The 46,498-nt window shown below is 70.5% G+C and carries 42 protein-coding genes (1 of these 42 cut by a window edge); 23 read left to right on the top strand and 19 right to left on the bottom strand.

The genetic code is table 11. The features are described 5' to 3' along the window. Nucleotides 1–217: 217 nt before the first annotated feature. The 10 genes from AC07CM_RS04130 (at nucleotide 218) to AC07CM_RS04085 (ending at nucleotide 14,445) form a co-directional block, all read left to right on the top strand. Nucleotides 218–913 (top strand): TerB family tellurite resistance protein, encoded by a 696-nt coding sequence (locus AC07CM_RS04130; protein WP_478874768.1) that lies wholly within the window; start codon nucleotides 218–220, stop codon nucleotides 911–913. Between the two features lie 142 nt (nucleotides 914–1,055). Continuing rightward, on the top strand, nucleotides 1,056–3,134 hold the full coding sequence (locus AC07CM_RS04125; RefSeq protein ID WP_478874767.1) for an MMPL family transporter: 2,079 nt from the start codon (nucleotides 1,056–1,058) through the stop codon (nucleotides 3,132–3,134). 48 nt (nucleotides 3,135–3,182) lie between these two features. Then, nucleotides 3,183–4,406, top strand: coding sequence for a sensor histidine kinase (locus tag AC07CM_RS04120; RefSeq protein ID WP_478874766.1), 1,224 nt, complete (start codon nucleotides 3,183–3,185; stop codon nucleotides 4,404–4,406). Next, nucleotides 4,403–5,074 (top strand): response regulator, encoded by a 672-nt coding sequence (locus AC07CM_RS04115; RefSeq protein ID WP_478874765.1) that lies wholly within the window; start codon nucleotides 4,403–4,405, stop codon nucleotides 5,072–5,074. The genes AC07CM_RS04120 and AC07CM_RS04115 overlap by 4 nt, the downstream gene beginning before the upstream one ends. After that, the gene (locus tag AC07CM_RS04110; protein ID WP_478874764.1) at nucleotides 5,071–6,279 is read left to right on the top strand and encodes a sialidase family protein; all 1,209 of its coding nucleotides are present in this window, start codon (nucleotides 5,071–5,073) and stop codon (nucleotides 6,277–6,279) included. The genes AC07CM_RS04115 and AC07CM_RS04110 overlap by 4 nt, the downstream gene beginning before the upstream one ends. Before the next feature lie 334 nt (nucleotides 6,280–6,613). Further along, nucleotides 6,614–7,033, top strand: coding sequence for an SseB family protein (locus AC07CM_RS04105; RefSeq protein WP_478874763.1), 420 nt, complete (start codon nucleotides 6,614–6,616; stop codon nucleotides 7,031–7,033). Beyond that, nucleotides 7,030–7,617 (top strand): hypothetical protein, encoded by a 588-nt coding sequence (locus AC07CM_RS04100; RefSeq protein ID WP_478874762.1) that lies wholly within the window; start codon nucleotides 7,030–7,032, stop codon nucleotides 7,615–7,617. Before AC07CM_RS04105 ends, AC07CM_RS04100 begins: the two co-directional genes overlap by 4 nt. Beyond that, entirely contained in the window at nucleotides 7,617–12,293 is a 4,677-nt protein-coding gene (locus tag AC07CM_RS04095; protein WP_478874761.1) for a putative T7SS-secreted protein, read from the top strand. Before AC07CM_RS04100 ends, AC07CM_RS04095 begins: the two co-directional genes overlap by 1 nt. After that, on the top strand, nucleotides 12,268–12,852 hold the full coding sequence (locus tag AC07CM_RS04090) for a hypothetical protein (RefSeq protein ID WP_478874760.1): 585 nt from the start codon (nucleotides 12,268–12,270) through the stop codon (nucleotides 12,850–12,852). The genes AC07CM_RS04095 and AC07CM_RS04090 overlap by 26 nt, the downstream gene beginning before the upstream one ends. A 339-nt stretch (nucleotides 12,853–13,191) precedes the next feature. Beyond that, nucleotides 13,192–14,445: a DUF1266 domain-containing protein gene (locus AC07CM_RS04085; protein ID WP_478874759.1), complete on the top strand. Its 1,254-nt coding sequence runs from the start codon at nucleotides 13,192–13,194 to the stop codon at nucleotides 14,443–14,445. A gap of 48 nt (nucleotides 14,446–14,493) precedes the next feature. On the opposite strand, the gene AC07CM_RS04080 is transcribed toward AC07CM_RS04085, so the two are convergent. Beyond that, the gene (locus AC07CM_RS04080; protein ID WP_478874758.1) at nucleotides 14,494–15,402 is read right to left on the bottom strand and encodes an RpnC/YadD family protein; all 909 of its coding nucleotides are present in this window, start codon (nucleotides 15,400–15,402) and stop codon (nucleotides 14,494–14,496) included. Continuing rightward, nucleotides 15,402–15,809: an ATP-binding protein gene (locus tag AC07CM_RS04075; protein WP_478874757.1), complete on the bottom strand. Its 408-nt coding sequence runs from the start codon at nucleotides 15,807–15,809 to the stop codon at nucleotides 15,402–15,404. Before AC07CM_RS04075 ends, AC07CM_RS04080 begins: the two co-directional genes overlap by 1 nt. A 176-nt stretch (nucleotides 15,810–15,985) precedes the next feature. On the opposite strand from AC07CM_RS04075, the gene AC07CM_RS04070 reads away from it, so the two are divergent. Then, on the top strand, nucleotides 15,986–16,837 hold the full coding sequence (locus AC07CM_RS04070) for a helix-turn-helix domain-containing protein (RefSeq protein WP_478874756.1): 852 nt from the start codon (nucleotides 15,986–15,988) through the stop codon (nucleotides 16,835–16,837). A 2-nt stretch (nucleotides 16,838–16,839) separates the two neighbouring features. Further along, nucleotides 16,840–17,040 (top strand): DUF397 domain-containing protein, encoded by a 201-nt coding sequence (locus tag AC07CM_RS04065; RefSeq protein ID WP_478874755.1) that lies wholly within the window; start codon nucleotides 16,840–16,842, stop codon nucleotides 17,038–17,040. Between the two features lie 58 nt (nucleotides 17,041–17,098). On the opposite strand, the gene AC07CM_RS04060 is transcribed toward AC07CM_RS04065, so the two are convergent. From AC07CM_RS04060 to AC07CM_RS04030, 7 genes are all read right to left on the bottom strand, one after another. After that, nucleotides 17,099–18,175 (bottom strand): PP2C family protein-serine/threonine phosphatase, encoded by a 1,077-nt coding sequence (locus AC07CM_RS04060; protein WP_478874754.1) that lies wholly within the window; start codon nucleotides 18,173–18,175, stop codon nucleotides 17,099–17,101. 222 nt (nucleotides 18,176–18,397) lie between these two features. Next, nucleotides 18,398–19,324 carry a dihydrodipicolinate synthase family protein gene (locus AC07CM_RS04055; protein ID WP_478874753.1) on the bottom strand — a complete coding sequence of 309 codons (927 nt, stop codon included), beginning with the start codon at nucleotides 19,322–19,324 and terminating at the stop codon, nucleotides 18,398–18,400. Further along, nucleotides 19,324–20,328 carry an oligopeptide/dipeptide ABC transporter ATP-binding protein gene (locus tag AC07CM_RS04050; RefSeq protein WP_478874752.1) on the bottom strand — a complete coding sequence of 335 codons (1,005 nt, stop codon included), beginning with the start codon at nucleotides 20,326–20,328 and terminating at the stop codon, nucleotides 19,324–19,326. Before AC07CM_RS04050 ends, AC07CM_RS04055 begins: the two co-directional genes overlap by 1 nt. Then, nucleotides 20,325–22,298 carry a dipeptide/oligopeptide/nickel ABC transporter permease/ATP-binding protein gene (locus AC07CM_RS04045; RefSeq protein WP_478874751.1) on the bottom strand — a complete coding sequence of 658 codons (1,974 nt, stop codon included), beginning with the start codon at nucleotides 22,296–22,298 and terminating at the stop codon, nucleotides 20,325–20,327. Before AC07CM_RS04045 ends, AC07CM_RS04050 begins: the two co-directional genes overlap by 4 nt. Beyond that, nucleotides 22,298–23,254 (bottom strand): ABC transporter permease, encoded by a 957-nt coding sequence (locus AC07CM_RS04040; RefSeq protein WP_478874750.1) that lies wholly within the window; start codon nucleotides 23,252–23,254, stop codon nucleotides 22,298–22,300. Before AC07CM_RS04040 ends, AC07CM_RS04045 begins: the two co-directional genes overlap by 1 nt. A gap of 4 nt (nucleotides 23,255–23,258) precedes the next feature. Beyond that, nucleotides 23,259–24,893 (bottom strand): ABC transporter substrate-binding protein, encoded by a 1,635-nt coding sequence (locus AC07CM_RS04035; RefSeq protein WP_478874749.1) that lies wholly within the window; start codon nucleotides 24,891–24,893, stop codon nucleotides 23,259–23,261. 168 nt (nucleotides 24,894–25,061) lie between these two features. After that, nucleotides 25,062–26,066, bottom strand: a complete 1,005-nt coding sequence (locus AC07CM_RS04030) for an ArsR/SmtB family transcription factor (RefSeq protein WP_478874748.1) — start codon at nucleotides 26,064–26,066, stop codon at nucleotides 25,062–25,064. Nucleotides 26,067–26,286: 220 nt separating this feature from the next. Here AC07CM_RS04030 and AC07CM_RS04025 point away from each other — a divergent pair, with 220 nt between their 5' ends. The 6 genes from AC07CM_RS04025 to AC07CM_RS04000 all read left to right on the top strand — a co-directional run bounded on the left by AC07CM_RS04025 (nucleotide 26,287) and on the right by AC07CM_RS04000 (nucleotide 30,834). Continuing rightward, entirely contained in the window at nucleotides 26,287–26,712 is a 426-nt protein-coding gene (locus tag AC07CM_RS04025) for a peptidoglycan-binding domain-containing protein (protein ID WP_478874747.1), read from the top strand. A gap of 45 nt (nucleotides 26,713–26,757) precedes the next feature. Continuing rightward, a complete protein-coding gene (locus tag AC07CM_RS04020) occupies nucleotides 26,758–27,186 on the top strand; it encodes a hypothetical protein (protein ID WP_478874746.1) in 429 nt (142 codons plus the stop codon). Between the two features lie 255 nt (nucleotides 27,187–27,441). After that, nucleotides 27,442–27,657, top strand: a complete 216-nt coding sequence (locus AC07CM_RS04015) for a hypothetical protein (protein WP_478874745.1) — start codon at nucleotides 27,442–27,444, stop codon at nucleotides 27,655–27,657. Between the two features lie 177 nt (nucleotides 27,658–27,834). Further along, nucleotides 27,835–28,581, top strand: a complete 747-nt coding sequence (recO, locus tag AC07CM_RS04010; RefSeq protein WP_365247287.1) for a DNA repair protein RecO — start codon at nucleotides 27,835–27,837, stop codon at nucleotides 28,579–28,581. A gap of 38 nt (nucleotides 28,582–28,619) precedes the next feature. Then, on the top strand, nucleotides 28,620–29,468 hold the full coding sequence (locus tag AC07CM_RS04005) for an isoprenyl transferase (RefSeq protein WP_478874744.1): 849 nt from the start codon (nucleotides 28,620–28,622) through the stop codon (nucleotides 29,466–29,468). Nucleotides 29,469–29,508: 40 nt separating this feature from the next. Next, nucleotides 29,509–30,834, top strand: coding sequence for a histidine-type phosphatase (locus AC07CM_RS04000; RefSeq protein WP_478874743.1), 1,326 nt, complete (start codon nucleotides 29,509–29,511; stop codon nucleotides 30,832–30,834). Nucleotides 30,835–30,913: 79 nt separating this feature from the next. On the opposite strand, the gene AC07CM_RS03995 is transcribed toward AC07CM_RS04000, so the two are convergent. From AC07CM_RS03995 to AC07CM_RS03980, 4 genes are all read right to left on the bottom strand, one after another. After that, nucleotides 30,914–31,333, bottom strand: coding sequence for a Fur family transcriptional regulator (locus AC07CM_RS03995; protein ID WP_478874742.1), 420 nt, complete (start codon nucleotides 31,331–31,333; stop codon nucleotides 30,914–30,916). 62 nt (nucleotides 31,334–31,395) lie between these two features. Continuing rightward, nucleotides 31,396–32,298: a metal ABC transporter permease gene (locus AC07CM_RS03990; RefSeq protein ID WP_478874741.1), complete on the bottom strand. Its 903-nt coding sequence runs from the start codon at nucleotides 32,296–32,298 to the stop codon at nucleotides 31,396–31,398. Continuing rightward, complete coding sequence (locus AC07CM_RS03985) at nucleotides 32,298–33,065, bottom strand: metal ABC transporter ATP-binding protein (RefSeq protein ID WP_478874740.1); 768 nt, start codon at nucleotides 33,063–33,065, stop codon at nucleotides 32,298–32,300. The genes AC07CM_RS03990 and AC07CM_RS03985 overlap by 1 nt, the downstream gene beginning before the upstream one ends. Before the next feature lie 20 nt (nucleotides 33,066–33,085). After that, the gene (locus AC07CM_RS03980) at nucleotides 33,086–34,057 is read right to left on the bottom strand and encodes a metal ABC transporter substrate-binding protein (RefSeq protein ID WP_478874739.1); all 972 of its coding nucleotides are present in this window, start codon (nucleotides 34,055–34,057) and stop codon (nucleotides 33,086–33,088) included. Between the two features lie 161 nt (nucleotides 34,058–34,218). Here AC07CM_RS03980 and AC07CM_RS03975 point away from each other — a divergent pair, with 161 nt between their 5' ends. Then, nucleotides 34,219–35,601: a glycine--tRNA ligase gene (locus AC07CM_RS03975; protein ID WP_478874738.1), complete on the top strand. Its 1,383-nt coding sequence runs from the start codon at nucleotides 34,219–34,221 to the stop codon at nucleotides 35,599–35,601. A gap of 58 nt (nucleotides 35,602–35,659) precedes the next feature. Here the strand turns inward: AC07CM_RS03975 and AC07CM_RS03970 are convergent, their stop codons facing one another. Both AC07CM_RS03970 and AC07CM_RS03965 read right to left on the bottom strand, forming a co-directional pair. Then, a complete protein-coding gene (locus AC07CM_RS03970) occupies nucleotides 35,660–36,772 on the bottom strand; it encodes an endonuclease/exonuclease/phosphatase family protein (RefSeq protein WP_478874737.1) in 1,113 nt (370 codons plus the stop codon). Between the two features lie 163 nt (nucleotides 36,773–36,935). Beyond that, nucleotides 36,936–37,988, bottom strand: coding sequence for a chitinase (locus AC07CM_RS03965; RefSeq protein WP_478874736.1), 1,053 nt, complete (start codon nucleotides 37,986–37,988; stop codon nucleotides 36,936–36,938). A gap of 165 nt (nucleotides 37,989–38,153) precedes the next feature. Here AC07CM_RS03965 and AC07CM_RS03960 point away from each other — a divergent pair, with 165 nt between their 5' ends. Further along, nucleotides 38,154–39,164, top strand: a complete 1,011-nt coding sequence (locus tag AC07CM_RS03960) for an aldo/keto reductase (protein ID WP_478874735.1) — start codon at nucleotides 38,154–38,156, stop codon at nucleotides 39,162–39,164. A gap of 26 nt (nucleotides 39,165–39,190) precedes the next feature. Further along, nucleotides 39,191–39,790 carry a TetR/AcrR family transcriptional regulator gene (locus AC07CM_RS03955; RefSeq protein WP_478874734.1) on the top strand — a complete coding sequence of 200 codons (600 nt, stop codon included), beginning with the start codon at nucleotides 39,191–39,193 and terminating at the stop codon, nucleotides 39,788–39,790. Here AC07CM_RS03955 and AC07CM_RS03950 read toward each other — a convergent pair. The 3 genes from AC07CM_RS03950 to AC07CM_RS03940 all read right to left on the bottom strand — a co-directional run bounded on the left by AC07CM_RS03950 (nucleotide 39,780) and on the right by AC07CM_RS03940 (nucleotide 42,773). Continuing rightward, nucleotides 39,780–40,922: a serine hydrolase domain-containing protein gene (locus AC07CM_RS03950; RefSeq protein ID WP_478874733.1), complete on the bottom strand. Its 1,143-nt coding sequence runs from the start codon at nucleotides 40,920–40,922 to the stop codon at nucleotides 39,780–39,782. The genes AC07CM_RS03955 and AC07CM_RS03950 overlap by 11 nt on opposite strands. A 95-nt stretch (nucleotides 40,923–41,017) precedes the next feature. Further along, the gene (locus tag AC07CM_RS03945; RefSeq protein ID WP_067314249.1) at nucleotides 41,018–41,242 is read right to left on the bottom strand and encodes a hypothetical protein; all 225 of its coding nucleotides are present in this window, start codon (nucleotides 41,240–41,242) and stop codon (nucleotides 41,018–41,020) included. A 103-nt stretch (nucleotides 41,243–41,345) separates the two neighbouring features. After that, entirely contained in the window at nucleotides 41,346–42,773 is a 1,428-nt protein-coding gene (locus AC07CM_RS03940) for an MFS transporter (RefSeq protein ID WP_478874732.1), read from the bottom strand. Nucleotides 42,774–42,874: 101 nt separating this feature from the next. Between AC07CM_RS03940 and AC07CM_RS03935 the strand changes: the two genes are divergently transcribed. Beyond that, nucleotides 42,875–43,753, top strand: a complete 879-nt coding sequence (locus AC07CM_RS03935; protein ID WP_478874731.1) for a helix-turn-helix transcriptional regulator — start codon at nucleotides 42,875–42,877, stop codon at nucleotides 43,751–43,753. 24 nt (nucleotides 43,754–43,777) lie between these two features. Here the strand turns inward: AC07CM_RS03935 and AC07CM_RS03930 are convergent, their stop codons facing one another. Next, the gene (locus AC07CM_RS03930; protein ID WP_478874730.1) at nucleotides 43,778–45,229 is read right to left on the bottom strand and encodes an MFS transporter; all 1,452 of its coding nucleotides are present in this window, start codon (nucleotides 45,227–45,229) and stop codon (nucleotides 43,778–43,780) included. Between the two features lie 189 nt (nucleotides 45,230–45,418). Between AC07CM_RS03930 and dusB the strand changes: the two genes are divergently transcribed. Continuing rightward, nucleotides 45,419–46,498 carry the 5' portion of a tRNA dihydrouridine synthase DusB gene (gene dusB, locus AC07CM_RS03925; protein WP_478874729.1) on the top strand. The gene runs 195 nt beyond the window's last position, so the window shows 1,080 of its 1,275 coding nt (coding positions 1–1,080); it begins with the start codon at nucleotides 45,419–45,421; its stop codon lies off the right edge, out of view.

The raw sequence follows: 46,498 nt of genomic DNA, 5'->3' as shown, positions 1-46,498 counted from the left end.
ATCGCACCTCCCCCCCCCCCCCCCCCCCCCCCCTCCCCCCCCCCCCTCTCCCCCCCCCCCCCCCCCCCCCCCCCCCCCCCCCTCCCCCCGTCACTTATCGGCCATCGCGACCGCGAGGTCACGGAAAGGTCTCGTACGAGGTACTGACTCAGCCTCCCTGGTGTGGCTAACATCACGCCAGCGCGGCGATGCTGCCGCGTCGTTAGGGAGGTGCGACGTGCTGCCAGTACGGGGACGAGACGGCCGTGCCACCAGGGCTGTTCGCATTCTGGGCACCCGAACCGCATGGACACCCGTGGGAGACGGCGAGTTCTTCTGCCCCGGCTGCGGAGGCGACCGGAACTACCAGCGGCTCACCGGCCGCCGCCGCTTCACCCTCCTCGGGGTGCCGCTGCTGCCGCGCGGGGCGACCGGACCGGTCGTGGAGTGCGCGTCCTGCGGCCACCACTTCGGCACCGACGTCCTCGACCATCCCACCACCCGCCGCTTCTCCGCGATGCTGCGCGACGCCGTGCACACCGTCGCCCTCGCCGTCCTGGCCGCGGGCGGCACCGGCTCCCGCACGGTCCTGGAGACGGCCGCCACCGCCGTGCGCGCCGCCGGCTTCGAGGACTGCACCGAGGACCAGCTGGCCGACCTGGTCGAGGCCCTGGCCGCCGACACCGGCCGGGTCCTCGGCGAGCCGTGCGGCGCGAGCCTCACCATAGAACTGCACGAGGCCCTCGACCCGCTCGCACCGCACCTCGCCCCGGCCGGCCGCGAGGCCCTCTTCCTGCAGGCGGCCCGCATCGCCCTCGCCGACGGCCCCTACAGCCCGGCGGAAAGCGACGCCCTGACCACGATCGGCGCGGCCCTCACCATCTGCGCCGACGACGTGAGCAGGCTGCTGGCCGCCGCGAGAACCCCGTCCTGATACTCCCCGGGGAGTAGCAGCGCCCTCCGGACACCCGTGGCAGTAGCCGCGAACTCGCCCCCTCGCCCGACGAACGCGTCCGTTTCCGGCGGAAGTCTGGAAGCCGTAACCAGACATCCGCTCCGGAGGGAGGACCCTTTCCATGGGGGCCGCGACAACACGTGCGACAGGTGGGCGACGGGGCCTGCCCTGGCTGGTGCTGGGCCTGTGGGTGGCCCTGCTGGCCGTGGCGGGACCGTTCGCCGCGAAGCTCGCCGACGTCCAGCACGACCGTGCCACCGACTACCTGCCCGCGTCCGCCGACTCCACCCGGGTGGCAAGGCTCCAGGACCGGCTGCCGGGCGGCGAGACCACCGAGCTGGTCCTCGTCTACCACCGGGCGGCCGGCCTCACCGCCGCCGACCGGGCCACGGCCGCCGGACAGGTCGCCGAGATCGCCCACCGCCACACCCTGACCGCCGACCCGCGGGGCATCCCGTCCGCCGACGGCACCACCCTGATGTACCCGGTCACCAGCAACGAGCCCGGCACCGACGAGAAGAAGCGGGACGCCCTCGTCGACGACATCCGCGAAGTGGCCCGTGGCAAGGGCGGATTGACGGTGCGGGCCGGCGGCCCGGCCGCGCTCGCCACCGACGCCTCCGGCGTCTACGCCTCCCTCGGCGGGCCCCTGCTCTACACCACCGTCGCCGTCGTCGCGATCCTGCTGATCCTCATCTACCGCAGCCCGCTGCTGTGGCTGGTCCCGCTCGTCGTCGCCGGAATCGGCGACTTCCTCGCCCGGTCGGCGGCCTACGGCCTCAACCAGGCCTTCGGCACCACCGTCTCCGGCCAGAGCGCGGGCATCATGACGATCCTCGTCTTCGGCGCCGGCACCGACTACGCCCTGCTCCTGGTCTCCCGCTACCGCGAGGAGCTACGGCGCCACGAGCGGCCGTACGACGCCATGCGGGCCGCGCTGCGCGGCTGCGGCCCCGCCGTGCTGGCCTCCTCCGGCACGGTCGCCGCCGGACTGCTCTGCCTGCTCGCCGCCGACCTCAACTCCAGCCGGGGCATGGGCCCGCTCGGCACGGTCGGTGTGCTGTGCGCGCTGGCCGCGATGCTGACCCTGCTGCCCGCCGTACTGGTCCTGCTCGGCCGCCGGGTCTTCTGGCCGCTCGTGCCCGCCTACGGCAGCACGCCCAAGGCCCGCCGCTCGCTGTTCGCCGCGATGGGCTCCTCGGCCGGGCGCCGCCCGCTGACCGTCCTCGCCTCCGGCGCCGCCCTGCTCGGCGCGCTCGCCCTGGGCACCCTGAACCTGCCCGGGCCGGTGAAGCAGCTCGACACCTTCGTGGACCGGCCCGACTCCGTGACCGCCATGGAGACGCTGGCCAAGGTCTACCCGGAGCGGTCCGCCCAGCCCGTCGAGATCCTCACCCCGGCGGGCCGCGCCGACGCCACCCTGGCCACGGCCAAAGGGACCCGAGGAGTGGCGGACGCACGGGAGGGCCGCACCGGCGGAGGCTGGACCGAGATCACGGTGACCGCGTCCGCACCGCCCCAGTCCGCCGCCGAGACCGCCACCATCAAGGCCCTGCGGCACCGGCTGCCCGGCTCCTACGTCGGCGGGCCCAGCGCGCAGCAGCTGGACCTGGAGGACACCAACGCGCGCGACCGGCTGGTCGTCGTACCGATCGTGCTCCTCTCCGTGCTGCTGATCCTGGTCCTCCTGCTGCGCTCCCTCGTCGCCCCGCTGATCCTGGTGGCCGCCGTGGTCGCCGTATGGGGAGCGGCGCTCGGACTCGGCGGGCTGGTGTTCGAGCCGCTGTTCGGCTTCCACGGCAGCGACCCCGGGCTCGGCCTGCTGTCCTTCGTGTTCCTGGTCGCCCTCGGGGTCGACTACGGCATCTTCCTGATGCACCGCATGCGCGAGGAGTCGCTCGGCGGAGCCGAACCGGCCGCGGCCGCGCTGACCGCACTGCGCACCACCGGCGGTGTCATCGCCTCCGCCGGGCTGGTCCTCGCCGCCACCTTCGCGGTGCTGACCAACATGGGCCTGGTCCCGCTCGTCGAGCTGGGCTTCGTCATCGCCGTCGGCGTGCTGCTGGACACCTTCCTCGTCCGCACCTACCTGGTCACCAGCGCGAGCGTGGCGCTGGGGCGGCGGGTGTGGTGGCCGGGGCCGCTGTCCCGGACACCGGACACGGCGGGCACCGAGCGCGCGCCGGAGCCCGTGGGCTGAGCCCCCCGGGCGCCCCCGCCCTCGGCGGGGGCGCCCGCCTACCGGAAGATGAGGACCGTGCAGGCAACCATCACCGCTCCCCGGCTCCGGCCGGCAGCGTTCTCGCCCGACCTGTCCCGGCAGGACGCGTACCTCGCCGTCGGCCTCGCCGCGCTCGCCTCCACGATCGCGGTGACCGTGGGCAGCGGACGGCACCCGGACGCGCTCGGCTGGGCCCTGCTGCTCGCCCTGCACGTGCCGCTGGCCTGGCGCCGGCGGGCGCCGCTGACGGCACTGGCGATCATGATCCCGCTGATCGCCTTCTACCACCAGCAGGACTACAACCACTCCGCGCCGACCGCCGCCTCCATGGTCGTCCTCTACACGGTGGCGGTGAGCAGCGGCCCCCGGCGCACGGCGGCCATCGGCTGCGCCGTCATCGCGCTCATGGTCGCCCTGAAGATCGACCACGGCATGGCCGGGCTGACGGTCACCTTCCAGATCACCGGCTGGATCGTCTCCATGCTGGTCCTGGGCGGCTACATCCGCGTCCACCGCGAGAACGCCGCCGCGGCCCTCGAACGCGCCGAACGGGCCGAACGCACCCGCGAGGAGGAGGCCCGCCGCCGCGTCGCCGAGGAACGCCTGCGCATCGCCCGCGACCTGCACGACCTGCTCGCCCACAGCATCACCCTGATCGGCGTGCGGACCTCGGTCGCCGCCCATGTCCTGACCGCCGACCCCGACCGGCTCGACCGGGCCGCCGTCGCGCAGGCCCTCGACGACATCGCCGAGACCTGCCGCACGGCCCGGGGCGAACTCCGCACCACGCTGGACGTCCTGCGCGACCCCGGCTCCCCCGACAGTCGCGGTCCCCTGCCCGGACTGCACGGCCTGGCCGACCTCGCCCGGACGACCGCGGGCGCCGAGGTGCGGCTCACGGTCACCGCCGGCGAGGTCCCGCCGGCCGTCGGGGCCGCCGCCTACCGGATCGTGCAGGAGGCGCTCACGAACGCGGTACGGCACGGCGGGCGGGAGGACCTGACGGTCCTGGTCGAGGTGCACGAGGCCGACGGCGCGCTACGCGTCCGCGTCACCGACGACGGCACGGGCGCCGGGGGTGGCTCGGGCGCCGAAGACGGCTCGGGCGCCGGGGACGGCACCCCCGGCTACGGCCTGCTCGGGATGCGGGAGCGGGCCCGCAGCGTCGGCGGCACGGTGGCCGCCGGGCCGCGCCAGGACGCGCGGGGCTTCGAGGTGACGGCCGTACTGCCGCTGGGAGGGACCGGATGACACCCGTACGGGTGCTGCTCGCCGACGACCAGGCCCTCGTCCGGGCCGCGTTCGCGATGCTCGTGGAGTCCGCGCCGGACATGGTGGTCGTCGGACAGGCCGCCACCGGCCGCGAGGCCGTCGACCTCGCCCGCGCCGAACGCGCCGACCTGGTGCTGATGGACATCCGCATGCCCGGCCTCGACGGCATCGAGGCCACCCGGCTGATCGCCGCCGACGAGGACCTGGCCGGGGTGAAGGTGCTGGTCCTCACCACCTACGACACCGACGAGCACATCGTGGACGCACTGCGCGCGGGCGCCTCGGGGTTCCTGGTGAAGGACACCCGTCCCGCCGACCTGCTCGACGCGATCCGCACGGTCGCCGCGGGCGAGGCGCTGCTCTCCCCGGGGCCGACGGCACGGCTGATCGAGCGGTTCCTGCGCAGTCCCTCCGCGCCCCCGACGGGCGGGCCCGAGTGCCTGTCGGAACGCGAGCGGCAGGTGCTGACACTGGTCGCCCGCGGCCTCAACAACACGGAGATCGCGGACGCGTTGGGGCTGAGCCCGCTCACCGCGAAGACCCATGTGAGCCGGATCATGGGCAAACTGGGGGCGCGTGACCGGGCCCAGCTGGTCGTCGTGGGGTACGAGTCGGGGCTGGTGATTCCGGGGACCATGGGTGCGTGATCCCGCTGAGCCGCGCCCTTCTCGCCGCCGCCGCGTTCCTGGCCCCGCTCGTCACCGCCCATGCCGCCCACACCGCGCACGGCTGCGTCTCCTCCGTGCCGTACGTGGCGGGCGAGGGCGGCTACGACACCTACCGCATCCCCGCGACCGTCGTCACCCGGCGCGGCACCGTCCTGGCCTTCGCCGAGGGCCGGCACGACGGCGCCGGCGACACCGGCGACATCGACGTCGTCCTGCGCCGCTCCACCGACGGAGGCTGCACCTGGGGCCCGCTGTCGGTCGTGGCCGCCGGGCAGGGCGACACCCGGGGCAACCCGGCACCCGTTCTCGACCCGCGCACCGGCACGGTCGTGCTGGTCACCTCGTACAACAGCGGGTCGGTGACGGAGCGGCAGATCATGCTCGGGGAGGCCACACCGGAGCAGAGCCGGCGGGTGTTCGTGCAGCGCAGCCCGGACGACGGCCGCCGCTTCACCCTTCCGAGGGACATCACGGCCGAGGTGAAGCCGCCGCACTGGCGCTGGTACGCGACCGGCCCCGGGCACGCGCTGGCCCTGACCCGCGGCCCGCACACCGGCCGCCTCCTGGTCCCCGCCGACCACTCCGCCGCCCCGCCCGCGGGCTCCCCCGACACCGGCGAGGAGGCCAGGTACTACGGCGCCCACGCCCTCTACAGCGACGACGGCGGCCTCACCTGGCACCTCGGCTTCGTGGACGACACCTACGACGGCCTGGCCAACACCAACGAGACCAGCGCCGCCCAACTCCCGGACGGACGCCTATACTTCAGCTCCCGCGACCAGAACGGCAGTACGCCCGGCAACCGGCTCGACGCCTACTCGAGCGACGCCGGCGAGACCCTCGACCACCCCTTCGCCGCCCAGCCCACGCTGAACGGCGTCCCGGTGGTCCAGGGAAGCGTCCTGCAACTCCGCGGCTACGACGCCCCGTTGCTCTTCTCCGGCCCGTCCGAGCCGACAGCCCGCCGGGCGATGGCCCTGTGGTCCAGCGCGGACGCGGGCCTCACCTTCACCAAGCGGCTCACCCTCTCGGACCAGCGGGCCGCGTACTCCGACCTCGTCCAACTGGACCACGACACCGTCGGGATCCTGTACGAGACGGGGGTGGCGGGGGCGTACGAGACGATCGAGTTCCGGCGGTTGAACAGCTCGGTCTCAAACAGTTCGGTATCGAACGGTAGTTGACCGTCCCTTGACCCACTGTTGATCCGGCGATCGTTGCTCGCGTCAGCCCACGCATGTGAGTATTGAAGATCGTTCGCGTAATGAAAATCAGCCGAACGTATCAAGTCATTTCCGGTGGGGGGAAAGCGCTGTGACCGGCGCTGAGTCGACGGGATCGACGGGTTCGACGGGGGCGACAAGCAAGGCCGAGGTGCATCCGCCCAGGTCGGCGCTGTCGGACATCGCGGAGCAGACAGTCCTGCGCACGGGCGGTGCATCGCCGCCTCCTGCTGATGTGCTCTCTGCGGCGCGACCACACCCGGAGCCGCGCACATTAGCCACCGCGAAGCAAGACGTGCCGCTCTCCGCGGAACAGGCCCTGCGGCTCAGGGTCCATCGGCGCGAGTTCCAGTCGAAGCTCGGCGAGTTCCGCCGTCGCCGCGTCCTCGTTCCGTATGGGGATGACGGTGGGGCACTGACGGTGGAGATGCACGGTGCGCGCTGGCTGCTCGCGTTCACCGACGAGGTGGCGCTCGCGCGGTATGCGAGGACGCGTGGGGAGGGCGACCTGGCTTGGCGGTACCGGGCGGTGTGGGGTGCCGCGGTGCTGGACGCGGGCGTACCGGCGGTGGCCGAGGCCGGGCTGCCGTGCGGGGTGCTGGTGGACGCCGGCGACGGCGAGCGGGGACTGGTGCTGCCGCCGGTGGTGGGGATCGTGCCGGAAGCGGTCGCCGTGGTCGGACCGGAGACGGAGACGGGGGAGGTACGGGCATGACGACGCCGAGCGGGGGAGGGCAGCCCGATCTGCGGGTGCAGGGGCTGAAGTTGATCGCCGAGGGCATCAACAAGGCGCTGAGCGAGATGGATTCACTGGGTGGGATGAAGGGCTGGGCGGGCGCGGGGCGTGGTTTCACCAGCCTGGAGATGGACGGCATGGACGTCGGTGACGACCATCTGGGCGCGATGCTGCACACCTTCTGCGAGCGCTGGCAGTGGGGGGTGCGCGATCTGATGCAGGAGGGCAACGCGCTGGCGGAGGGGATGGGGCTGGCGGCCGGCACCTTCCACCAGACGGACGAGTACGTGAAGGGCTCGCTGAAGGTCGCATACAACTCCGTGGCCGGAGATCCCTTCGCCTCCAACGAGCAGGTGGAGAAGGAGAGCCTGGACCAGATCAACCATGCCGCGGCGACGACGGGTTACGGCGAGAAGGACCGCGAGAACCTGGTGAACTCCGTGAAGAAGACCGGGAAGGGCATGCTCACGGACGTGGAGACGAGCGAGGGCGTGCCGGGCAGCCCGATCCCGATCTCACCGTCCGTGCTGGGGGATGTTGCCGGGGCGGGTGACGGTAACTGATGTCGTTCACCAGTAAGTTCAACCATGCTGTCGGGTCGCTGAAGTCCGGCTACGACCACGTCAAGCGGGCGACGGGCCATGTCGTCGACGAGGGTGCCCATGGCCTGGGCGACGCACTCGACTGGGCGGGTGCGCACGGTGCGGCCGACAAGGTCGACGACTGGGGCGACTCCACCGCGTCCAAGCTGGGCGCGCACGTGGCCGAGCAGCAGCTGGACGAGACCGAGGACCCGAAGGAACTCGTCCACGGCAATCCGGCGAAGCTGCGGGAGACGGCGGGGCATCTGCGGAACTTCGCGCAGTCCTTCGGCGCCGTTGCGGGCGGCATGCAGAAGCTGGACTCGTCGGACTTCAAGGGTGAGGCTGCGGACACCTTCCGCAAGAAGTTCGCGACGCACCAGGTCAAGTGGCGGCAGGCCGCCGAGGCGTGCGGCGATGCGGCCACGGCCCTGGACGACTTCGCGCACACGGTGGAATGGGCGCAGGGGCAGGCGCGGGAGGCGGTGGCGAAGTACCGCGAGGGCAAGGCCGCCTCGAAAGCCCATGAGCAGAAGGTGAAGACGTACAACGACGCGGTCGAGGCGGGCGACAAGGACCCCGGTCCCAGGCCCTCGGAGCAGGACCCGGGCGACGGGGCCAAGCAGGCGGCCGAGCAGATCCTGGCCGCCGCCAGGCGCCAGCGCACCCAGCTGGCCGCGGAGGCCGCCGACCGCGTCAAAGTCGCCCTGCAGCACGCCCCCAGCGAGCCGTCGGCCCTGAACCAGCTCAAACTCGACGGTGCTGACGTGTGGGATGCCGCCAAGACGGAGGACATGCGTTTCTTCGGCGGTTTCATGCGTGGGCTGGGCGATCTGAACAACCTGGCCCGCAACGCGAACCCGCTCGACCCGTACGCGATCACACACCCGTATGAGGCGCTCCAGGCGAAGGTGGAACTCCTGGGTGGCGCGGTCCACATGGTCACCCACCCCACCCAGACCGCGAACGGCCTGTGGAACTCCTTCCTCCAGGACCCGGGCGGTGTCGGCGGCGAACTGCTTCCTCAGTTCCTCATACCGGAGGCAGGGGCGGAGGGAGCGGCTGTCGACGGGGCCCGGGTGGCGGAGGACGGGGTGAAGGGGGCCGAGGAGGCGACGGCCGGGGAACGGGGGGCTGCGGATTCCGCCCGAGACAAGGTCGACGACGACCCGAAGGCGCCCTCCCACGAAGAGAGCAGTACGGAGAGCAAGGGCACCGACCCGATCAACCTTGCCACCGGCAAGATGTACCTGCCGCAGACGGACGTCACCCTGCCCGGCGTGCTGCCGCTGGTCCTGAAGCGGCGAGTGGAGTCCGGCTACCACCTGGGCCGCTGGTTCGGCCCCTCCTGGTCCTCCACCCTGGACCAGCGCCTGGAGATCGACGCCGAGGGAGTCGTCTTCGTCACGGAGGGCGGCCTGCTCCTGGCGTACCCGCACCCGGCACCGGGCCTGCCGACGCTCCCGAGTCACGGCCCCCGCTGGCCCCTCGACCGAGTGGACGACGGGTACACGGTCACGGACCCGCAGACTCTGCGCACCTGGCACTTCGCCGACCGCGGCGAGAACCTGTCGGTCCTGGAACAGATTGACGACCGCAACGGCAACTGGATCACGTTCGAGTACGACGCGAAAGGCACGCCCCTGGCCGTGACCTCCAGTGGCGGCCAAGGTGTCGGCATCACGACGGATGCCGGCCGAATAACCGCACTCCACCTCGCGGCGACCGGCGAGGAACTGAAGCGCTACGGCTACACGGACGGCAATCTGACGGAGGTCGTCAACTCCTCCGGTCTGCCGCTCCGCTTCACGTACGACGGCGCGGGCCGGGTCACGTCCTGGACGGACACCAACGACCGCGGCTACGCGTACGAGTACGACGACCGGGACCGCTGCACGGCCGAGGGCGGCACGGCGGGCCACATGACGCTGAGCCTGTCGTACGACGACCCGGACCCGGAGAGCGGACTGCGGACCACGACCGCGACGACGGGCGAGGGCCACACTCGCCGCTATCTGGTGAACGACGCCTGGCAGGTGGTCGCGGAGATAGACGCCCTGGGCGCCACCACTCGCTACCAGCGAGACCGGTACCACCGCCTGCTGTCACAGACGGACCCGCTGGGCCACACGACGACGTTCCGCTACGACGAAGAAGGCAACCTCACCTCGGTCGTCCGCCCGGACGGTCGCGAGGCACGAGCCGAGTACAACGAACTCGGCCTGCCCGTGAAGGTGGTGAACACGGACGGCACGGTGATCCGCCAGGTCTACGACGAACGGGGCAACCGCACGTCGGTGACGGACTCGGCGGGCCGGACCACCCACTTCACCTACACGGAGGCCGGCCGCCTGACTGCCGTGACCGATCCACTCGGTCACACGACGACCGTGGTCTGCGACCGTGCCGGTCTTCCTGTGGAGATCAGGAACCCGCTGGGCGCCATGACTCGCTACGACCGTGACGCGCACGGCCGCCCGACAGCGATCACGGACCCCGCCGGCGCGACCAGCCGCTTGGAGTGGACGGTCGAAGGCCGGCTCTCGCGCCGCACGGCCCCCGACGGCACCACGGAGACGTGGACGTACGACGGCGAGGGCAACTGCACGAGCCACACCGATCCCGTCGGCGGAGTCTCCCGCTTCGAGTACACCCACTTCGACCTGCTGACGGCACGCACGGGCCCGGACGGGGTCCGCTACGAGTTCGACCACGACAGCGAACTGCGCCTGACGAAGGTCACGAACCCGCAGGGCCTGACGTGGACGTACGAGTACGACGCGGCGGGCCGTCTGGTGATGGAGACGGACTTCGACGACCGCGGGCTGAGGTATGAGTACGACGCCGCCGGTCGACTCGCTTCCCGCAGCAACGTTCTCGGCGAGGTGGCGTCCTTCCAGCGCAACGAACTGGGCCAGGTGATTCGCAAGGACACGGCGGGCCAGGTGACGACGTACGCCTACGACTTCACCGACCAACTCGCTCAGGCGACAGGCCCCGACGGCGCCACGCTCACCCTCCTGCGGGACCGCCACGGCCGCCTGCAGTCGGAGACGGTGAACGGCCGCACCCTGACCTACGCGCACGACGCGCTGGGGCGCCGCACCGGCCGCACTACGCCCACCGGCGCCACCACCACCTGGTCCTACGACGCGGCCGGCCGCCGCACCGGCATGGTGGCCTCGGGCCGCACGATCGACTTCACCTACGACGAGACGGGCCGCGAACTGTCCCGTCACATCGGGGAGACGGTCACGCTGGAGCACGCCTTCGACGCGCTGGGCCGCCTGACCACGCAGTCGGTGACGGGGCTGGAAGGCCGCACGGTGCAACACCGGGCGTACACCTACCGCGCCGACGGCAACCTGACCGGCATCGACGACCACCTGTCCGGCTCCCGCCGCTTCGACCTCGACGCGGCGGGCCGGGTGACGGCGGTACACGCGTCCGGCTGGACGGAGCGGTACGCCTACGACGAGGCGGGCAACCAGACCCTGGCATCCTGGCCATCCGACCACCCGGGCCAGGACGCGGCGGGCGTCCGCGAGTACACGGGTACGCGCATCACCCGCGCAGGCAACGTCCGCTACGAACACGACGCCCTCGGCCGCATCACTCTGCGCCAGAAGACCCGCTTGTCCCGCAAGCCGGACACCTGGCGCTACGACTGGGACGCCGAGGACCGCCTCTCCTCGGTGACGACGCCGGACGGCACCCGCTGGCGCTACACCTACGACCCGCTGGGCCGCCGCACGGCGAAACTCCGCCTGGCGCGGGACGGCGAGACGATTGTGGAACGGGTCGACTTCACCTGGGACGGCACCACTCTCTGTGAACAGACGACGACGTCCCCGGACCTCCCCAACCCGGTCACCCTCACCTGGGACCACCAGGGCCTACGCCCCCTGACCCAAACGGAACGCATCACCGCGGCCGACACGCCCCAAGAGGAGATCGACTCCCGCTTCTTCGCCATCGTCACCGACTTGGTCGGCACTCCGAGCGAACTCATCGACGAACAGGGCGACATCGCCTGGCGCACCCGAAGCACTCTGTGGGGAACAACGGCATGGTCTGCCGACAGCACCGCCTACACGCCTCTACGCTTCCCAGGCCAGTACTACGACCCGGAAACAGGGCTCCACTACAATTTCTTCCGTCACTATGACTCCCAAACCGGCCGTTATTTCACGTGTGACCCTCTTGGGCTCTCAGCAGCTCCGAACGCAGTAACATACGTAGAAAATCCATATCGTGTCATCGATCCTCTCGGACTTGCTCCACTGTATGAGAATCAGCTACCGGAAGAGCTTGAGAGGGAGTTGGCCGATGCAGAGCGCCTCGGCGTCAAACCGATGAAGGTTGGAGACAGTGGGTTTGATGAAGTGATTAACTCGGGAACCATCAAGTGGGCTGTGGATCAGAATGGCGAACTCCTCATCATGCCAAAGCATGTCAATGGTGTCGAGCTCAAGCATCCGGTATTGACCCGTGGAGGGCCGGTGCAGGCCGCCGGTGAAGCAGAAATCGCAGGCGGGGAGGGAAGCTACTTCGGCATGGAAATCAACAACAATAGTGGGCATTACAAGCCGTCACTGGAGAGCCTCCAGGTAGGAAGGGAAGCATTCGAACGTGCAGGGATCGTATTCATCGGATGAGTCGTCGGATGTGGGTCTTACCGTCTCGGCTGGAGGAAGTCTCTCCGGAAAATCCGCTGAAGAACTGGAGCAACTGGTTGCAAGGGTTGAAATGCCTGCGACCAATTGGCAAGAATGGGAATGTTTGCGCGAACTATCTGAAGCACGGATGCGTGATGAGCGCCACAATGTCGAGACGCGACTCCGGTGGGTGCGCCTTGCTTTGGCGGCGTGTCAACGAAAGCGAGCGCGTGGCGAGTTTCCGTCAATAAAGGTTCTCGCCGATGAGGTGAACATTCGAGTTTACGCCATTCGCGAGTTTGGTACCGCGCAAGATGATCGGATTCGTGATCCATTTGACTTGTGCAGAGTCGTTTTCCGTGAGATCGGTGCCTCTCGAGAAGAAATTTCTATCGAGGCGGCTGACTGGCAGTCACTTCCTCCGAAGGCGATGCTTCGGTTGCGATATGTGAAAAATGTGTTGACGCCGTTGCGGGCGATGATAGACGTGTTGCCGGAGAACGATTCGCTACGCCAGCAACTCTCAGCCTGGCTATCCTTGATTCCCGAACTGCCATGAGCTTTCGGATGCTGCAGGTGATGAGTCATAGCTTTAAATATCGCGTTCAAGTCCACTTGGAGGCCTAGCCGCCGACCCGAAGGCCAGTGGAGCGCTCCGGATGTTGTTGGTGAATTCTTCTTGGCGGATTGACCAGAAAGCTTACCTGGCGCCGCCAAAAGAGTGTGCCTTGGTGGACTGCTTTCTGGCTTTCCTTCGGGTGTTCATTTTGCGAAAAAGGCGATTATGGGTTCCGATTGGATACTCACGGTGAACCCTTCGAGGGCCGCCTCTTGAGGTAAAAGGAAACTTGACCACTCGCACACCTTACAAACATGTCATCGATAGAGGCCTTCGTCCATGTCATCCGGTACACCGCTTGCCGCATACGGAAACTCCATGCAGCCGGCTTGGGTCGCGCCCACCGAGATCGAGCAGGCGCTGTTCGATGCCAAGTTGCGTGGAGACTGGCCCGCGTTTTTCGACAGGCTTGCACTGGAACCGCTGTATCACGAGATACAGCGCGACAAGGCAGACACCGACCCGGACACGACGTACTCGGTCTTTGGGTACGATCCACGTGCCGGCGGTCCCGTCTGGGCGGTGTACACCGTGGGAATGCTGCCGGCGCCTGAGCCGCATCGGGTGTTCCACCGCAGCAGCCTCGGGTGGTTCGCCGACGCGTGGAAGCCGGGGCGTCCGCCGTGGATCGTGGTCAATCCGGGCAGTCCCTGTGAGGCGTTCCTCCCGGCGGCGCCACCGCACTCCAACGCGTGGGCTCAGCATTACCGGACCAACGGCCCCTTGAGAGTTCCCGGCAGGCTGCTCACTCTCCGGGTCGGCGGCCCGCTTCACGGATCCGTCGCCCACGGCCTCGCCTGCGGAGCGCTCCTGTGTGTCAGCAACGGCTCCGTCTGGAACGCCATGGCCTGGCATGGCACCGGGTATCTGAACGAGCTCAAGCGGCTTCGCGAGTGGTGGGGCATCACCACCCGTGCGGAGTGGCAGTACTACCTTCGCGACCTGCTTGCCTGCGAGCAGCACAGCTCTGTCTGGGACTTCGTCCTCGGACTGCGCCGCACCATCGCCCGGGACTTCGGCGGGCACGTCGACGTGGGGTACTGGCGTCAGGCCGCCGCCAACGTCATCCGGGCCAAGTCCGAGGGGTCGATCGTGGTGTCCGAGGACGGCGTCACCACAACTCAGCCCCGACCCGAGTCCGAGGTCGAGGCCCGGGTCGAGGGAGTGCAGCGGCTCATCGGGCGTATCACCCGCTATGAGGCTCGCATGCGTGCCGACGGTGTCCTCGATGACGGCCGGTACGTCTCGTCCCTCGACGCCTGGGACCTCGGGCGCGCCTCGAAGATGGCCCGCTGGGGGCTGGGGGCCCGGTTCGCGACGCTGGCGGAGGCCGAGTCCGCCGTCATCCAGGCGGGGCGGACGGCCTCTCACTCCTACAGGTCATGGCAGGAGTTCTCCGCCGGCTACATCCTGGGACGGTGCCTCCACTTCGATGAGGAGGAGTTCGGGGACTGGTACCGGGACATGCTCGAGGCCCACCAGATGCTGATGTCCGACCCCGGCAGCCCCTGGCTCAACATTCCCTTCCGGTGACCGCCCCGGTGAGTGTTGAGCCCGGCCCGCCCACTCCTCTCGTTCCCCTCAATCCTCGGCGAGCAGCTTCGCCGCGTCCGTGGCGTGCACCGCCCGCTGGGCCCAGGACTCAAGTTGGTCCAGATCGGTGCAGGCGTTTACCCGTGCACGGACGGCGTCCGGTACGGGGATGCCGCGCCACTCCAGGATGTGGAGCACCATCTCGGCCTTTGCCTCGGCCCGACCCTGCTCCAAGCCCTGTTCCAAGCCCTGCTCTCGTCCTTCCTCGCGCACTTGCTCTGCGAGCGGGTGTCGCCAGAAGTACTGGATCGCCGTCATCAGGTCCCTCCACATTTGCTTCGCCTGGGGGTCGGTCAGGCATGAGTCGACGAACTGCACGAAGACCGCGGCGCTGTCGGAGTCGATGGTCTTCAGGGCGGATGCCAGGGATTCCAGTATGGCGGCGGCGCCCGGGCCACGCCCGTGTGTCATCGCCGAGAGCACCGCAAGAGGTACCTCGCGTTCGGCCTGCCGCTCGTCCGCGATCACCGGCACGTTGTCCGGGCCCAGCACGAGGGGTCGTACCGTCAGCGAGTGCCAGCCGGGGAAGCCGAGCCGGATGGGCTGGGAGGCCCAGCGGGCGGTGGCGCTGCTCTGGGTGATCACGATCAGTACCGGCTCGCAGCGGTACTTCTCGTAGAGGTAGGAGAGGTAGTAGGGCCAGCTGCCGCGCTTGCGGTCGTCCACCTTCCCCTGTGACTCGACCACCAGCAGATACGTGCCCTCGTCCGTCTCCGCCCGCAGCAGCGTGTCCACCCGCCGTTCGACCGGTTCGATCTCGGTGAGGTCCACGTTCAGTGCGGCGATCTCCCTCGGTTCGGGAAACGGGACGTGCAGCACCCGCTGTAAGGCCCGTGTCAGCGGCGCCGGGTCCTTCTGGAAGATCCGGTGCAGTGCCTCGTGGGGCGAGCCGACCATCACACCGCCTCCAGTTCGCACCACACATACTTGCCCCGGTCCCCGAACCGTGCCGACGGCTGCCAGCCCCAGTAGTCCGCGCAGGCTCGGATCAGGGCCAGGCCCCGCCCCTCCTCAGCCAGTTCGGCGATCCGGTCCAACGGCTGTGGCGGCTCCGGCGGTCCAGGGTCCGTGTCCCAGGCTCCGATCCACACCACCCCCTGTACCGTCCGGCGCACCCTGAGCGCGGCCGGCCCCTTCGTGTGCCGTACCGCGTTGGAGACCAGCTCCGTCGCCAGGAGTTCCGCAGTGTCGACGAGCCGGATCAGTCCGTGCAGCGTCAGGACCATGCGCAAGGTGCGGCGGCACACCGTCACGGCTCTCAAGTCGTTGGGGATGTAGAGGGTGTAGTCCCAGGTCTCGGGCATGGGTCAACTCCGTTCAGCAGACAAGGGTTGCCTGCGGTGGCATTGCCGCGGCCGTCATGGCAGGACGAAGCGGTGCGCTTCCGCTGGGTGAGCGTCGCGTCACCGAAGGTAGACCTTAGAATTAAGGGTGGGCAAGGTGATCCCGTAATCTGACACCCGAACGAGGGGAGCGGTCGATGGGGACCAAGCGCGAGCCCACAGCGCGTCAGATGCGGCTGGCCGTCGAGCTGCGCAGGCTCCGTGAGGCAGCAGGCCTCACCTCTCGTGAGGCGGCGGCGCTGCTCGGCGTGAACTCCGTCCAGATCAGTCAGATCGAGTCCGGCACCTCGGGCGTGAGCGAGCAGCGGCTGCGTCGTATGGCTGCCAACTACGCCTGCACCGACGCGGAGTTCGTCGACGGCCTGGCAGTGGTCGCCGGCGATCGCACGCAGGGCTGGTGGGAGGAGTACCGCGGTCAGTTGCCGACGGCGTTCATGGATCTGCCCGAGCTGGAGCATCACGCCCACTACCGCTGGGACGTGGAGTTCCTGCACGTCCCGGGCCTTCTCCAGACCGCGGACTACGCCCGGTCCCTCTTCTCGTACGTGAACCCGGAGTTTCCGCAGGGCGATGTCGAGCGATGGGTCGACCACCGGATGAAGCGCAGGGTCATCATCGAGCGCCCGGACCCGGTCCCGTACGAGGCGGTGATCCATGAGGGAGCACTGCGCATCAGGGTCGGCGACCGGTCCACGGCACGGGCTCAGCTCACCCGCGTCCTGGAACTCTCCGAGGCCGACCATGTCACGGTGCGTGCCATCCCCTTCGACCTGGACGGCTTCGGCGGGGCTGGCAGCGCCATGGTGTACGCAGGCGGACCCGTCCCCAGGTTGGACACGGTTGTCCGCGACGGCCCCGGCGGTCCGGTGTTCATTGACGCCGAAGCCCAGCTCAGCCGATATCGAACGCTCTTCCGTAGGGTGGAAGCGGTGTCACTCGACCCCGACCGTTCGCGTGACTTCATCCACCGGCTGGCGAAGGAGCTGTGAGCATGCTGACCCCCGACACCTGGAAGAAGTCCTCCTTCTCGGGCGGCGGCCAGGGGGACGCCTGCGTGGAGGTCGCCCACCGTCACACCCACATAGCCATAAGAGACTCCAAAACCCCGGCCAGAGCAACCCTCACCTTCCCACCCGGAGCCTTCACCCCCTTCATCGAAGCCCTGAAGGAGACTCGTCCCGCGGCGTCGTAGCCGTGCGGGACGCGCTGCGGTCGGCGGAGTCGACGCAGTACTCGGTGGCATCCCAGGATCAGAGGCTCGGGCGCCGCCGGGCGACGAGGGCGGCGATGTCGTCGTCGAGTGCGCCGCCGCTGTAGGCGATCAGGTCACGGTGGAGATGGTCGAGGAGCTGGTGGGGGGCCTCGCCGCTCCATGAGCGGACGCGGTCGGCAAGGGGGTAGAAGGTGCCGGAGCGGTCGCGGGTCTCGGTCACCCCGTCGGTGTACAGCAGGAGCTGGTCTCCGGGGTGGAAGGGGGTGAGGTCGACGTGGTACCCGTCGCTCACCAGGTCGCCGAGGTTGAGTGGCGGCGAGGGGGCGGCGGGCTGGAGCTCCTGTACCTCGCCGCGGTGCAGCAGCAGTGGGGGAGGGTGGCCGCAGGTGACGGTCCGGACGACCGGCTCGTCGTCCGGGATCTCGGCGAGGAGCGCGGTGGCGAAACGTTCGGCGACGACCTCCGAGCCAGGGATCTCCGGGTATTTGGCGGCGCTGCGGCTCACGCTCGTCTCCAGGCGGCATGCGAGGTGGGGCAGGTCGGGCGCGTCGTGGGCGTTCTCGCGGAAGGCGCTGAGCAGCATCGCCGCCGCCTGCATCGCGAGCAGGCCTTTGCCGCGTACGTCGCCGATGAGCAGCCGTACGCCGTGCGGGGTGCCTATCGCCTCGTACAGGTCGCCGCCGATCCGGGCTTCCGCCGCAGCAGCCAGGTACAGGCTCTCGAGGGTGACGTGACCGAGGTGTCGTGGAATCGGATGCAGCACCGCCAGCTGGGCGGTCTCGGCCACTGAGCGGACCTGAACCAGCTGATGGGCGCGTCGGTCCAGCATGCGGTTGAAGAAGACGGCGAATGCCGCAATCGCCACGAGGGTGGCCAGCTCGGAGTAGGCCGTCGCATCCCGCAGCGCGTCGAAGTCGGCCATCAGGCCGACGAAGATGCCGCACGCGCCCACTCCGGTGAGCACGGTCCCCCACAGGGGCAGCAGTGCGGCGCCGGAGATCATGGCTGTGGCGAGGAAGGCATCCGGCCTGACAGCGCGGGGTGTGAAGAGGCCGATGAGCAGGCCGATGAGCAGCAGTAGAGCGGGCAGGAAGGACAGCAACCTGCCCCGCACACCAGCGCTGTGCGGGACTCCGCGTTTCTCAGGAGACCTCGCCATCATGCCGCTCCCCAAGGTCACACAGGTCGAGTGCAGCCCAGGTCCGGAAGTCCGGCCACCGATTCGGATCATTTTATCGCTTCTCGTCCCGCAGCCCTGAGCAGCGCGTGAGCGGTGGTGACGCACAGGCGTCACAGGGTGCCGGTACCAAGGGCCGACTGATCCGAACGAAACCGCCTAGAGCAGCCCCGCCCCCGCCAGAAACTTCCCCACCTTCGCCACCTCGTCCCCGGACAGCGGCATCTGCGGCTCCGCCGTCGCCGCGCAGGCGATGACGCCCCGCAGGTGCAGCGCCGCCTTGAAAGCGCCCAGTGCCGACGAGCTGCCGCCCATCCGTGCCGGGTCGCCGACCCCGACGATGCCGAACAGGGCGCACAGCCGCTCCTGTTCGGCGCGTGCGCCCTCCCAGTCGCCCGACCGGCACAGGCGGTAGAGGCGGACGTAGCCGTGCGGGTCGACGTTGGCCAGGCCCGGCACCGCCCCGTCCGCGCCAAGCGCCAGCGCCGCGTCGACGAGCAGCTCGGAGCCGGTCAGGACGCTGAAGCCGGGGTGGGCGCGGGCGGCCGTGACGATCTCGCGGAAGGCGGTCAGGTCGCCGCTGGAGTCCTTCAGGCCCGCCAGCACGCCGTCGGCGGCGAGGCCGAGCACCACGTCGGCGGGGAGCTTGGTGTGCACGGCGGACGGGATGTCGTACGCGATCACCGGGACCGGGCTCGCGGCCGCGATCCGGCGGTAGTGGTGGACGATCTCGGACGGGTGCGTGCGGGCGTAGAAGGGGGCGGTGACGACGACGGCCTGCGCGCCCGCCGCGGTGACGGAGCGAACGTGGTCGAGGACGCGTGGAGTGGTCATGTCGATGGCGCCGGCGATGACGGGCAGCTGTCCGGCGACGTGGCCCACCACCGCCTCCACCACCTGCCCGCGCTGCCGGTCCGTGAGGAAGGCGGCCTCCGACGTCGAACCGAGCAGGAACAGGCCGTGCACCCCGCCTTCCACCAGATGGTCGACCAGCCCGAGCAGCGACGGCACGTCCACCTCGCGTTCCGGTGTCAGGGGAGTGCAGACGGGCGGGACGACACCGGTCAAGGGGGCGGAAAGGGTCATCAACGCTCCTGGCGGGCTAGGTCACGGGTCGACTGGTCCTCCTCCACAGGATGGTGGCAGCGGTAGCGGTGTCCGGGCCGTGACGCGGCCGAGAAAACCGGCATCGTGTCGGCGCACACCTCGTCGGCCTTCCAGCAGCGGGTGCGGAAGGGGCAGCCGCTCGGCGGGCGGGTCGCCGAGGGCACCGGACCGGTCAGCGGGATCGGGTCGATGGGATCCAGCAGGCCGGGCGTGGCGGAGAACAGGGCCCGGGTGTACGGGTGCCGGGCCCGGTCGGTGACCCGGTCGGCCGGGGTCTCCTCCACGATCCGGCCGAGGTACATGGTGATCACCCGGTCGCTCATCCGCCGTACGGTCTGGATGTCGTGCGAGACGAACACCAGGGCGAGGCCGAGGCGCTCCTTCAGGTCCAGGAGCAGATTGAGGATCTGCGCGCGGACCGAGACGTCCAGGGCGCTGGTCGGCTCGTCCGCCACCACCAGGCCGGGGTCCAGGGCGAGCGCGCGGGCGATGGCGACGCGCTGCCGCTGCCCGCCGGACAGCTGCCCGGGCAGCGCGTCGACGAGGGCCCGGGGCAGGCCGACGAGGGCCATCAACTCCCGGACCCGGTCGTCCCGTCGGGTCTTCGTCCCGCGTCCGTGGACGTCCAGCGGGTCGCGCAGGATCCGCCGTACCGTCAGCCGGCGGTTCAGGGCCGTCGACGGGTCCTGGAAGATCATGCCGGTGCCCGCGCCGACCGTGGCCCGGCGTTCGGCGGGGGGCATCGACCACAGGTCGCGGCCCTGGAACGACACCGTCCCCGAGGTCGGCCGCTGGATGCCCACCAGCACCTTCGCCAGGGTCGACTTCCCGCACCCCGACTCGCCGACCACACCGACCGTCTCACCGGGTGCCACAGTGAGATCGGCGCCGGTCAGGGCGTACACCCGGTCCCGGGCGAACAGCCCGCCGCTGCGGGCCTTGTGGACGACATGGGCGTCCCGGACTTCCACGACAGCGGTCACTGGAGGGCCTCCTCGCTCTCCGCCGACGTCTCCACCGCCGGATGGTGGCAGGCGGTCGTGTGCGTGGGGGTGCCCGCGAGGACGGGCGCGGTGGTGTGGCAGACCTCGGTGGCCAGCGGGCAGCGGTCGGCGAAGCGGCAGCCCGCCGGGAAGTCGGCGGGGGACGGTACGACACCCTTGATCTGCGTCATCCGCTCCTCGGCCGACTCCAGCGAGAGCACGCTGCCGAGCAGGCCGCGCGTGTAGTGGTGGGACGGTGCCGCCACCAGGTCGGCGGTCACGCCCGTCTCCACGATCTGGCCGCCGTACATCACCACCACCCGGTCGGTGACGTCGGCGACCAGGGCCAGGTCGTGCGAGACCAGGATCAGCGCGAAGCCCAGCTCCTCGCGCAGCCGCAGCAGCAGCTCCATCACCTGGGCCTGCACGGTCACGTCCAGTGCCGTGGTCGGCTCGTCGGCGACGATCAGCCCGGGGTCGCGGGAGAGGGCCATGGCGATGAGCACGCGCTGGCGCTGGCCGCCGGAGAGTTCGTGCGGGTAGCTGCGCAGGGTGCGCTCGGGGTCGAGGCCGACCAGCGACAGCAGCTCGCGGGGGCCGCGCCGGCCACCGCGCCGTACGAGCTGCTTCAACTGGGCGCGAATGGTCATCGCCGGGTTCAGCGAGGACAGGGCGTCCTGGTAGACCATCGCCATCTCGTGGCCGAGCAGCCGCCGCCGTACCCGCATCGGCTCGGCGAGCAGGTCCCGCTGCCGGAAGCGCACCTGGCCGCGGATCCGGGCCGCCCTCGGCTGCAGCCCCATGATCGTGAGTGCGGTCAGCGACTTGCCGCAGCCCGACTCGCCCACCAGGCCCAGTACCTCGCCGGGGTGCACCTCGAAGCTCACCCCGTCCACGATGTCCACGCCCCGGTGCCGGCCCGGAAACCCGATGGCCAGGTTCTCCACCGCGAGCACCGGCGGCCCATCGGCGGCGGGGCGGGGCCGGGCCCGGGAGCGCAGGCGCCGGGCGGCCTCGGCCAGGCCGGGCAGCGGGAGCACCTCGCCGGTGCCGGGCTCCGGTGTCTCCAGGTGGTCCTCGGGTGCCGCCACCTCCCGGGCGGCCGGTGCCGCCCAGGCGTCCGAGACGCCCTCGGAGAGGATGTTCAGGGACAGCACGGTGAGCAGGATCAGCAGGCCGGGGAAGACGGTCGCCCACCAGCCGCCGGTCAGCACCATGTTCTTGCCGTCGGCGATGACACTGCCCCAGGACGGGTCGGGCGGCCGCACGCCCGCGCCGATGAAGGACAGCGACGCCTCGAAAACGATGGCCTCGGCGACCTGGACGGTGCAGAACACCAGCACCGGGGCGGCACAGTTGACGGCCACGTGCCGCAGCACGATGTGCGGGGTGCGGGCGCCGATGACGCGTTCGGCGGTGACGTAGTCCTCGCCGTACTGGTCGAGCACGTTGGCCCGAACCACCCGTGCGACGGGTGGGGTGAACAGGAAGGCGATCGCGCAGATCAGCACTCCGATACCGCCGCCGAACACGGCGACCAGCACGGCCGCGAGCGCGATGCCCGGGAACGCCATCACCACGTCCAGGCAGCGCATCAGCGTCTCGTCGACCGCTTTCCGGGAGGTGGCGGCGAGCGCCCCGAGCAGCGCGCCGACGACCAGTGCCAGAGCGGTCGCGCCGAGTCCGATCGCGAGCGACCAGCGGGCGCCGTACATCAGCCGGCTGAGGATGTCCCGGCCGAGGCTGTCCTGGCCCATCCAGTGCGCGGCCGACGGGTGCCCGGTGCCGTCGACCGGGTCATGCTGGTCCAGCGGGTCGTGCGGGGCGAGCACCGGGGCGAGCACGGCGACCAGGACGACCAGGGAGAGGAAGCAGACGGCGACCTTCGACACGGGCGGGAGCCGGCGCCATCCCCGGAGCCGGACGCCGGGCCGGGAGAGCCGCTCGGTGAGGCTCGCGCGCGTGACCATCAGGCCGCCCTCAGACGTGGGTTGACGAGCAGATAGAGGATGTCGATGACGAGGTTGACGACGACGAACCCGGTGGCCGTGGTGAGCACGACCCCCTGCACCACGGCCGGGTCGCCGTTCTGCACGGCGTCGATCATCAGCTTGCCCATGCCGGGCAGCGAGAAGATCGTCTCGATGACGACGGCACCGCCGAGCAGATAGCCGACGCGCAGGCCCAGCACGGTCAGCGGATTGACCAGGGCGTTCCTGAGGACGTTCCGGCCGACGACCACCCGGGGCGGCAGCCCGCTCCCGATCGCCGTACGGACGTAGTCCTTGTCCAGTTCCTCCACCACCGACGTCCGCACGATCCGGGTCAGCTGGGCGGCCACCGGCAGCGAGAGGGCGAAGGCGGGCAGGGCCATGGTCTTCAGCCAGCCGGTGACGGAGTCGGCCGGGTTGATGTAGCCGCCGGTCGGGAACCAGCCCCGGTCCACCGCCAGGTACTGGATCATCAGCAGCGCCAGCCAGAACCCGGGTGCCGCGACTCCGACGAGGGAGACGACCCGGATGACCTGGTCGGGCAGCCGGTCCCGGTGGACGGCCGCCGTGACCCCGCCGGCCAGCGCCAGCACCACGGCGATGCCCAGGCCGAGGAAGGTCAGCTGGAGGGTGAGGGGCAGCGCGGTGGCGACCTGGTCGGCGACCGGAGCCCGGGTCAGGGCGCTGGTGCCGAGGTCGCCGTGGAGCAGGTCGCCGACGAAGTGGACGTAGCGCACCGGCAGCGGGTCCAGCAGGCCGTTGCGTTCCCGGAAGTCGTGCAGCTGCCGCGGGGTCGGGTTGGCGCCCTGGAAGAAGGCGGACGCCGGGTCGACGTCCGAGAACCGCATCACCAGGAACACGAACAGCACGATCCCGAGCAGCAGCGGCACCAGCAGGGCGACGCGGCGGAGCAGGATCCGTACGACGGCCGTCATGCCGTCAGGTCCACCGGGCTTGGAGGAGGTTGATGCCCGGGTAGGGCTGCGGCCTTATCCCGCTGAGCCTGCGCGGGTCCCAGGCGGTCATCAGCTCGTTGTGGACGACCGGGTAGAGCACGGCCTGCTCGGCGACGACGTCGACGTAGTCCTGGACCATCGTCTTCTTCTTCGCCGGGTCGGGCTCCCGGGTCGCCCGGTCCATGTCCCGGAACAGCTGCTTGGCGATCGGGTTGTCGGCCCATCGGGTGTACTGCATCCACAGGTTCTGGGGGCCGTAGTTGTAGTGCATGATCAGGTCGGCGTCGAGGCCGAACTGGTTGGGGTTGGAGGCCGCGGCCACCACCTGGTAGTCCTGCTTCTGGTCCATCTTGGTGAACACCGCCGTGGTCTCCTGCGGCGCCAGGGTCGTCTCCACGCCGATGGCGTCCCAGGAGGACTTGATGGTCGGCAGGCAGTCCACGATCCAGCTGACGTTCACGGCGAGGATCTCGACCTTGAGCCCCTTGACCCCGGCGGCCTTCAGCAGCGCCTTCGCCTTCTTCGGGTCGTGGTCGTAGACGGTCCTGGCCCGCCGGTAGCTGGGATTGCCCTCGTTGAGGAACGACGACGACGGCTTCCCGTGCCCCTTCAGCGCGACCTGCACCATCTTCTCGGTGTCGATCGCGTAGTGCAGCGCCTGCCGCACCCGCACGTCGTCGAAGGGCTTGTGCCGGGTGTTGAACATCAGGAACAGGTTGTTCATCCCGGCGCCGCCCGCGACCTTCAGCCCGCCCTGCTCCAGCCGCGCGATGTTGGCGTAGGGGATGTTGTCGGCGATCTGCGCGCCCGCGCCGGACCCGGAGATCTTCGCCACGCGCGGGGCCGCGTCGACGATCGTCAGCCAGTTCATCCGCTTGAAGGCGGCCTTGCGCGGGCCGTTGTAGGCGGCGAACGCCTCGAAGGTGGTGTTCGACTTCGGATGGTGCGCGGTCTGCCGGTACGGCCCCGAGCCCACCGCGAGCCCCTTGATCGCGTCGTCCCAGGCGCCGGGCCGGGAGAACACGTGCTTCGGCATGACCTTGGCCAGAGTGAGCCGCGCGAGCCCGTCCGGGAAGGGGAACCTCAGCACCAGCTCGACGGTCCGCGCGTCGACCTTCCTGACCTCCTTCAGCCAGCTCACGAAGAAGCCCCTGGCGAGGGTCTGGGTCTTCGGGTCGAGTATCCGGTCGAAGACGAAGACGACGTCGTCGGCGGTGACCGGCTTCCCGTCGTGGAAGGTCGCACCGGAGCGCAGCGTGAACCGCCAGGTCGTGGCGTTCGCGTCCTTCGGCACCTCGGTGGCGAGCGCAGGGTAGGGCACCCGGGAGATCGGGTCGGTGTCGAGCAGACCCTCGTAGACGTGGTTGTTGCCGGCCATGGCGAACGCGGACGCCGTCTGCGTCGGATCCCAGCTGCCGTCGTTGCCGTACCCGATCACCGCGGTCAGCGTGCGGTCCTTGCCGCTGCCCCCGTCGCCGGTGTCGTTCGTGGACTCCGGACCGGCGGAGCAGCCCGCGAGCGCCGGCGGAAGGAGGGCGGCCGCGCCGAGCGCCCCCGCACCGGTCAGGAACGACCGGCGGCGCGGTGCCGGCACGTCGTGGGTCGCGTCGTCGCGCACGGTTCCTCCAGGGAGGTCGGGGGCGGGAGGGGGGAGGTACGACGTCCTACGTCCGGTCGGTCAGCGCGACCATAGGAGGGCCCGTGGGGGCGGTCAAGAGAGCGCACACGAATGGCCCAGCCGCCACCGGTCGCACCAATGGCACGTCGAGCGGCGGTGGTTGGCGGACTACACCGGCCGCACGGGGATGAGCGGATCGCCGCCGCCGAGCAGGGCGAGGCCCAGTTCCGTGACGGTGTGCAGCGTCGCGTTGCGGTGGCGGTGGCTGGAGACCAGGGCCGCCTCCCGCAGCGCCGCGATGTGACGGCTGGCGTTGGGCGCGGTGGTGCCGGCCCTGCGGGCGAGGTCGCCGGTCGACGCGGTCCCTTCGGCGACCGCGTGCAGCAGGACCGCCCGCGTCGGCCCCACGAGCGTGCCGAGCGCCCGGCGGTGAGCCGGAGCGGCCTGCGGAGCGGCCCAGTTGACCTGGTGCTCGATCGGGTACACCAGGACCGGCGGCAGGCCCGGGTCGGCGAAGGCCGTCGGGGCGTGGCGGCAGAAGAACGAGGGCTGGAGGAGCAGTCCGCGCCCGCGGAGATGCAGCTCCTGGTCGACCGGGTAGTCGAGGCGCAGGACCGGGTACTCCCAGCGTGCGGAGGGGTGCAGGGTGCTGAGGACCGCGTCCCAGCCCCCGTCCAGGAGGGTGGTGGAGCGCCGCGAGCGGTCCCGGCCGACCTGAGCGCGTATCCGGTCCCAGTACGGCACGAGGGCGGCGCCGAAGTAGGCCTTCGAGGCGTCGGCCAGCCGCCCCAGACCCGACGCCTCACCGGCGACCAGTTCACGGCACCACGAGGGCAGCCGCCTGGTGGGGTTGCGCCGGCCGAACTCCCGCAGATCCGCGTGGACCTGCCGGAGTGGTGTGGCGCGCAGCGCCTCGACCTGGTCGTCGAAGCCGGCACCGGCGGCCGAGGTGAGGAAGTCCACCGAGTAACCGACGGGTGGTGCGAGCGCGGTCAGTGCCCGGATCGACGACGGCACCCGGGGCAGCGTCTCCTTCAGCCAGGAGCCGAAGACCACCCCCGCATCGCGTCTGCGCATCCGGTTCAGGCTGATGAGCAGTTCCCACAACGGGTCGGGCTCCGCGGCGATCCGGATCCGGGCCAGGTCCTCGCCCGTGAAGTGAATTCGCAGCATCTCAACCCGCCCGACCTGCGAATTTGCGTTTCAACGCACACAAGTTCACGACGTTCCCCCGTTCCCCGCAGACTCAGACCAGTCACGGCTTGAGCAGCACACGCCAAAAGCTCAAAGGATCATATGTGGTGACAGATCGTGAAGTCGACGCGGCACGACCGGCGTTCATGAGGATCGCGGACAGGGTCGTCGGGAGCGCCGCCGACGGAAGGAGCAACTCGTGAGCATCAAAGCCAAGTTCGCCCAGGGCGCCGTCGCCCTCGCGCTCGCCGGCGCCTCCGTCGTGGGCGCCTCCGGCGGCGCCTCCGCCAGTCCGAACGCGCCGTACATCGGCTACAACCACGTCACCTCCGGCGCCCCGGTGTGGTGTGTGCAGCGCAGCCTCAACCACATCATCGACCAGCACCGCTGGCCGCAGGCGTACGGCAACCCGCCCTTCGGGAAGATCGCCGAGGACAGCAGCTGGGGCAACCAGACCTTTCAGACCGTCAAGTGGTACCAGGCCTGGGCCACCGGCAGCCGGCCCGACGGCGTCGTCGGCCCGGAGACCGGCCAGCTGCTGCTCAACGACGGCGACCCGTACTACAACGGCACCTCCTGGGGCGGCTGGGGCTACTGCTGGAACTACATCCCCAGCTCGTACTGACCCGGCCCCCACCACTCACAGTCACACGAAACGGAAGGGCTCCGAGTGAGCATCAAGAACAAGATCGCCAAGGGCGTTGTCGCGCTCGCCGTGACCGGAGCGTCGATACTGGGCATGTCCGGCACGGCCGACGCCAGCTCCGGGGCCGCCTGGCTGGGCTACGGCCACACCACGTCCGGCAGTGGGGTGTGGTGCGTGCAGCACAACCTCAACTACATGATCGCCAGCCACGCCTGGGCCGACGACTACCCCAATCCGCCGTACGGCAAGATCGCCGAGGACAGCGTCTGGGGCAAACAGACGGACGCGACCGTCCGGTGGCTCCAGGGCTGGCTGACCTTCGAGACGCCGGACGGGGTCGTCGGCCCGAACACCGGCTCGGTGCTGCTGTCCAACGGTGACCCGTACTACGTCGGCACGCCGTGGACCGGTCACGGGTACTGCTGGGACAAGCTCCCCGGCGACTACCTCTGATGCCCTGACCGACCTGGGGGTACGCACGCCCCCGGGTCGGTCCGGGACGCCAGGGACGCACTCCGTCCATGCCTGAGGACCGGGCGCCGCCCGCCGCGCCGCCGCCCCTGCGGCCGACTTGCCACCACCCCCGCCGGGGCCGACTCGCGGCCCGCCGTCGAGGCAGACTCCGGCCGAGTGTAGGCACGCTGGGCCACCAGTGGCATGCGAAGAGTGAAATTGCCGGAGGCAGGGGAGCCACCGGGAGTGGACGCGATGAATCTCCCGGTCGGCTCCTGTGCCGTCGACACCGGTACCGGACGCCTCGGCATCGTCATGGGGCACGAAGGGCCGTATGTGCAGCTGCGGCCGTACGGCGGCGGGCGGGAGTGGGACGTCAGACCCGAGTCCGTCCGGCGGGCGACCGCGGCCGAGCGGCTGAGCGCGGCGACGGCCCACGCCAACGCGCGCAGCAGGGGCGAGGTGCCTTGAAGAGCCGACCCCTGCCCGGGAAGGCGGTGTGGGCGGGCAGAATGGAGCCATGAGTCTGTTCCGCGCCGGTGGCGTCCTGCCGCGCACCCAGAGGCCGGGTGCGGCGGCCCGGGTCGCGCTGTGCCCGCCCGCGGTGCGCTCCCCGGGCCCCCGGTCGGCCGGAAGCGGGGGTCGGCCGTGAGCCTTTTCCGGGACGACGGCATCGTCCTGCGGACCCAGAAGCTCGGGGAGGCGGACCGCATCATCACGCTGCTCACGCGCGGGCACGGACGGGTACGGGCCGTGGCGCGGGGCGTGCGGCGGACCAAGTCGAAGTTCGGGGCCCGGCTGGAGCCGTTCTCCCACGTCGACGTGCAGTTCTTCGCGCGGGGCAGCGAGCTGATCGGGCGCGGGCTGCCGTTGTGCACGCAGAGCGAGACCATCGCGCCGTACGGCGGCGGGATCGTGACCGACTACGCCCGCTACACCGCCGGCACCGCCATGCTGGAGACCGCCGAGCGGTTCACGGACCACGAGGGCGAGCCCGCCGTACAGCAGTACCTGCTGCTCGTCGGCGCCCTGCGGACCCTCGCCCGGGGCGAGCACGCGCCCCACCTCGTCCTGGACGCCTTCCTGCTGCGGTCACTGGCCGTCAACGGCTACGCACCCAGCTTCGGCGACTGCGCGAAGTGCGGCATGCCCGGACCGAACCGGTTCTTCTCGGTCGCCTCCGGCGGTTCCGTCTGCGTCGACTGCCGGGTGCCGGGCAGTGTCGTACCCTCGCCGCAGACCCTGGTTCTGCTCGGCGCGCTGCTTACGGGAGACTGGGAGACGGCGGACGCGTGCGAGGCGCGGTACGTCCGCGAGGGCAGCGGGCTGGTGTCCGCCTACCTGCACTGGCACCTGGAGCGCGGGCTGCGCTCGCTCAGGTACGTCGAGAAGTAACAGCCCGAGAAGCCCGAGCAGAGGGAGACGAGAAGCACATGGTGGTACGCGGGATCCTGGGGCGCCAGCGCCGCGAGTACAGGTCGCCGGAGCCGCACCCGTCCGGTGCCCGCGCGCCGAAGCTCCCGGGTGAGCTGGTCCCGAACCACGTGGCGATCGTCATGGACGGCAACGGCCGCTGGGCCAAGGAACGCGGTCTGCCGCGCACCGAGGGCCACAAGGTCGGCGCGGAGCGCGTGCTCGACGTGCTGCAGGGCTCCATCGAGATCGGCGTCCGCAACATCTCCCTGTACGCCTTCTCCACCGAGAACTGGAAGCGCTCGCCCGACGAGGTCCGCTTCCTGATGAACTTCAACCGCGACTTCATCCGCAAGACCCGCGACCAGCTCGACGCGCTCGGCATCCGGGTGCGCTGGGTGGGCCGGATGCCCAGGCTGTGGAAGTCGGTCGCCAAGGAACTCCAGGTCGCCCAGGAGCAGACCAAGGGCAACGACCTGCTCACCCTGTACTTCTGCATGAACTACGGCGGCCGCGCCGAACTCGCCGACGCGGCGAAGGCGTTGGCCGAGGACGTGAAGGCCGGCCGCCTCGACCCCGCCAAGGTCAGCGAGAAGACCATCCAGAAGTACCTGTACTACCCGGACATGCCGGACGTCGACCTGTTCCTGCGTCCCAGCGGTGAGCAGCGCACGTCCAACTACCTGCTCTGGCAGAGCGCGTACGCCGAGATGGTCTTCCAGGACGTGCTGTGGCCCGACTTCGACCGGCGTGACCTGTGGCGGGCCTGCGTCGAGTTCGCCTCCCGCGACCGGCGCTTCGGCGGGGCCGTACCGAACGAGGAACTCCTCGCCATGGAGGCCGACATGAAGGGTGATTCCACCTCGTAGTCACGGGGGGTTCATCGGGTACGCCGAGGATGCGGGAATCATGAGACGTCTCACCCCTCTTCTCGCCCTCGGCGCCCTGCTGCTCACCGCGCTGCCCGCGCATGCGGCCGACAGCCCCTCGGACCGCCAGAGCTACGGCACCAAGGCGCCCTACGCGCCGTGGCAGAACCCCCGCGGCTACCAGAAGGCCCCGGCCGGCTTCGTTCCCGTCTTCACCGAGAACGTGTCCCGGCACGGCTCCCGCGCGGCGACCGACAGCGAGGACGGCGACCTGATCCTCGCGCTGTGGGACAAGGCACAGGCCGAGGGCCGACTCACGCACCGAGGCGAGGTGTTCGGGCCGAAGGTCCGCGCCCTGCAGGCCGCCATGGCGAAGGTGGGCTACGGCAACCTCAGCGGGCGCGGCAGGCAGGAGCTGCGGGACACGGCCGTGCGCCTGGAGCGGCGGCTGCCGTCCCTGTTCGGGAAGATCGCCGCCGACGGCGAGAAGATCGACGTGGTCAGCTCCGGCCAGGGGCGGGCCGTCGACAGCGGTGACGTGTTCGCGGGAGCCCTCGCCGACACCGACCCCGCGCTGAAGCCGCTGATCGGGCCGGCCCGCACCGACAAGGACCTGCTCTACTTCCACAAGGCCGCGGGCGGCGCCGCCTACCGTGACTACATCGCGAACGACCAGCGCCTCAAGGACACGCTGCACGCCGTGACCGACCAGCCGAGGACGCATCGGGCCGCCCGCGGCGTCCTGCACGGGATCTTCGAGGACGACTTCGTCGACCGGATCACCGACCAGGTCGGCGCCGCCCGGGCCGTCTACAACCTGTACGCCATCGCCCCGGCCATGAGCGAGGAGAGCCCGGACGGGCGGGGCTGGGGCATGGAGCGGTTCATCTCCCGTTCCGACGCCGCCTGGTTCGGGTACCTGAGCGACGCCGAGGACTTCTACGAGAAGGGCCCCGGCTTCGCCGACAGCGACATCACCTACAGGATGGCCGGTGTCCTGCTGGACGACTTCTTCGAGCGGGCCGAGGCCGAGCGGGCCGGCACCGGCGACCTCGGCGCCGAGCTGCGCTTCACCCACGCCGAGGAGATCATCCCGCTGGCCGCCCTGATGGGCCTGCCCGGCAGCACGGAACCGGCGACGCCGGGGGAGCCGTACACCTACGCCGACAACCCCTGGCGGGGCGCGTCCGTCTCCCCGCTGGGCGCGAACATCCAGTGGGACGTGTTCCGCAAGGGCGACCGCTACCTGGTGCGCATGCTCTACAACGAGAAGGAGACAGCCTTCAGGACCGGCTGCCGCCCCGTCGCGAAGGGCAGCGCCTTCTACGACCTGGACGAACTGGAGCGCTGCTTCGGGCGAGACTGACTGAGCTGCGGCTCCGCAGGGGCGCGGGGAACCGCGCGACCGGCCACGACGGACCCGCGGCCGGCGACGGTCCGCGTCCCTACGGCGCCTTGCCCACCGCGCAGTCGGAGCAGGTGCCGAAGATTTCCACCGTGTGGGCCACGTTGACGTAGCCGTGTTCCGCGGCGATGGCCTCCGCCCACTTCTCGACGGCGGGGCCCTCGACCTCGACCGCCTTTCCGCAGGTGCGGCAGACGAGGTGGTGGTGGTGCTCGCCGGAGGAGCAGCGACGGTAGACGGACTCGCCGTCGGAGGTGCGCAGGACGTCGACCTCGCCGGCGTCGGCGAGGGACTGGAGGGTGCGGTAGACCGTGGTCAGGCCGACCGAGTCGCCCTTGTGCTTGAGCATGTCGTGCAGTTCCTGCGCGCTGCGGAACTCGTCGACCTCGTCGAGGGCCGCCGCCACAGCGGCACGCTGCCGGGTGGCGCGGCCCCTCACGGGCGGTCCAGCGGTCGTCACCGGTTGCCTCCTCCACGTCTCGCTTCTGCCCGGGCCATTGTGCCAGCCCGGGCTGTCGGCGGTCAGACGCCGACCTCGTCCCCCGCCCCGCGCGTGGCCGGAATCGAGCACTCGGCGGGATCGCCCGCCGGCCGTGCCGCTGCGGCCGCGCGGGCGCGTCGGCGGGCCAGGGGAGTGGCCAGGGCGGTCAGGACGACGAACGCAGCGATGGTCAGCAGGACGATCGTCGCGCCGGGCGGGACGTCCTGGTAGAACGAGGTGATCGTGCCGCCGACCGACACGGTGACGCCGAGGGCGACGGCGACCGCGAAGGTCGCGGCGAAGCTGCGGGTGAGCTGCTGCGCGGCGGCGACCGGTACGACCATCAGCGCGGAGACCAGGATCAGGCCGACCACGCGCATGGCGACGGTGACCGTGACGGCCGCGGTGACCGCGGTGAGCAGGTTCAGGGCGCGTACGGGCAGCCCGGTGACCCGCGCGAACTCCTCGTCCTGGCTGACCGCGAACAGCTGGCGGCGCAGCCCGAGGGTCACGACGACCACGAACGCGGCGAGCACCATGATCGCGGTCACGTCGGAGGGCGCGACCGTCGACAGCGAGCCGAACAGGTATGACATCAGGTTGGCGGTGGAGCCGCCCGGCGCGATGTTGACGAACATGACACCGCCGGCCATACCGCCGTAGAAGAGCATGGCGAGGGCGATGTCACCGCGTGTCCTGCCGTACCAGCGGATCAGTTCCATGAGGACCGAGCCGAGCGCGGAGACGGCCGTGGCCATCCACACCGGCGAGGCGTGCAGCAGGAAGCCGAGGCCGACGCCGGTCATCGCGACGTGCCCGATGCCGTCGCCCATCAGGGGCTGGCGGCGCTGGACGAGGTAGATGCCGATCGCGGGCGCGGTGATGCCGACCAGGACGGCCGCGAGAAGCGCCCGCTGCATGAAGGCGTAGTTCAGGAATTCCATCAGCTCAGCAGTCCCGTGCGGATCGGTTCGGCGCCCGCGGGTGCGTGCGGGTGTACGTGGTCGTGGCCGGGCAGGGCATGCAGGCCGACCGCCTTGGGCGGCGGGCCGTCGTGCAGCACGCAGCCGTCGCGCAGGACGACCGCCCGGTCGATCAGGGGCTCCAGCGGGCCCAGTTCGTGCAGCACGAGCAGGACCGTGACGCCCCGGGAGACCTGCTCGCGCAGGGTCGCGGCCAGCACTTCCTGGCTGGCCAGGTCGACGCCCGCCATCGGCTCGTCCATGATCAGCAGCTCGGGCTCGGCGACCAGGGCGCGGGCGATCAGCACCCGCTGGTGCTGGCCGCCGGAGAGCGCGGTCACGGGGTCCTTGGCGCGGTCCGCCATGCCGACCAGTTCCAGGGCCCGGTGCACGGCCCTGCGGTCGGCCCCGCGGAAGAGGCCGAAGCGGGTGCGGGCCAGGCGGCCCGAGGAGACGACCTCGGTCACCGTGGCGGGAACCCCGCCCGCGGCGGTGGTGCGCTGCGGTACGTACCCGACGCGCGCCCAGTCCCCGAAGCTCCGGCGCGGGGTGCCGAACAGCTCGATCGTGCCGGCGCTGACCGGCACCTGGCCGATGACGCTGCGCACGGCGGTCGACTTGCCGGAGCCGTTCGCTCCGAGCAGCGCGACCACCTCACCGGCGCGCACGGTGAGGTCGATGCCGCGCAGCACGGGGCGAGAGCCGAGTTCCGCGCTCACCCCGCGCATCGCTATGACGGGCTCGCCCATGGTGTCCTCCTCCGTGCCGGTCACTTGGCGCCCAGCGCCCGCTGGAGCGCCTTCAGGTTGGCTTCCTGGACCGAGAAGTAGTCCTTGCCGCGGGACTGCGCCGTGATGCCCTCGATCGGGTCCAGGACGTCCGTCCGCAGGCCCGCGTCGCCCGCGACGGTCTTCGCGGTCTTGTCGCTGACGAGCGTCTCGTAGAAGACGGTGGCGACGCCGTCGGCCCTGGCCAGGTTCTCCAGGTCCTTCACGCGCGCGGCGCTCGGCTCGGACTCGGGGTCGAGGCCGCTGATGGCCTCCTCGGTGAGGCCGTAGCGCTCGGCGAGATAGCCGAAGGCGGCGTGCGTGGTGATGAAGACCTTGGTCCTCGTGTTCGCGAGGCCGTCCTCGAAGCGGGTGTTCAGGTCGTCCAGCTTCCTCACCAGGGCGGCGGTGTTCTTCCGGTAGTCGGCCGCGTGGTCCGGGTCGGCCTTCTCGAAGGCCTTGCCGACGCCCTCGGCGACCTGGGCGTAGCGCACCGGGTCGAGCCAGATGTGCGGGTCCTTGCCGCCGGACTCCTCGTCGGGGTGCGTGTCGTGCGCGGCCGCGTGGCCGCCGACCTCGTCGCCGTGCTCCTCCAGCGTGGTCAGGGAGGCCGCGTCGATCTTCGTCGTGACCGGGGACTGGGCCACCGCGTCGTCGACGGAGGGCTGGAGGTTCTTCAGGTACAGGACCGCGTCGGACTCCTCGATCCGGGCGATCTGCCTGGGACTGATCTCCAGGTCGTGCGGTTCCTGGCCGGGAGTGGTCAGACTGGTGACGTGGACGTGGCTGCCGCCGATCTGCTCGGCGAGGAAGGTCATCGGATAGAACGACGCGACGACGTCGAACTTGCCCGTGTTGCCCGCGGCGGCACTGTCGGTGGAGCAGGCGGACAGGGCGCCCAGCCCCAGTGCGGTGGCGGCGGCGACCGCGGACGTGCTTATTCGGGAAGCCGGCAGGCGTCGTCGTACGTTCATGACAGTCATTTTCAACTAACATGGAAACCGTTGTCAACAACGCCTTCGAGGGGCCGTGGGCAGGGGGCCGATTTGGTCGTGGGGGAGCCTGCGCCGGTAACCTGAATCATTCGCTGGAAGCATCTCGCTTCAACGCCCGTCGTCGTAATGAAGAGAGCACCGTGGCCGCCGACAAGATCGACACCATCGTCAGCCTGAGCAAGCGCCGTGGCTTCGTTTTCCCGTGCAGTGAGATCTACGGCGGACAGCGTGCCGCCTGGGACTACGGACCGCTGGGTGTCGAGCTCAAGGAGAACATCAAGCGTCAGTGGTGGCGCTACATGGTGACGTCGCGCGAGGACGTCGTCGGTATCGACTCGTCCGTCATCCTGGCCTCCGAGGTCTGGGTCGCCTCCGGCCATGTCGCCACCTTCACGGACCCGCTGACCGAGTGCACCTCGTGTCACAAGCGGTTCCGCGCCGACCACCTCGAGGAGGCGTACGAGGAGAAGAAGGGCCACGCCCCGGCGAACGGCCTGGCCGACATCAACTGCCCGAACTGCGGCAACAAGGGCCAGTTCACCGAGCCCAAGCAGTTCTCGGGTCTGCTGTCGACGCACCTCGGCCCGACGCAGGACTCCGGCTCGATCGCCTACCTGCGCCCCGAGACCGCCCAGGGCATCTTCACCAACTTCGCCCAGGTGCAGACCACCTCGCGCCGCAAGCCGCCGTTCGGCATCGCCCAGATGGGCAAGTCGTTCCGCAACGAGATCACGCCGGGCAACTTCATCTTCCGCACCCGCGAGTTCGAGCAGATGGAGATGGAGTTCTTCGTCAAGCCGGGCGAGGACGAGCAGTGGCACGAGTACTGGATGGAGCAGCGCTGGAACTGGTACACCGGCCTGGGCCTGCGCACTGAGAACATGCGCTGGTACGAGCACCCGAAGGAGAAGCTCTCCCACTACTCCAAGCGCACCGCCGACATCGAGTACCGCTTCCAGTTCGGCGGCAGCGAGTGGGGCGAGCTGGAGGGTGTCGCCAACCGCACCGACTACGACCTCGGCGCCCACTCCAAGGCCTCCGGCCAGGACCTCTCCTACTTCGACCAGGAGGCCGGCGAGCGCTGGACGCCGTACGTCATCGAGCCCGCGGCGGGTGTCGGCCGCACCATGCTGGCCTTCCTGCTCGACGCCTACGTCGAGGACGAGGCGCCGAACGCCAAGGGCAAGATGGAGAAGCGGACCGTGCTGCGGCTCGACCACCGCCTCGCCCCGGTGAAGGTGGCCGTCCTCCCGCTGTCCCGGAACCCGGAGCTGTCGCCCAAGGCCAAGGGCCTCGCCCAGGCGCTGCGTCAGAACTGGAACATCGAGTTCGACGACGCCGGTGCCATCGGCCGCCGCTACCGCCGCCAGGACGAGATCGGTACGCCGTACTGCGTGACCGTCGACTTCGACACGCTCGAGGACAACGCGGTGACCGTGCGCGAGCGGGACTCGATGAAGCAGGAGCGCGTGTCGCTGGACCAGATCGAGGGATACCTGGCCAGTCGTCTGATCGGCGCCTGACCCGCAGCCCCGCCCGGTGCCGGGCCCCTGTTCCCAGGGGCCCGGCACCGGTGTTTTCTCACAGGTCCAGGTCCACGTAGAGCGCGGCGTGGTCGGAGGCCGCGTTGCCCTTCGACGTCACGGTGTCGAAGGACTTGATGCCCTTCGCGAAGAGGCCGCGGGTCTCCAGACCGACGTGCTGCACCTCCGGCCACAGCGCCGGCGGGAGCAGCAGGTAGTCGATCTTGTCGCCCTCGCTGTTGCAGTCCCCGTGGGTGCCGGGCAGTCCGTGATAGGAGTGGTGACTCATCACGTCCCGCAGACCGGTCTCGCCCAGTTCCACTGCCGGCGCGCTGTTCGGGTCGTCGTTGAGGTCTCCGGCGACCATGACGTGCGGAGTGCGCTCCAGCGTGGCGCGGTAGATCTCCGCCACCCGCCTCGCCTGGGCCAGCCGCAGCTCCGGGTCGTCCTGGAACTTGCTCTTGAGGTGGTTGCCGAGCACCACGAGCGGTGTTCCGTCGAGCTCGATCTCGAACTCGGGGCAGTCACGGCTGAAGACGCGCTTGTCGGGACGGTCCGGGTTGGTGTCGAAGATGTGGGTCCGGACGGACGCGATCGGGTGCCGGCTGAGGATGCCGATGTCGATGCCCCGGGCGTCGTTGCCGTCGATCAGCAGGTTGTAGGGGTACGGCCGTCTGCCGAGCGCCCCTTCCAGGACCTGCGTGTTGAAGCGTTCCAGGGTGAGCCGGTCCTCGACCTCGACGGTGAGCAGGATGTCGGCGTCGACCTCCGAGACCACCCGGCCGGTGTTCCGCACCACGTCCAGGTCGAGGTCTTCCTGCCCCAGCTCGGCCCAACCGGCCCACCCGGAACGGCCCGTGGCGGTGACCTCGATCTTGGTGCTGTCCCCCGACCCGGTCTTCTTGAACAGCCCGGAGTCCTTGCCCGGACGGGACTCGTTGATGAAGATCGGCGGCGGATTCTGCGGGTCGATCTCGTACGCCCGGTGCTTCTTGATGAGCGCGGCGATCTCCGTCCGGTCCGCGGCCTGATACACCGGCAGGTCGAGGAGAGTGACCAACTTGGCGAAGTCTTCCAGGATTTCCTCGCGCTTCACCGGATCCGACATACGGAAGGCCGATGGCCGGCGGAAGAGGTTCTCCATGTTGAAGGTGGCGATACGGATGCTCATCGAGGGCCTCCTCGGGCGGCGCAGAGCACCGCACGGCCGACGGCAGGCGCCGCCTCAGTGACTGCTCGCCGACAGTCCCATTCTCCGAGCTCCGCCGAACCATGTCCAACGGAGCCGGCCTTCCGTATTCGTTCTCCCGGCGCCGCCGGAACTGCCGTGGGACTCAACGACCCTGGAGCGCCTCGACGTTGTCGCCGAAGGTCCAGTTCTTCGCGCCGTCCCAGTTGATCGACCAGGTCATCAGGCCCTTGAGTGCGCCGCCGTAGTGCTTCCAGGACTGGGAGACCAGGGGCGGGGACATGTAGCCGCCGCCCGCGCCGGGCTGGGCGGGCAGGCCGGGTACCTGCTTGTCGTACGGCACCTTCACGGTCGTGCCCTGCACGACCAGGCCCTTGTCGAGGCAGTCGGTCTGGGCGGTGAAGCCCTGCACGGTGCCCGCCGAGTAGGAGTCGCCCGAGCAGCCGTACATGCTGCCGTTGTAGTACTGCATGTTCAGCCACCACAGCCGGCCGTTGTCCGCGTACTTCTTGATGATCGGCAGGTACGCGCCCCAGATCGAACCGTAGGTGATGCTGCCGCCGGTGACGTACGCGGTCTCCGGGGCCATCGTCAGGCCGAAGTTGGACGGCATCCGGGCGAGGACTCCGTCGATGATCCGAATCAGGTTGGCCTGGGACGTGGACGGTTGGGCGATGCTGCCGCTGCCGACCAGGCCGGTCTCGATGTCGATGTCGATGCCGTCGAAGTTGTACTTTTTCAGGATCGGGACGATCGTCGCGACGAACCGGTCGGCCACGGCCGTGGAGTTGAGGTCGATGCCGGCCGCGGCGCCGCCGATGGAGAGCAGGATCGTCCGGCCGGACGCCTTGGCCGCGCACATCTCGGAGGGCGTGGCCACCTTCACGCCGCTGTCCATGCCGTCCTCCCACAGGGCCGTTCCGTCCGAGCGGATGACCGGGAAGGCCGCGTTGACCACGTTGTAGCCGTGCGCGGGGATGCGGGAGTCGGTGATGGGGGTCCAGCCGAAGGGCGGGTGGACGCCGTTGGCCGAGCCGTCCCAGTTCTCCCAGTAGCCCTGGAGGACCTTGCCGGCCGGGCGGGACTTCACGGCGCAGGTGTCGGCGGCGGAGGCGGTGGGGGCGGTGGCGATCGCGAGCGGGGCGAGGACGGCCGTGGTGAGCGCGGCGGTGAGCACTCGCAGTGTGCGGCGGCGCATGCGGAGCCTCCCGGTGGGGGTGCGGTGAGGTGTCGTAGGCATGACAGTGCATGTGGTCCAGACCTCTCGTCAATAGGTCTGGACCAAGACGCCGATCGGACGTGCCTGACAAGTGACAGCTGACAGATATTGAAATCTGTCAGCTGTCATGACAGTCTTGAGCACATGACGATGCGAAACCGAACCCTCGGAACCACCGGCCCCCACGTCTCCGCCCTGGGCCTCGGCTGCATGGGCATGTCCGCGCTGTACGGCGACACCGACCGCGCCGAGTCCATCGCCACCGTTCACGCCGCCCTCGAGGCGGGTGTGACCCTGCTGGACACCGGCGACTTCTACGCCATGGGGCACAACGAGATGCTGCTCGGCGAGGCCCTGCGCACGGCGCCGCCCGCTCGCCGCGAGCAGGCGCTGGTCAGCGTCAAGTTCGGCGCCCTGCGCGACCCGGACGGCAACTGGAGCGGCTACGACGGCCGCCCCGCCGCCGTGAAGAACTTCGCCGCCTACTCGCTGCAGCGCCTCGGCGTCGACCACATAGACGTCTACCGGATCGCCCGCCTCGACCCAGACGTGCCGATCGAGGAGACCGTGGGCGCGATCGCCGAGCTGATCGAGAAGGGGTACGTGCGGCACGTCGGCCTGAGCGAGGTCGGCGCCGAGACCATCCGCCGGGCCGCCGCCACCGCCCCGGTCGCCGACCTGCAGATCGAGTACTCGCTGATCTCCCGCGGCATCGAGCGGGAGATCCTGCCCACCACCCGCGAGCTGGGCATCGGCATCACCGCCTACGGCGTGCTGTCCCGCGGCCTGATCTCCGGCCACTTCGCCCGCGACCGGCAGCTGGCCGCGAACGACTTCCGCGCCCACTCGCCCCGCTTCCAGGACGAGAACCTCCAGCACAACCTGAACCTGGTCGAGGCGCTGCGCAAGATCTCCGAGCAGAAGGGCGCGACCGTCGCGCAGACCGCCATCGCCTGGGTGCTCTCCCGCGGCGAGGACATCGTGCCGCTCGTCGGCGCCCGCACCCGCGAGCGGTTGAACGAGTCGCTGGGCGCGCTGGACGTCACCCTCGACGAGACCGACCTCGCCGCGATCGAGCGGGCCGTCCCGGCGGACGCGGCCGCGGGCGACCGCTACCCGACCGCGCAGATGGCACACCTCGACAGCGAGCGCTGACCGCACCCCCGGGTACGGTCTATGACATGGCACCGACCACCGAGACCCTGAACGCGGAGCGCATCCTCGAAGCGACCGAGGAGGTGCTGCGCCGCCACGGCCCGGCCAAGGCCACCGTGGTCGACGTGGCCCGCGCGCTCGGCGTCAGCCACGGCAGTGTCTACCGGCACTTCCGCACCAAGGCGGCACTGCGCGAGGCGGTGACCAAGCGGTGGCTGGACCGTACGTCGGAGCGACTGGCCGGCATCGCCGCCGGGGACGGCGCCGCCGAGGACCGGCTGCGGGCCTGGCTGGCGGCCCTGTTCGAGGCCAAGCGGCACAAGGCCGGCGACGACCCGGAGCTGTTCGCCACCTACACCGTGCTCACCGACGAGAACGGCGAGGCGGTCGGCGAGCACGTCACCGACCTGACCGCCCAGCTGACCCGGATCATCGAGGCGGGCGCCGGGTCGGGCGCCTTCTCCGCCCCCGACCCGGCCGCCGCGGCCCGCGCCGTCTTCCAGGCCACCGGCCGCTTCCACGACCCCTGCTACGCCCGGGAGTGGCAGCAGCCCGGCATCCGGACGGAGCTGGAGGCGGTCGTCGAGCTGCTGGTGCGGGGGCTGAAGGCCGACGTCACGCCGTGACCCGCCAGAACTCCCGCATCAGCGGTGTCGGCGTCGGATCCGGCATGCCCACCTGAGTGAGCAGCAGCGTGACCGTGCCGGTGGCAGGGATCAGATGGGCGGTGGTGCCCGTGCCGCCGGTCCAGCCGTAGCGGCCGGGTACGTTCCAGGGCTCGTCCGGAGCGATGTCGACCTGGCCGCCGTAGCCCCAGCCCTGGCCCTCCAGGAAGAGGCGGCCGATCTCCCGCTGGGGTGCGCCGAGGTGATTACTGGTCATCCGGCTCACCGAGGTGGGCGACAGCAGGCACCTGCCGTCGGCCGTCTCACCGGCGGCCAGCAGCATGCGGGCGAAGGCCAGGTAGTCGTCGGCCGTCGAGGCCAGGCCCCCGCCGCCCGAGGGGAAGGCGGGGAGCCGGCTCCACTCGCCGTCGGGGGTGTCCGCGACCTCCAGGGTGCGGTCGGCGCCGGGCCGGTAGTAGGTGGTGAACCGGTCCCGCTTGGCCGCCGGCACTTCGAACGCCGTGTCCTTCATGCCGAGCGGCTCGAAGACGCGCTCGGCCAGGAACTCCGGGAGCGTCCGGCCCGAGGACCGGGCGACCAGCACACCCTGCAGATCGGAGCAGGTGCCGTACAGCCAGGCCTCGCCCGGCTGGTACAGCAGCGGCACCCGGGCCAGGCCGGCCAGCCAGGCGTCCGGGGCCGGGTAGGCCTGCGGGGCGCGGCCGTCCTTCTGGACCTCGAACAGCGCCTGGACCGCGGGCAGGGAGAAGTCCGACGGGAAGCCCCAGCCGGCCCGGGAGGCCAGCAGGTCCTCGACCGTGATCGGGCGGGCCGCCGGCACCAGGTCGTCCAGCGGGCTCGACGGCGTCCGTACGGCCATCGGCCCGGCCAGCTCCGGCAGCCACCGGGCCACCGGGTCGTCGAGGCCGATCCGGCCGTCCTCCACCAGCATCAGCATCGCCGCCGCGGTCACCGGCTTGGTGATCGAGGCGACCCGGAAGATCGAGTCCCGGGCCATCGGTGCCGAACCGCCCGCGTCCGCGAGGCCGACGGTCACCACGTCGACCTCGTCCCAGCGGGCCACCAGGGCCACCGCGCCCGGCACGCTCCCGTCGTCCACGTACCGGCGCAGGGTCTCGTGCAGTGCGGTCATGGTCGGTCCTCCGGTCGGCGCTCGTCGTCGTGGGTACGACTCCTGCCGCCGCCGGAAGTCACCGCCCCGGCCCCGGGCGCCGGACCGGCCGGCCGTCAGCGGGACGGCTGCCGGGCACCCGCCGGGTCCACCGTCGCCTGATGGGCCTCGGCCAGGTGCTCCTCCGCCTTCAGCCAGGGCAGGAACTGGGCGCCCTTGCGCCAGCCGCAGGTGTCGCATCTGATCGTGCGCTGCACACCCGTGCGCTGCACCCGGACCACGTGCTCCCGTCCGTGCTGGTCCCAGCGGCTGACCTTGCTCGTGCTGTTGTCCTGCGGCATGACGCCTCCCCGCGTCCGGCACACTCGACCGCAAGGAGTGTGCAGCAGGTTCAACATCAAGAGGGTGCCATTCACGGCGAGTTGTCCAAGCCGTGCCCTCGGCTCAGCCGACCGTGCGCGGCAGCCGCAGGCTGAGCAGGCCGGTCAGCACGATCCCCGCCAGCTGCACCAGCAGCGTGATGACCAGCGCGTCCCGCATGCCCTGGTGCGGAACGAGGGTGAGAAAGAGGGTGCCGAGGGTGGCCACGCCCAGGGCGAGCGCGGACTGCTGCGTGGTGACCATCACACCGCTGCCGACGCCCGCCCGGGCCGGCGGCACCTCGGACATCACGATCCGCAGCACATTGGGAAGCTGCAGCGCCTGCCCGGCCCCCGCGACGGCCGCGCCCGGCAGCAGCGAGCCGAGGCCCAGGTGCGGCCAGTCACGCCAGGCGGCCAGCACGATCAGCAGCACGCCCACGCCCTGCAGCACGGATCCGGCGGCGACCACCCGGGTGCCGTACCGGGAAATGAGACGCGGCCCGGCGAGGGAGACGAACAGGAACGTCACGGCCATCGGCGCGAGCGCGAGCCCCGCCGGCACCGGCCCGAGTCCGGCTCCCCGTTGCAGCCCCAGCGCGATGACGAACATGAACCCGCTGAAGCCCATCGAGAACGGCACCATCAGCACCAGCCCCCGCCGCAGGGACGCCAGCGCGAACAGGCTCGGCGGCACCAGTGGAGTGCGCCCCAGCCGGTCCGCCCGCCGCTCCACCGCGTAGAAGGCGGCCGCGGCGAGCGGGAACGCGGCCAGCGACAGCCAGGTCCACAGCGGCCAGCCCGCGGCCCGGCCCTCGGTCAGCGGGGCGAGCAGCGTCAGCAGCGACACCGCGAGGAGGACGGTGCCGGGCCCGTCAATGGGCTCCGGGTGCTGCGAGCGGGTCTCCGGCACGAACCGCACGGCCAGCAGCAGGCCCAGCAGGACGACCGGCACATTGACGAGGAAGATCGCCCGCCAGCCGCTCCCGGCGAGGTCGGCGGCGACCAGCACCCCGCCCAGGATCTGCCCGGCCACCATGGAAAGACCGGCGGTGGCGCCGTACAGGCTCATGGCCCGGGCCCGGCGGCCGCCGCTCGTGGTGGCCTGGATGGTGGCGAGCACCTGCGGCAGCATCGCCGCGGCCGACGCACCCTGCGCGACCCGCGCCGCGACGAGACTCCAGGCGCCGGGCGCGAGCCCGCAGGCCAGCGAGGTCAGCCCGAAGGCGGCCATGCCACCCAGGAACATCCGGCGCCGTCCGAACAGGTCCCCGAGCCGGCCGCCGAGCACGAGGAGCACGGCGTAGGCGACCCCGTACCCGGCCACGACCAGTTCGAGTACCGCCTCGCCCGCGGCGAGATCGGCCCCGATGGTGGGCAGGGCCACATTGACGATGAAGAAGTCGACCAGCGGCAGCGCGGCCGCCAGCAGAACGGTGAACAGCCCCGGCCCGCTCAGCGCGGGTGAGGACGCCCGGGCGCGGACGGCAGGAGTCGTGACGGTCTCTGTCATGCCCCCGAGCCTGCGCCCGCCCTCAGACTGGTACCAGAGTGTCCTTGTCCTGGTAGAAGAAGTACCTGGCAACAGGATCCGCGCGGGAGCATCCTGAAGGCATGACGACCATGGCCCAGGAGACCACTGCCCCGGCGACCACGCGGGGAGCGGAGATCCGCCGGCACGAGCTGGCCGCCTTCCTGCGCAGTCGGCGTGAGCGGCTCGCGCCCGAGCAGGTGGGGCTGCCGCGCGGGGCCCGGCGCCGTACCCCCGGCCTGCGCCGGGAGGAGGTCGCCCAGCTCTCCGCGGTCGGCGTCACCTGGTACACCTGGCTCGAACAGGCCCGCAACATCCAGGTCTCCGTGCAGGTCCTGGATGCCCTGGCCCGCACCCTGATGCTGGACGCCAGCGAGCGCGCCCACCTCTTCCAGCTGGCCGGCACCACCGATCCGACGCCCGCCGCGAACTGCCCCAGTGTGACCCCGGCCCTGCGTCAGATGCTCCGCGCGCTGGAGCCGATCCCGGCCTGCATCCAGAACAGCCGGTACGACATCCTCGCCTACAACCGCACCTACGCCCGGCTCCTGGGCGACCTGGACGCGGTCCCGCCGGAGGACCGCAACTGCATGCTCCTCGTGTACACCAACAGCGACTGGCGCGCGGCGATCGTCCACCTGGAAGAGACCATGCGGCTGATGGCCGCCCGCCTGCGCGCCGCCCTGGCCGGCCACCTCGGCGAGCCCGCCTGGAAGATGCTGCTCAAGCGCCTGGAGACGGCGTCCCCGGAGTTCCGCGAGAACTGGGAGCGGTACGAGGTCGTCGGCAACCGCTCCAAGACCAAGGAGTTCCTCAACCCGTACGTGGGCCATCTGACGCTGGAGCACACGGACCTGTGGCTGGGTCCGGAGGCGGGGCCGCGGATGGTGACGTACTCCCCGAAGAACGAGGAGACGCGGGAGCGCCTGGAGAAGCTGTACGAGATGGCGCGGGCGAGCTGAACACCCGGGCGGGAGCAACCGCGGTCAGGAACGCCCGGAAGCGCCCACGACCTGTCGCACCTCGGCGGACTCCAGCTTTTCGGCGGTCCGCTCGGCAGTCCGGTGGGCCCACCGCCCGCTGGTGACGAACCCGAGGACGAGCACGGCCAGCCCGCACGCCGTGAGGATCCACCAGCCCGGCCGGGCAGCCGACACGAAGGCGTCCTTGTACGACGACGCCCCCACCCCGGAAGCCAGCACCGCGCCCACCACGGCCACTCCCAGCGACTGCCCCAGCTGCCGGCTCGTGGAGGCGACAGCGGCGGCGACGCCGGCCTGGGCCCTCGGCATCCCCGACACCGCCGTGTTCGTGATCGGCGCGTTGACGAAGCCGAAGCCGATGCCGAACAGCACGTACCCGACGAACAGCGTGGCGTTCGACGTCTCGGCCTCGAACGCCGCGAACAGCAGCCCGCTCGCGGTCATGGCGATGCCGGCCACCAGCAGTGGCAGCCGCGGCCCCCGGCTGCCGACCAGGCGTCCGGACAGCGGCGCGCACAGGAACGTCGGCGCGGCCATCGGCAGCATCCACAGGCCCGCGTGCAGGGCGTCGAGGCCGCGCACGTTCTGCAGGTACAGCGTGGACAGGAACAGGAAGCCGCCCAGCGCCGCGAACGCGCTGATCGCGATCGCGGTCGCCCCGCTGAACGGAGCGGAGTGGAAGAAGCGCAGGTCGATGAGGGGTTCCTCGCGGCGGGGCTCGTACCGGAGCAGGCCGAGCAGGGCTGCCAGGGCCACCGCGCCGAAGGGGGCCACGGTGCCCGGTCCGGAGTCCGGCGCCTCGATGATCGCGTACGTCAGCGAGCCGAACAGGACGATCACCAGCAGCTGGCCGACCGGGTCGGGACGGCGGGCCTTGGGTGCGCGGGACTCGGGCACGAACCGCAGGGTGAGCAGCAGGGCCGCGAGGCCGACCGGGAGGTTGACCCAGAAGATGGAGCGCCAGCCGACCGACTCCACCAGCAGGCCGCCGACCAGCGGACCGGCCGCCATGGAGATGCCGACCACCGCGCCCCAGACGCCGATGGCGCGGGCGCGCTCGCGCGAGTCGGTGAAGGTGTTGGTGATGATCGACATGGCGACCGGGTTGAGCATCGAGCCGCCGACCGCCTGGACCATGCGGAAGACGACCAGCAGCTCCAGGTTCGGCGCGAGTGAGCACAGCAGCGAGCCGATCGAGAAGACGACCAGGCCCGACATGAAGACCTTCCTGCGGCCGATCCGGTCGGCCGTGGAGCCCGCGAGCATCAGCAGCGAGGCCAGCACCAGCGTGTAGGCGTCGATCGTCCACTGCAGGCCCGAGGTCTCGGCGTGCAGTTCGCGCTGCAGCGAGGGCAGTGCGACGTTCAGGACGGTGTTGTCGAGGCTCACGATCAGCAGGCTCATGCAGCAGATCGCGAGCACGAGCAGGCGTCGGCGGTGGCTGAGCTCGGGCATGTGTCCCATCGTACGTGAATTTCGATAGTGCGTCTAACTAATGAGTGTTACAAGATCCTGGCGGCCGTTCCGCGTCACGACCCGTCCACGGCCCACCCCAGTACCCGGGGCAGCGCAGGTCAAGCACCCGCGGAGGTGAGGGACAATGGTTCCTTGTCTTCTGTCGTACATCCGCCCCGGAGCCGTCTGATGACCCACCCGCTCTCCATCGGCCCGCACGCCGTCGCGCCGCCCGTCGTGCTCGCACCCATGGCGGGCATCACCAACGCGCCCTTCCGCACCCTGTGCCGGGAGTTCAGCGGCGGCAAGGGGCTGTTCGTCAGCGAGATGATCACCACCCGGGCCCTGGTCGAGCGCAACGACAAGACCATGCAGCTGATCAGGTTCGACGCGAGCGAGCAGCCGCGCTCGATCCAGCTGTACGGCGTCGACCCGGCGACCGTCGGCAAGGCCGTCCGCATGATCGCGGAGGAGGACCTCGCCGACCACATCGACCTGAACTTCGGCTGCCCGGTCCCGAAGGTGACCAGGAAGGGCGGCGGGTCCGCACTGCCGTACAAGCGCAACCTGCTGCGGGCCATCCTGCGCGAGGCGGTCAGCGGGGCGGGTGATCTTCCGGTCACGATGAAGATGCGCAAGGGCATCGACGACGACCACATCACCTTCCTCGACGCCGGCCGCATCGCCGTCGAGGAGGGGGTCACGGCGATCGCGCTGCACGGTCGTACGGCCGCCCAGCACTACGGCGGCACGGCCGACTGGGACGCCATCGCCCGGTTGAAGGAGCACGTGCCGGAGATCCCGGTGCTCGGCAACGGCGACATCTGGTCCGCCGAGGACGCGCTGCGGATGGTGCGCGAGACCGGCTGCGACGGCGTGGTCGTGGGCCGTGGCTGCCTCGGCCGGCCGTGGCTGTTCGCGGACCTGGTGACGGCCTTCGAGGGGCGTACGGAGGCCACCGCGCGACCGTCGCTGCGTGAGGTCGCCGACGTCATGGTGCGGCACGCCACGCTGCTCGGCGAGTGGATCGGCGACGAGCAGCGGGGCGTCATCGACTTCCGCAAGCACGTGGCCTGGTACCTGAAGGGCTTCTCGGTCGGCTCCGAGATGCGCAAGCGGCTCGCGATCACGTCGTCGCTCCAGGAGCTGCGGGCCGGCCTCGACGAGCTGGACCTCGACCAGCCCTGGGGCGGGGGGGGGGAAGAGGGCCAGGGGAGGGCCTCCGGGGAAAAAACAAGGGGGGTGGGGGGAGGGGGGGGGGGGGGGAAA

The sequence above is a fragment of the Streptomyces sp. NPDC044061 genome (assembly GCF_056434305.1).
Note: the sequence above shows the minus strand (reverse complement) of the source record. Positions and strands in the feature narration are given on the sequence as shown.

What these genes read in the sequence shown, in the direction of transcription:
- AC07CM_RS04125 (WP_478874767.1), top strand. Translation starts at nt 1,056, where the DNA reads ATGGGGGCCGCGACAACACGTGCGACAGGTGGGCGACGGGGCCTGCCC.
- AC07CM_RS04120 (WP_478874766.1), top strand. Translation starts at nt 3,183, where the DNA reads ATGAGGACCGTGCAGGCAACCATCACCGCTCCCCGGCTCCGGCCGGCA.
- AC07CM_RS04115 (WP_478874765.1), top strand. Translation starts at nt 4,403, where the DNA reads ATGACACCCGTACGGGTGCTGCTCGCCGACGACCAGGCCCTCGTCCGG.
- AC07CM_RS04100 (WP_478874762.1), top strand. Translation starts at nt 7,030, where the DNA reads ATGACGACGCCGAGCGGGGGAGGGCAGCCCGATCTGCGGGTGCAGGGG.
- AC07CM_RS04095 (WP_478874761.1), top strand. Translation starts at nt 7,617, where the DNA reads ATGTCGTTCACCAGTAAGTTCAACCATGCTGTCGGGTCGCTGAAGTCC.
- AC07CM_RS04085 (WP_478874759.1), top strand. Translation starts at nt 13,192, where the DNA reads ATGTCATCCGGTACACCGCTTGCCGCATACGGAAACTCCATGCAGCCG.
- AC07CM_RS04080 (WP_478874758.1), bottom strand. Translation starts at nt 15,402, where the DNA reads ATGGTCGGCTCGCCCCACGAGGCACTGCACCGGATCTTCCAGAAGGAC.
- AC07CM_RS04075 (WP_478874757.1), bottom strand. Translation starts at nt 15,809, where the DNA reads ATGCCCGAGACCTGGGACTACACCCTCTACATCCCCAACGACTTGAGA.
- AC07CM_RS04070 (WP_478874756.1), top strand. Translation starts at nt 15,986, where the DNA reads ATGGGGACCAAGCGCGAGCCCACAGCGCGTCAGATGCGGCTGGCCGTC.
- AC07CM_RS04065 (WP_478874755.1), top strand. Translation starts at nt 16,840, where the DNA reads ATGCTGACCCCCGACACCTGGAAGAAGTCCTCCTTCTCGGGCGGCGGC.
- AC07CM_RS04055 (WP_478874753.1), bottom strand. Translation starts at nt 19,324, where the DNA reads ATGACCCTTTCCGCCCCCTTGACCGGTGTCGTCCCGCCCGTCTGCACT.
- AC07CM_RS04045 (WP_478874751.1), bottom strand. Translation starts at nt 22,298, where the DNA reads ATGGTCACGCGCGCGAGCCTCACCGAGCGGCTCTCCCGGCCCGGCGTC.
- AC07CM_RS04040 (WP_478874750.1), bottom strand. Translation starts at nt 23,254, where the DNA reads ATGACGGCCGTCGTACGGATCCTGCTCCGCCGCGTCGCCCTGCTGGTG.
- AC07CM_RS04030 (WP_478874748.1), bottom strand. Translation starts at nt 26,066, where the DNA reads ATGCTGCGAATTCACTTCACGGGCGAGGACCTGGCCCGGATCCGGATC.
- AC07CM_RS04015 (WP_478874745.1), top strand. Translation starts at nt 27,442, where the DNA reads ATGAATCTCCCGGTCGGCTCCTGTGCCGTCGACACCGGTACCGGACGC.
- AC07CM_RS04005 (WP_478874744.1), top strand. Translation starts at nt 28,620, where the DNA reads ATGGTGGTACGCGGGATCCTGGGGCGCCAGCGCCGCGAGTACAGGTCG.
- AC07CM_RS04000 (WP_478874743.1), top strand. Translation starts at nt 29,509, where the DNA reads ATGAGACGTCTCACCCCTCTTCTCGCCCTCGGCGCCCTGCTGCTCACC.
- AC07CM_RS03990 (WP_478874741.1), bottom strand. Translation starts at nt 32,298, where the DNA reads ATGGAATTCCTGAACTACGCCTTCATGCAGCGGGCGCTTCTCGCGGCC.
- AC07CM_RS03985 (WP_478874740.1), bottom strand. Translation starts at nt 33,065, where the DNA reads ATGGGCGAGCCCGTCATAGCGATGCGCGGGGTGAGCGCGGAACTCGGC.
- AC07CM_RS03980 (WP_478874739.1), bottom strand. Translation starts at nt 34,057, where the DNA reads ATGAACGTACGACGACGCCTGCCGGCTTCCCGAATAAGCACGTCCGCG.
- AC07CM_RS03970 (WP_478874737.1), bottom strand. Translation starts at nt 36,772, where the DNA reads ATGAGCATCCGTATCGCCACCTTCAACATGGAGAACCTCTTCCGCCGG.
- AC07CM_RS03965 (WP_478874736.1), bottom strand. Translation starts at nt 37,988, where the DNA reads ATGCGCCGCCGCACACTGCGAGTGCTCACCGCCGCGCTCACCACGGCC.
- AC07CM_RS03960 (WP_478874735.1), top strand. Translation starts at nt 38,154, where the DNA reads ATGACGATGCGAAACCGAACCCTCGGAACCACCGGCCCCCACGTCTCC.
- AC07CM_RS03955 (WP_478874734.1), top strand. Translation starts at nt 39,191, where the DNA reads ATGGCACCGACCACCGAGACCCTGAACGCGGAGCGCATCCTCGAAGCG.
- AC07CM_RS03950 (WP_478874733.1), bottom strand. Translation starts at nt 40,922, where the DNA reads ATGACCGCACTGCACGAGACCCTGCGCCGGTACGTGGACGACGGGAGC.
- AC07CM_RS03945 (WP_067314249.1), bottom strand. Translation starts at nt 41,242, where the DNA reads ATGCCGCAGGACAACAGCACGAGCAAGGTCAGCCGCTGGGACCAGCAC.
- AC07CM_RS03940 (WP_478874732.1), bottom strand. Translation starts at nt 42,773, where the DNA reads ATGACAGAGACCGTCACGACTCCTGCCGTCCGCGCCCGGGCGTCCTCA.
- AC07CM_RS03935 (WP_478874731.1), top strand. Translation starts at nt 42,875, where the DNA reads ATGACGACCATGGCCCAGGAGACCACTGCCCCGGCGACCACGCGGGGA.
- AC07CM_RS03930 (WP_478874730.1), bottom strand. Translation starts at nt 45,229, where the DNA reads ATGCCCGAGCTCAGCCACCGCCGACGCCTGCTCGTGCTCGCGATCTGC.